The 55,081-nt window shown below is 66.9% G+C and carries 55 protein-coding genes, 2 tRNA genes and 1 pseudogene (1 of these 58 cut by a window edge); 30 read left to right on the top strand and 28 right to left on the bottom strand.

Annotated features, from left to right (window positions below):
* The first annotated feature begins 93 nt into the window (after positions 1 to 93).
* Positions 94 to 2,283 carry a dihydrolipoyl dehydrogenase family protein gene (locus KUG43_RS05155; protein WP_216906806.1) on the top strand — a complete coding sequence of 730 codons (2,190 nt, stop codon included), beginning with the start codon at positions 94 to 96 and terminating at the stop codon, positions 2,281 to 2,283.
* A gap of 55 nt (positions 2,284 to 2,338) precedes the next feature.
* Positions 2,339 to 3,427 carry a methyltransferase domain-containing protein gene (locus KUG43_RS05160; protein ID WP_216906808.1) on the top strand — a complete coding sequence of 363 codons (1,089 nt, stop codon included), beginning with the start codon at positions 2,339 to 2,341 and terminating at the stop codon, positions 3,425 to 3,427.
* Here KUG43_RS05160 and KUG43_RS05165 read toward each other — a convergent pair.
* Complete coding sequence (locus KUG43_RS05165; RefSeq protein ID WP_216906810.1) at positions 3,372 to 3,926, bottom strand: metal-binding protein; 555 nt, start codon at positions 3,924 to 3,926, stop codon at positions 3,372 to 3,374. The genes KUG43_RS05160 and KUG43_RS05165 overlap by 56 nt on opposite strands.
* Before the next feature lie 75 nt (positions 3,927 to 4,001).
* Between KUG43_RS05165 and KUG43_RS05170 the strand changes: the two genes are divergently transcribed.
* Positions 4,002 to 4,073, top strand: a tRNA-Val gene (locus tag KUG43_RS05170).
* A 1,502-nt stretch (positions 4,074 to 5,575) separates the two neighbouring features.
* Here KUG43_RS05170 and KUG43_RS05175 read toward each other — a convergent pair.
* The 11 genes from KUG43_RS05175 to KUG43_RS05225 form a co-directional block, all read right to left on the bottom strand.
* Positions 5,576 to 6,010: a hypothetical protein gene (locus tag KUG43_RS05175; protein ID WP_216906812.1), complete on the bottom strand. Its 435-nt coding sequence runs from the start codon at positions 6,008 to 6,010 to the stop codon at positions 5,576 to 5,578.
* A gap of 3 nt (positions 6,011 to 6,013) precedes the next feature.
* Positions 6,014 to 6,787 carry a hypothetical protein gene (locus KUG43_RS05180; RefSeq protein ID WP_216906814.1) on the bottom strand — a complete coding sequence of 258 codons (774 nt, stop codon included), beginning with the start codon at positions 6,785 to 6,787 and terminating at the stop codon, positions 6,014 to 6,016.
* 642 nt (positions 6,788 to 7,429) lie between these two features.
* The gene (locus KUG43_RS05185) at positions 7,430 to 7,996 is read right to left on the bottom strand and encodes a tyrosine-type recombinase/integrase (RefSeq protein ID WP_216906816.1); all 567 of its coding nucleotides are present in this window, start codon (positions 7,994 to 7,996) and stop codon (positions 7,430 to 7,432) included.
* A 118-nt stretch (positions 7,997 to 8,114) separates the two neighbouring features.
* The gene (locus KUG43_RS05190) at positions 8,115 to 8,306 is read right to left on the bottom strand and encodes a hypothetical protein (RefSeq protein WP_216906818.1); all 192 of its coding nucleotides are present in this window, start codon (positions 8,304 to 8,306) and stop codon (positions 8,115 to 8,117) included.
* A gap of 99 nt (positions 8,307 to 8,405) precedes the next feature.
* The gene (locus KUG43_RS05195) at positions 8,406 to 8,918 is read right to left on the bottom strand and encodes a hypothetical protein (RefSeq protein WP_216906820.1); all 513 of its coding nucleotides are present in this window, start codon (positions 8,916 to 8,918) and stop codon (positions 8,406 to 8,408) included.
* 382 nt (positions 8,919 to 9,300) lie between these two features.
* Positions 9,301 to 9,705 (bottom strand): hypothetical protein, encoded by a 405-nt coding sequence (locus tag KUG43_RS05200; RefSeq protein WP_216906828.1) that lies wholly within the window; start codon positions 9,703 to 9,705, stop codon positions 9,301 to 9,303.
* 112 nt (positions 9,706 to 9,817) lie between these two features.
* Positions 9,818 to 11,020: a putative phage head morphogenesis protein gene (locus KUG43_RS05205; RefSeq protein WP_216906830.1), complete on the bottom strand. Its 1,203-nt coding sequence runs from the start codon at positions 11,018 to 11,020 to the stop codon at positions 9,818 to 9,820.
* Between the two features lie 128 nt (positions 11,021 to 11,148).
* Positions 11,149 to 11,826, bottom strand: a complete 678-nt coding sequence (locus KUG43_RS05210) for a thermonuclease family protein (RefSeq protein WP_216906832.1) — start codon at positions 11,824 to 11,826, stop codon at positions 11,149 to 11,151.
* Between the two features lie 1,158 nt (positions 11,827 to 12,984).
* Complete coding sequence (locus KUG43_RS05215; RefSeq protein ID WP_216906834.1) at positions 12,985 to 13,647, bottom strand: hypothetical protein; 663 nt, start codon at positions 13,645 to 13,647, stop codon at positions 12,985 to 12,987.
* Between the two features lie 379 nt (positions 13,648 to 14,026).
* Complete coding sequence (locus tag KUG43_RS05220) at positions 14,027 to 15,301, bottom strand: AAA family ATPase (protein ID WP_216906836.1); 1,275 nt, start codon at positions 15,299 to 15,301, stop codon at positions 14,027 to 14,029.
* Positions 15,298 to 15,831 (bottom strand): hypothetical protein, encoded by a 534-nt coding sequence (locus KUG43_RS05225; RefSeq protein ID WP_216906838.1) that lies wholly within the window; start codon positions 15,829 to 15,831, stop codon positions 15,298 to 15,300. Before KUG43_RS05225 ends, KUG43_RS05220 begins: the two co-directional genes overlap by 4 nt.
* 1,067 nt (positions 15,832 to 16,898) lie before the next feature.
* On the opposite strand from KUG43_RS05225, the gene KUG43_RS05235 reads away from it, so the two are divergent.
* The 4 genes from KUG43_RS05235 (at position 16,899) to KUG43_RS05250 (ending at position 18,960) form a co-directional block, all read left to right on the top strand.
* Complete coding sequence (locus KUG43_RS05235) at positions 16,899 to 17,129, top strand: type II toxin-antitoxin system Phd/YefM family antitoxin (RefSeq protein ID WP_286194415.1); 231 nt, start codon at positions 16,899 to 16,901, stop codon at positions 17,127 to 17,129.
* The gene (locus tag KUG43_RS05240) at positions 17,129 to 17,362 is read left to right on the top strand and encodes a PIN domain-containing protein (RefSeq protein WP_216906842.1); all 234 of its coding nucleotides are present in this window, start codon (positions 17,129 to 17,131) and stop codon (positions 17,360 to 17,362) included. The genes KUG43_RS05235 and KUG43_RS05240 overlap by 1 nt, the downstream gene beginning before the upstream one ends.
* Before the next feature lie 345 nt (positions 17,363 to 17,707).
* Entirely contained in the window at positions 17,708 to 18,802 is a 1,095-nt protein-coding gene (locus KUG43_RS05245; RefSeq protein WP_353617934.1) for a Fic family protein, read from the top strand.
* Between the two features lie 60 nt (positions 18,803 to 18,862).
* A tRNA-OTHER gene (locus KUG43_RS05250) sits at positions 18,863 to 18,960 on the top strand.
* 359 nt (positions 18,961 to 19,319) lie between these two features.
* On the opposite strand, the gene KUG43_RS05255 is transcribed toward KUG43_RS05250, so the two are convergent.
* A complete protein-coding gene (locus KUG43_RS05255) occupies positions 19,320 to 19,865 on the bottom strand; it encodes a diguanylate cyclase domain-containing protein (RefSeq protein ID WP_216906846.1) in 546 nt (181 codons plus the stop codon).
* On the opposite strand from KUG43_RS05255, the gene KUG43_RS17230 reads away from it, so the two are divergent.
* On the top strand, positions 19,761 to 20,150 hold the full coding sequence (locus tag KUG43_RS17230) for a hypothetical protein (RefSeq protein ID WP_216907313.1): 390 nt from the start codon (positions 19,761 to 19,763) through the stop codon (positions 20,148 to 20,150). The two genes, KUG43_RS05255 and KUG43_RS17230, sit on opposite strands and share 105 nt — an antisense overlap.
* Before the next feature lie 178 nt (positions 20,151 to 20,328).
* On the opposite strand, the gene KUG43_RS17235 is transcribed toward KUG43_RS17230, so the two are convergent.
* The gene (locus KUG43_RS17235; RefSeq protein WP_216906848.1) at positions 20,329 to 20,919 is read right to left on the bottom strand and encodes a PIN domain-containing protein; all 591 of its coding nucleotides are present in this window, start codon (positions 20,917 to 20,919) and stop codon (positions 20,329 to 20,331) included.
* A gap of 46 nt (positions 20,920 to 20,965) precedes the next feature.
* Between KUG43_RS17235 and KUG43_RS17240 the strand changes: the two are divergent.
* Both KUG43_RS17240 and KUG43_RS17245 read left to right on the top strand, forming a co-directional pair.
* A pseudogene (locus KUG43_RS17240) lies at positions 20,966 to 21,181 on the top strand (glutamine synthetase); the annotation flags it as partial.
* An 82-nt stretch (positions 21,182 to 21,263) separates the two neighbouring features.
* The gene (locus KUG43_RS17245; RefSeq protein ID WP_353617955.1) at positions 21,264 to 21,584 is read left to right on the top strand and encodes a hypothetical protein; all 321 of its coding nucleotides are present in this window, start codon (positions 21,264 to 21,266) and stop codon (positions 21,582 to 21,584) included.
* 31 nt (positions 21,585 to 21,615) lie between these two features.
* On the opposite strand, the gene KUG43_RS05275 is transcribed toward KUG43_RS17245, so the two are convergent.
* Positions 21,616 to 22,440 (bottom strand): GGDEF domain-containing protein, encoded by an 825-nt coding sequence (locus KUG43_RS05275; RefSeq protein ID WP_216906850.1) that lies wholly within the window; start codon positions 22,438 to 22,440, stop codon positions 21,616 to 21,618.
* Between the two features lie 172 nt (positions 22,441 to 22,612).
* On the opposite strand from KUG43_RS05275, the gene KUG43_RS05280 reads away from it, so the two are divergent.
* The 3 genes from KUG43_RS05280 to KUG43_RS05290 all read left to right on the top strand — a co-directional run bounded on the left by KUG43_RS05280 (position 22,613) and on the right by KUG43_RS05290 (position 24,452).
* Entirely contained in the window at positions 22,613 to 23,032 is a 420-nt protein-coding gene (locus tag KUG43_RS05280) for an NUDIX hydrolase (RefSeq protein WP_216906852.1), read from the top strand.
* A gap of 222 nt (positions 23,033 to 23,254) precedes the next feature.
* Entirely contained in the window at positions 23,255 to 24,274 is a 1,020-nt protein-coding gene (locus tag KUG43_RS05285; RefSeq protein ID WP_216906854.1) for a restriction endonuclease, read from the top strand.
* A gap of 4 nt (positions 24,275 to 24,278) precedes the next feature.
* Entirely contained in the window at positions 24,279 to 24,452 is a 174-nt protein-coding gene (locus KUG43_RS05290; protein WP_216906856.1) for a hypothetical protein, read from the top strand.
* 2 nt (positions 24,453 to 24,454) lie between these two features.
* On the opposite strand, the gene KUG43_RS05295 is transcribed toward KUG43_RS05290, so the two are convergent.
* The gene (locus KUG43_RS05295) at positions 24,455 to 24,868 is read right to left on the bottom strand and encodes a hypothetical protein (RefSeq protein ID WP_216906858.1); all 414 of its coding nucleotides are present in this window, start codon (positions 24,866 to 24,868) and stop codon (positions 24,455 to 24,457) included.
* Positions 24,869 to 24,974: 106 nt separating this feature from the next.
* Here KUG43_RS05295 and KUG43_RS05300 point away from each other — a divergent pair, with 106 nt between their 5' ends.
* Positions 24,975 to 25,823: an MOSC domain-containing protein gene (locus KUG43_RS05300; protein ID WP_353617948.1), complete on the top strand. Its 849-nt coding sequence runs from the start codon at positions 24,975 to 24,977 to the stop codon at positions 25,821 to 25,823.
* Here KUG43_RS05300 and KUG43_RS05305 read toward each other — a convergent pair.
* A complete protein-coding gene (locus KUG43_RS05305; protein ID WP_216906860.1) occupies positions 25,744 to 26,976 on the bottom strand; it encodes a pyridoxal phosphate-dependent aminotransferase in 1,233 nt (410 codons plus the stop codon). The genes KUG43_RS05300 and KUG43_RS05305 overlap by 80 nt on opposite strands.
* Positions 26,973 to 28,049 carry an FAD-dependent oxidoreductase gene (locus KUG43_RS05310; RefSeq protein WP_353617935.1) on the bottom strand — a complete coding sequence of 359 codons (1,077 nt, stop codon included), beginning with the start codon at positions 28,047 to 28,049 and terminating at the stop codon, positions 26,973 to 26,975. The genes KUG43_RS05305 and KUG43_RS05310 overlap by 4 nt, the downstream gene beginning before the upstream one ends.
* Before the next feature lie 421 nt (positions 28,050 to 28,470).
* On the opposite strand from KUG43_RS05310, the gene KUG43_RS05315 reads away from it, so the two are divergent.
* From KUG43_RS05315 to KUG43_RS05330, 4 genes are read left to right on the top strand one after another with little or no spacing between them, the layout of a single operon-like run.
* Entirely contained in the window at positions 28,471 to 31,689 is a 3,219-nt protein-coding gene (locus tag KUG43_RS05315) for a GGDEF domain-containing protein (RefSeq protein ID WP_216906864.1), read from the top strand.
* A 60-nt stretch (positions 31,690 to 31,749) separates the two neighbouring features.
* Positions 31,750 to 32,100, top strand: coding sequence for a molybdopterin converting factor subunit 1 (gene moaD, locus KUG43_RS05320; protein ID WP_353617936.1), 351 nt, complete (start codon positions 31,750 to 31,752; stop codon positions 32,098 to 32,100).
* Between the two features lie 3 nt (positions 32,101 to 32,103).
* Entirely contained in the window at positions 32,104 to 32,565 is a 462-nt protein-coding gene (locus KUG43_RS05325) for a molybdopterin synthase catalytic subunit (RefSeq protein WP_216906865.1), read from the top strand.
* Positions 32,566 to 32,583: 18 nt separating this feature from the next.
* Entirely contained in the window at positions 32,584 to 33,165 is a 582-nt protein-coding gene (locus KUG43_RS05330) for a pyridoxamine 5'-phosphate oxidase family protein (RefSeq protein ID WP_216906867.1), read from the top strand.
* 1 nt (position 33,166) lies between these two features.
* On the opposite strand, the gene KUG43_RS05335 is transcribed toward KUG43_RS05330, so the two are convergent.
* The 6 genes from KUG43_RS05335 to KUG43_RS05360 are packed head-to-tail and all read right to left on the bottom strand — an operon-like array spanning position 33,167 to position 39,066.
* On the bottom strand, positions 33,167 to 34,408 hold the full coding sequence (locus tag KUG43_RS05335) for a molybdopterin molybdotransferase MoeA (protein ID WP_216906869.1): 1,242 nt from the start codon (positions 34,406 to 34,408) through the stop codon (positions 33,167 to 33,169).
* Positions 34,401 to 34,961 carry a cyclic pyranopterin monophosphate synthase MoaC gene (gene moaC / locus KUG43_RS05340; RefSeq protein ID WP_286194422.1) on the bottom strand — a complete coding sequence of 187 codons (561 nt, stop codon included), beginning with the start codon at positions 34,959 to 34,961 and terminating at the stop codon, positions 34,401 to 34,403. Before moaC ends, KUG43_RS05335 begins: the two co-directional genes overlap by 8 nt.
* On the bottom strand, positions 34,958 to 36,775 hold the full coding sequence (gene modB / locus KUG43_RS05345) for a molybdate ABC transporter permease subunit (protein WP_216906876.1): 1,818 nt from the start codon (positions 36,773 to 36,775) through the stop codon (positions 34,958 to 34,960). Before modB ends, moaC begins: the two co-directional genes overlap by 4 nt.
* Positions 36,775 to 37,593 (bottom strand): molybdate ABC transporter substrate-binding protein, encoded by an 819-nt coding sequence (modA, locus tag KUG43_RS05350; RefSeq protein WP_216906878.1) that lies wholly within the window; start codon positions 37,591 to 37,593, stop codon positions 36,775 to 36,777. The genes modB and modA overlap by 1 nt, the downstream gene beginning before the upstream one ends.
* A gap of 20 nt (positions 37,594 to 37,613) precedes the next feature.
* Positions 37,614 to 38,423, bottom strand: a complete 810-nt coding sequence (gene cobA / locus KUG43_RS05355; RefSeq protein WP_216906880.1) for a uroporphyrinogen-III C-methyltransferase — start codon at positions 38,421 to 38,423, stop codon at positions 37,614 to 37,616.
* Positions 38,424 to 38,430: 7 nt separating this feature from the next.
* Positions 38,431 to 39,066: a CbiX/SirB N-terminal domain-containing protein gene (locus KUG43_RS05360; RefSeq protein WP_216906882.1), complete on the bottom strand. Its 636-nt coding sequence runs from the start codon at positions 39,064 to 39,066 to the stop codon at positions 38,431 to 38,433.
* Between the two features lie 40 nt (positions 39,067 to 39,106).
* Here KUG43_RS05360 and KUG43_RS05365 point away from each other — a divergent pair, with 40 nt between their 5' ends.
* On the top strand, positions 39,107 to 40,261 hold the full coding sequence (locus KUG43_RS05365) for an anthranilate phosphoribosyltransferase (protein WP_286194423.1): 1,155 nt from the start codon (positions 39,107 to 39,109) through the stop codon (positions 40,259 to 40,261).
* Here the strand turns inward: KUG43_RS05365 and KUG43_RS05370 are convergent.
* Positions 40,206 to 40,964, bottom strand: coding sequence for a type 1 glutamine amidotransferase (locus KUG43_RS05370; protein ID WP_216906884.1), 759 nt, complete (start codon positions 40,962 to 40,964; stop codon positions 40,206 to 40,208). The two genes, KUG43_RS05365 and KUG43_RS05370, sit on opposite strands and share 56 nt — an antisense overlap.
* Before the next feature lie 63 nt (positions 40,965 to 41,027).
* Here KUG43_RS05370 and KUG43_RS05375 point away from each other — a divergent pair, with 63 nt between their 5' ends.
* From KUG43_RS05375 to KUG43_RS05395, 5 genes are read left to right on the top strand one after another with little or no spacing between them, the layout of a single operon-like run.
* Positions 41,028 to 41,249: a hypothetical protein gene (locus tag KUG43_RS05375; RefSeq protein ID WP_216906886.1), complete on the top strand. Its 222-nt coding sequence runs from the start codon at positions 41,028 to 41,030 to the stop codon at positions 41,247 to 41,249.
* Between the two features lie 3 nt (positions 41,250 to 41,252).
* On the top strand, positions 41,253 to 41,798 hold the full coding sequence (locus KUG43_RS05380) for a DUF924 family protein (protein WP_216906888.1): 546 nt from the start codon (positions 41,253 to 41,255) through the stop codon (positions 41,796 to 41,798).
* Between the two features lie 10 nt (positions 41,799 to 41,808).
* Positions 41,809 to 42,855 (top strand): oxygenase MpaB family protein, encoded by a 1,047-nt coding sequence (locus KUG43_RS05385; protein ID WP_286194424.1) that lies wholly within the window; start codon positions 41,809 to 41,811, stop codon positions 42,853 to 42,855.
* A 23-nt stretch (positions 42,856 to 42,878) separates the two neighbouring features.
* Positions 42,879 to 44,243: an APC family permease gene (locus tag KUG43_RS05390; RefSeq protein ID WP_353617937.1), complete on the top strand. Its 1,365-nt coding sequence runs from the start codon at positions 42,879 to 42,881 to the stop codon at positions 44,241 to 44,243.
* A complete protein-coding gene (locus KUG43_RS05395; RefSeq protein ID WP_216906890.1) occupies positions 44,240 to 45,835 on the top strand; it encodes a glycine betaine ABC transporter substrate-binding protein in 1,596 nt (531 codons plus the stop codon). The genes KUG43_RS05390 and KUG43_RS05395 overlap by 4 nt, the downstream gene beginning before the upstream one ends.
* Here KUG43_RS05395 and KUG43_RS05400 read toward each other — a convergent pair.
* Together KUG43_RS05400 and KUG43_RS05405 are read right to left on the bottom strand one after the other, a co-directional pair.
* Entirely contained in the window at positions 45,805 to 46,323 is a 519-nt protein-coding gene (locus KUG43_RS05400; RefSeq protein WP_216906892.1) for a universal stress protein, read from the bottom strand. The two genes, KUG43_RS05395 and KUG43_RS05400, sit on opposite strands and share 31 nt — an antisense overlap.
* A gap of 10 nt (positions 46,324 to 46,333) precedes the next feature.
* Positions 46,334 to 47,083: a hypothetical protein gene (locus tag KUG43_RS05405; protein ID WP_216906894.1), complete on the bottom strand. Its 750-nt coding sequence runs from the start codon at positions 47,081 to 47,083 to the stop codon at positions 46,334 to 46,336.
* A gap of 177 nt (positions 47,084 to 47,260) precedes the next feature.
* Between KUG43_RS05405 and KUG43_RS05410 the strand changes: the two genes are divergently transcribed.
* Positions 47,261 to 47,692: a hypothetical protein gene (locus tag KUG43_RS05410; RefSeq protein ID WP_216906896.1), complete on the top strand. Its 432-nt coding sequence runs from the start codon at positions 47,261 to 47,263 to the stop codon at positions 47,690 to 47,692.
* Here KUG43_RS05410 and KUG43_RS05415 read toward each other — a convergent pair.
* Positions 47,625 to 49,217, bottom strand: coding sequence for a ferredoxin--nitrite reductase (locus KUG43_RS05415; RefSeq protein ID WP_216906898.1), 1,593 nt, complete (start codon positions 49,215 to 49,217; stop codon positions 47,625 to 47,627). The genes KUG43_RS05410 and KUG43_RS05415 overlap by 68 nt on opposite strands.
* 209 nt (positions 49,218 to 49,426) lie before the next feature.
* Between KUG43_RS05415 and KUG43_RS05420 the strand changes: the two genes are divergently transcribed.
* From KUG43_RS05420 to KUG43_RS05440, 5 genes are all read left to right on the top strand, one after another.
* On the top strand, positions 49,427 to 50,572 hold the full coding sequence (locus tag KUG43_RS05420) for an anthranilate phosphoribosyltransferase (RefSeq protein WP_216906900.1): 1,146 nt from the start codon (positions 49,427 to 49,429) through the stop codon (positions 50,570 to 50,572).
* 177 nt (positions 50,573 to 50,749) lie between these two features.
* Positions 50,750 to 52,063, top strand: a complete 1,314-nt coding sequence (locus KUG43_RS05425) for a CmpA/NrtA family ABC transporter substrate-binding protein (RefSeq protein ID WP_216906902.1) — start codon at positions 50,750 to 50,752, stop codon at positions 52,061 to 52,063.
* A gap of 43 nt (positions 52,064 to 52,106) precedes the next feature.
* Positions 52,107 to 52,940 (top strand): nitrate ABC transporter permease, encoded by an 834-nt coding sequence (gene ntrB / locus KUG43_RS05430; RefSeq protein ID WP_216906904.1) that lies wholly within the window; start codon positions 52,107 to 52,109, stop codon positions 52,938 to 52,940.
* Positions 52,941 to 52,942: 2 nt separating this feature from the next.
* A complete protein-coding gene (locus tag KUG43_RS05435; RefSeq protein ID WP_216906906.1) occupies positions 52,943 to 54,940 on the top strand; it encodes an ABC transporter ATP-binding/substrate-binding protein in 1,998 nt (665 codons plus the stop codon).
* A 33-nt stretch (positions 54,941 to 54,973) separates the two neighbouring features.
* Positions 54,974 to 55,081, top strand: partial view of a nitrate ABC transporter ATP-binding protein gene (locus tag KUG43_RS05440; RefSeq protein WP_216906908.1) — the start only. The gene runs 726 nt beyond the window's last position; only the first 108 of its 834 coding nucleotides appear in the window; the start codon lies at positions 54,974 to 54,976; the stop codon falls past the right edge of the window.

The following is a 55,081-nucleotide window of genomic DNA, read 5'->3' on the forward strand; positions in this document are numbered from 1 at the left end:
ACCGACCAGAGGGCCGCGCGGATGGCCTCCTACCCGGGGGCGGGGCAATCCGCAACGCCAGATCGTCGGTACGACGGAGGAACGGATCTCCCCATGGCCCCACCCCCCTCCCCTTCACGCTGGCGCCAGCTGCTGCTGCTCGCCGCCATCGCCCTGGCGGTGGTCCTGTTCTTCGCGCTGGGCCTGCACCGCCAGCTCACCCTGGAGGCCCTGAAGGCGGCCCATGGCGCCCTGCTGGAACAGCGCCGCCAGGCCCCCCTGCTGGTGGCGGGCGCCTACCTGCTGCTCTACGTGCTGGTGGCGGCCCTGTCGCTGCCGGGGGCCGCGGTGCTCACCCTGGCCGGGGGGGCGCTCTTCGGGGTCGGGCTGGGCACCCTGCTGGTGTCGTTCGCCTCCAGCATCGGCGCCCTGCTGGCCTTCCTGGTGGCCCGCACCCTGCTGCGGGAACCGGTGCGGCGGCGGTTCGCCCGCCAGCTGGCGCCGATCGAGGCGGGGGTGGCGCACGATGGGGTGCTCTACCTGCTCAGCCTGCGGCTGGCGCCGGTGTTCCCCTTCTTCCTGGTGAACCTGCTGATGGCGCTGACGCCGATCCGGGCGGCCAGCTTTTACTTCACCAGCCAGATCGGCATGCTTCCCGGCACGTTCGTCTACGTGAACGCCGGCACCCAGCTGGCCCAGCTGCGCGGGGTCGGCGGCATCCTCAGCCCGCCGCTGCTGGGGTCGCTGCTGCTGCTGGCCCTGTTCCCCTGGCTGGCCAAGGCGGCCCTGGGCCGCTGGCAGACCTGGCGGCTCTACCGGCGCTGGCGGTGGCCGCGCCGCTTCGATCGCAACCTGATCGTGATCGGCGCTGGCGCGGCGGGGCTGGTGACCGCCTACATCGCCGCCACGGTGAAGGCGCGGGTGACCCTGGTGGAGCGCGGCGCCATGGGCGGCGACTGCCTCAACACCGGCTGCGTGCCCAGCAAGGCGCTGATCAGCTCGGCGCGGCTGGCGGCGCGCCTGCGCCGGGCCGACCGCTACGGACTTGAGCCGCTGGAACCGCGGCTGAGCGTGCGGCGGGTGCTGGAGCGGGTGGCCGCCAAAGTGGCGGCCGTGGCCCCCCACGACAGCGTCGAGCGCTACGAGGGCCTGGGGGTGGAGGTGCTGCGCGGCGAGGCCCGCCTGCTCGATCCCTGGACGGTGGCGATCCGCACCGACGCGGGCACCGAGCAGCGGCTCACCGCCCGGGCGATCGTGCTGGCCACCGGCGCCGAACCGGTGCAGCCCGACTGGCCGGGCAGCGAGGCGGTACCCCTGCTGACCAGCGAGACCGTCTGGGGCTGGCTGGCCCAGTGCCCGCTGGAACGGCCGCGGCTGGCGGTGCTGGGGGGCGGGCCGATCGCCTGCGAACTGGCCCAGGCCCTGGCCCAGCTGGGTCTATCGATCACCCAGATCCAGCGCAGCGACCGCCTGCTGCGCAAGGAGGACGCCGATGTGGCCGCCGAGGTGCAGCAGGCCCTCGAGGAGGACGGCGTGACCCTGCACATGGACACCGAGGTGCTCGGCTTCGAGCGGGATCCCGCCCCCGGCGGGGCGGTGACGGTGCTGGTGCGGCAGGGGGAGCGGCGGGAGCGGATCGCCTGCGACGCCGTGCTCTGTGCCCTGGGCCGCCGTGCCCGGCTGCAGGGCTACGGCCTCGAGGAGCTGGGCATTCCCACCGGCGCCACGATCACCACCAACGCCTTCCTGCAGACGCTCTACCCCAACATCTACGCCGCCGGCGACGTGGCCGGGCCGTACCAGTTCACCCACACCGCCGCCCACCAGGCCTGGTATGCGGCGGTCAATGCCCTGTTCGGCCAGCTGCGCTCCTTCAAGGTGGACAACCGCGTCATCCCGCGCACCACCTTCACCGATCCGGAGGTGGCGACGGTGGGGCTCACCGAAGCCGAGGCGGCGGCCCGGGGGGTGGCGGTGGAGGTGACGCGATTCCCCCTGCACGAACTCGACCGTGCCATCGTCGAGAGCGCTGAACGCGGGTTCGTGAAAGTGCTCACCCCACCGGGCAGCGACCGGATCCTGGGCGCCACGATCGTGGCCGAGCACGCCGGCGAACTGCTGGCCGAGTTCGTGCTGGCCATGAAATGGGGCCTGGGACTAGGCAGGATCTTCGGGACGATCCACGCCTATCCCACTCTGGCCGAGGCCAACAAATACACCGCCGGTGTCTGGAAGAAGCAGCGGGTACCCCAGCACCTGCTGCCCTGGCTGCGCCGCTACCACGCCTGGCGGCGCCAAGGCTGAGCCCCCGCGCACCGCGACACACCGCTCCCACCCAACCCCCTGCGACCCCTCCCCGATGACCAGCGCCGCCGATCTGCACCGCAGCGTTCAGGAGTACTACGGCTCCACCCTCAGCAGCAGCGCCGACCTGCGCACCAGCGCCTGCTGCGACGCCAGCAGCGTGCCGCCGGCGCTGCGGCCCCTGCTGGCCCGGATCCACCCCGAGGTGCTGAGCCGCTACTACGGCTGCGGCCTGGTGGCGCCGCCGCTGCTGGAGGGCCTGCGGGTGCTCGACCTGGGCTGCGGCAGCGGCCGCGACGTGTACCTGCTGGCCCAGCTGGTGGGGCCCGGCGGCGCGGTGGTGGGCGTTGACATGACGCCGGAGCAGCTGGCGGTGGCCCGGCGCCACGTCGACCACCACGCCGAGGTGTTCGGCTACGCCAACGTGCAGTTTCTGGAGGGCCGCATCGAGCAGCTGGAGGCCCTGCCCCTGGAGCCCGGCAGCTTCGATCTGGTCATCTCCAACTGCGTGGTCAACCTGTCGGCCGACAAGCTGGCGGTGCTCAACGGGGTGCGGCGGCTGCTGAAGCCCGGCGGGGAATTCTTCTTCGCCGACGTCTACGCCGACCGGCGCGTGCCCGAGGCCCTGCGCCACGACCCGGTGCTGCACGGCGAATGCCTCAGCGGCGCCCTCTACTGGAACGACTTCCTGCGGCTGGCCCGCCAGGCCGGCTTCGCCGATCCGCGCCTGGTGGGCGACCGGCCCCTGGAGATCACCGACCCGGAGCTGGCCGCCCGCACCGGAGCGATCCGCTTCTTCTCCGCCACCTACCGGCTGTTCCGGATCGGGGCCCTCGATGACGCCTGCGAGGACCACGGCCAGGCGGTGATCTACCGCGGCAGCATCGCCGGCCACCCCGACGCCCTGCCCTTCGACAAGCACCACCAGATCGAAACGGGGCGGGTGTTTCCGGTCTGCGGCAACACCTTCCGCATGCTGGCGGAGAGCCGGCTGGCGCCCCACTTCGAGTTCATCGGCGATTTCAGCCGCCACTACGGCCTGTTCGAGGGCTGCGGCAGCGCCATCCCCTTCGATGTTGCGCCCTCCTCTAGCGCCGACGGACCCGCGCCCCAGCCGACCGCCGCCGGCGGCTCCTGCTGCTGAGGCGACGGCCCACGGCTCGCAAGGGCCGCGGCAGCCGCGGGATCGGATCGCCGTCCTGGAGCAGATGCAGCCAGCTGCTGGCCTCCAGGCCCACGAAGGCCGCCAGCAGCAGGGGCCGCTGGGAGCCCCAGAGCTCCCGGCCCCGCTGCACCAGCTCGCCAGGCGCCGGGGCGCCCAGGGGCCCGAGGGCGGCGCAGGCGAGCAGCATCAGCGCCGCCAGCCACAGCAGCCGCAGGCTGGTGCCCAGCAGGGGGCTGTGGGAGAGCAGGGAGCGGTGGCTGAGCAGGCGCCGGTAGGGCCACCACAGCAGCCGCAGCGGCCCCCAGCGGCGGGTGGCGTTGGAGCGGGTGTCCAGGTCGGGGGAGAGCCAGAGGCCACCGAGCAGGAAGGCACCGGTGGCGACAGCCACTCCCACCGGCCCCAGAGCCGGCCACCAGAGCAGCCCGAACGGCAGAGCCAGCCGTCGGGTGGCGCGATCGTGGCTGCGGCCGCTGGCCATGGCCTGGGTCCGGACGCTGCCGGCAAGGTACCGGCCATCGGTGCGCGGCGCCCCTTCCGCCAGAATGCCGCCATCGCCCGATTAGCTCAGCGGTAGAGCGCCTGCCTTACAAGCAGGATGTCGCTGGTTCGAAACCGGCATCGGGCATCTCTCTCAGAATCTCAGATCCCAGGCCAGAACCGCGTTTTACCAAGGGTTCTCGGCCAAGGCGCCCCGAGACAGGAGCGGACAGAATCGGACCGATTTAGTCCTTATGGGCTAGCTTTTTACCCAGGATTTACCAGGGGCGAAAAACTGCGATGGCCTGCCCTCCGTGGCAACACGATCTGAGCCGCGCTTTCAAGCGGCATCGGGCGGGCCGCAGCGGCTGGTATCTCCAGGTTCATGGCGACCGCCTGCGGCTGGTGAGCAAGGAGTTTCCCCCCCGTCCTGGCGAGCAAGCCGCCGCTGGACCGAAGCAAAGGGCGCTCACCTTGTCCACTCCGCCAGGGCCCTCTACGGCCGCCACTGCCTTGGCCGAAGCCTGCGGGGTGTTCGATGCCGTCATGGCGGCCAGCTGGTCCTGGCCTCATCCCGATGCCACACCAGCGGCGGATGACCCTGGTCACTTACAGCCCAGCCACCTCCGCCGCCTGACCCGACAACTGCGCGAGCAGTTGGTTGGGGAACAGATGCAGGCCGGCACCTGGGAGCGGACCTGGCAGCCATACCTCAACCGGATAGCCACCACGGCGGAGGAGCGCAACTGGGCCGACGATGAGTCATTCCTGGCCGCCTTTCTGCGGGGCTGGCCGCCAAACAGCCGCAGCCGGCAGATGGCCTACGACCGTGCCCGCAGGCTGTGGAAGGAGGCCGGCTGGAACTGGCCGGAGGAGTTGAACTCGCTTCGAGGGAACGGGAAGGCTGTAGCGGCAGCGGAGGGGGTGAGGAGCTTCACCGATGACGAGATTGATCAACTGCGTGTGTCCATTCAGCAGAGCCGTCTGACTGCTGCTGACGCGGTGGCCTGGGACTGCATGATCGTGTTCGGTCTCCGCCCAAAGGAGCTACAGGGTTTGGAATTAGAATGGAGAGATGGCCAACTAGTGGCGGTCGTTTCGCGCAGCAAGCGGTCCAGCCGGGGAAGCAGTGGTGCACGCGTCGTACCAGCGGTCCCTCCCGCTGGTTGGCAATCGGACTGCCATGGATTGCTTGCACGGTGGCGGCAAGAAGGGCTTCCGCAATCCTTGCTTTCGGCTAGATCACCTGGGCAAGTCCTGACACAGCAGCTGCGCCGGTTACATCTGCCTGAGGAGCTGACTTCTTATGGCCTCCGTCATGCCTTCGCACTCCGGTTGGGCCTGGACCTTGGGTTGCACGTCAGGGAAGCAGCCGAGCTGATGGGACACTCCCCAGCAGTACACCTGTGTACCTATGGGCGGCGATTAGACGCGCCGGGACTCCTTGCAAAGGTGGCGGCAATCTTAACGGCTCGATAGCCGCTAGTTGCGAATGAGAACACATTGATGGCCAGCAAATAGTGGCATCTGGGCGAGACCGTGATAGCCTGCATCGCTTACTTGCGATTTCCCGATAGATTATGTTAATCGAGTGGCGCTCATAATTCACTAATCCAGCTACTAAAGCCTAAGGAATCGCACGAGAGCCTGTCATGCTTTGCCGGAATTCACCATTTGGATGAATTTGGCAATTTGGGATGCGTTGTCCTGCAGAAGATTGGAGATGATTCTATGATTTTCATATGGGATATTCTGCTGTGGCGTAACTTCCCTAATTGCCTTGGTTCCATTTTTGAGTGCATTCAACAATGGAAAGGCTACTTCACGCTGCTCTCCTTCATGCCCTAAAGTCACAGTGAGTGAGGCAATTCTATGGCTGTTTCTGCCGAAGCCAATTAGATCACTGGGATCTACCTTTAATGTCTTTGCTGGCTCATCAGAAATATATTGGAAACGCAGGGACAAGACCGAGGCTGAGGGATCAAAGCCAATAACACAGGCCTTAGGAATGTCGAATTGAGAGACACTTGTGTCTATAATTTCCTTGGAGAATTCCAAGGCAAATGGTCTTTCGGAAACTGCCATGGCTTAGATTGTCCCTAGGATTGGTGAAATAGCAGAAATAAATACACGAAACGCATGTTTGTATGCATTATTCTTGGGAATGACAGTATTGGTACTGTCTAGAATTAAGACTCCCCATCGCTTCCCGTTTAGCTCTATGCTGATAGCCGCATATGCCTTCGCATTATAGTTCATTTCTATTGCCTTGTCTACAGGGACCCTTACGAGATTGAAATAGTCTTGCTTCTCTTTGTCTGTCATGGTGGGATGAGGTGTTGGCACGTCTTTGATCTCCACCCATCGTCCATTCATGCACCATGCCTGTCCAACCACACCCTCCATATCGTTCGGGTGGTCAGAAAATCTAAAGATGCTCCGGGTATTCTTGGTTACGGTTCCAGACCTTGCTATGGGGACGAAATATTTGTGCCATGGCGGCTTGAGCATTGCGACACAGCCATATTGAACACGGTATATGGTTGCCCTGTGCTGATACTCAAAGTCGTTCTGATGATCACGAGAGCTGTATACGGCTCTTGCGAACTCATCTAGGCATGACTGAATTGCCACCCATTTCCATGGAGTTGACGATCTTGCAAGTGCTTCAAGTAGTGGCAGAACTGTGCTAAGAATTGGAAGAACGACAGGCTGCCAAGGATTGGCCCAATTCGCCAGATCTGCAAGGAATGTGCCATGAGAAGCATTGCTAATGAAGGGGATGGGGAGTGCCGAGGATCCATTTACGGCACCTAATAGGCCTGCACATGCGATATAGATCAATATAACAACCTGCAGCAATCGCGTGAACAGCCACCATTTTCTGCTGCCCGTGCGGTCGAGAGATACGTGGAGTTTGCCAATAATTGAACTAGGCATGCCTACGCTTTCGCAAAGAGTGACCTCGAGAACTGGCAGGAGTCGCAGCGCTCATGGTTGTCAGACAATTTCCCAAAAATCCTACATGTTGAGCGCAAAAAGATGTAAGTAATCGCGAACACAACAGGCTCATAAAGCAAGTTTGATAGGGTGAGACGATCTTAGCCTTATGCGTTGCATCAAGCCAGCGAGTTGATCATCTTTTCTGGGTGTTCCCGGCACCGTTGCACACTTGGACTAGAACTCGCCACTGCTTTTGCCGCCGTGCCCGTACCTAGGAGCTCAGATCGGCAAGGGCCAGCCCGAGCTGGGCTAAAGTTGGGTTAGGGACTAGTCGCTTCTGATGCCGCCTCGGCACTGGCAGGCAGCTCCCGGCAGCGGTCACGAATGCCCTTGGTAAGCCCGGTGCCGGCGATTGCACCAGTGGGGACCTACTAATTATCAATCTCGCGGAGCCGCCGCAGGATTTCGCGGAAGCCGGCGATGCCCATGATCTTGAAAAACATCCAGTTGATCATGTATCCCTCAAGCATTCAAGAGTGTCATCTGCCGATGTTAAGAGCGTCAGCCGCCGATTGCAGCCAGCACCTCGGCATCAGTGGCGCTCAGGTATTCACCGAGAGATCCTAGCGACTTGTGGCCGGTGAGCTTCTGGACGACGTGCAACGGCACCCCTCGGCCCACGGCAGATTGAGCCAGCGACCGGCGGAAAGAATGGGTGCTCACCCCCTGGAGACCTAAGCGGGCGCAGGTGGCGCGAAGGGCCTTATCGGCAGCCTGCCGGGTCTGCGGTGTCGTTGTCGATCCGGCCGCCGGGAACAGGGCCTCGGTCGACGCCGGGGGGTGACCATGCTCAGCCTCCCAGGCGGTGCGGTAGACGGCTAGGGCCTCCCGCAGGGCATGGACGATGGGAACTTGCCGGGTGGTCTTCGTTTTCGTGGAGGCCCGGCGGAAAGTCACCACGCCGTTGATGTCGGCCCAGGTGAGGGCGAGGGCCTCGGAGATGCGGGCGGCGGTCCAGCGCTGAATTGCCCAGAGGCAGGCGTAGCGGGGCGAGGGCGCAGCGGCCTGCAGAGCGTCGAGCTGGTCTTCGGTGAGGGCAGCGGCCTTGCCGTGGCGATCGTTCTTCATGCCCTGATCCTAGTTGCTCTTTTGGTAAAAGAGCAACCGACTAGACAGGGAGACGGGAATGCAGAGATTGCCCTTGATCACGGGCTAAATCCTTCTTACTGAGTCTCAGCAAGGTCGCTTACTGCGAAAAGTCAGCCCCCTCCAGCTCCTCGCGCAGCGTCACCACCGACGCCAGCAGCAGGCCGTAACGATCCGCCAGTTCATCCCGCTGCGGCGACCCCATCGGCGCCGCGTTGATCTGCTGGACTAGGGCCTCCAGCTGCTCGCGTAGCGCGGCGAGACGGACGCGGCGTGGATCAGGCTCAGGCATCTCGGTTGGGCTTAGCACTCCCACGATGCCGTTAGCTGCATCCCGTTCGGGAGGGCAGCTGGTCGGATGGGTCCGGTGACCGGACAAGGGCAGTGAACGCTAGTTGCTGTTAATCACCTCACCAGTTGTGCAATGAAACACACCCCGAGTGGGTCCACCAAACCCATTCGTTGCAGTGAAGTCAATCAAACCGCCTGCGGTAGGAGTCTTGGCGTGAGTCTGAACGCTAGATGGATCGCGGGCGCGTTCCTTAAGCAGCACCTGACAGTTGATCATTTCTTCATCAGACAGCGTGCGCCCAGGATTTACCGCCCGTTGGGCCGCAGCGGCCTGGGCGGCTTGTCGTCGCACCAATTCGACCTTCTCATCAGCAACTTCCTTCCTCAACCGCGCCAGGTACTTTCCGCAAGTCGGATTGTCTGGCTTGGTAACATCTAAAACAGTCTTGCAAAAAGCCATACGCGCCTTCTCCTTTTCTTCTTCAGTGCTGGGCGCCTTCGGCCTAGATGTCGTCAAGGTGGGGGCAGCAGCAATGAGCAGAGTTATTCCAATCAGCGCTCCCGAATAGATCAGAAACTGAACAGGATGGCTGAAATCAGTAATCTTCCTCATAGATCCAACAGCTTAGTCATCTGTGCCGAGCATCGCAGCAAACAGCTTTCAGCTGCAAGTCCGAGCCTTCCGGTCAAGAGCGATCAGGGGCAACCGTCAGGGTGATGGAGCGGATCGCGACGATCACAAGCTGCCGGCGGATGCCTTAGGCAGCGGCGGTCAGCTGGCAGTTAGCCAGACCCTGACACAGTGGCGGCTGATGTTCAGGCGTTGGGCGATCTGGCGTTCGTGGAAAGAACCCCCCCGTTTTTCCGTCATTTTTCTGCGCATTGCTGGCGGCCTGCTGATCCGCCGTAAAGCCGGGCACCCAGGGCATCCCGGCACCGTTGAGGGCCGTTAAGCGTTAAGCCTTTTAGCCAGTCTTACGATTGCGTTATGTGCCTTACTCCTGACCCTCGTCCTCCACGGCAGCCAGCGCCAGGCCCTGCGCCCTGACGCGGAGCATGATCCGCTCCCGCTGCTCAGTTCGCAGGCTGGGCTCAGCCTCCAAGGCGGCCACGAACATGCCGACCACCTTCGCCACCTCCCTTCGAGCGTGGCTGGCCTCGCTCCAGTTGTCGCGCCAGCGGGGCGAATGACTCAGGAGCCAGGTTGCAGCGCGGGTGTCGCCCTTTTCGGCCATCTTGTGCAGTTGCTGCAGCAGCCGTTCCTCACCCTCAACCCGGCCACGTTGGATAGCGGCGGCTAGGGCGGCCTCCAGCTCGCTGGCGTCGGGCCTAAGACCAGCGGCGATCCATTCCCGCAGTGTGCAGCGGTTGACGCCTAGGGCCTGAGCGATGGAAAGCATTGGGAGGCCCAGGACGGTGAGTTCTCCCGCCCGTTTGACCCTTTCAACGGTGAGCTTCCTGCGGGGGGCTCCCCCTGATTGCTGAAGCAAATTGCAGTCAGTGGTCATGGATTTACCTGGGCTTCTTGGCAAGTTTCTTCTGGTATCGGGATATTCGTTTCGCCCAGTCTCCGCTCCAGCCAGCCTGAGCTACGTTCTCGCAGACTGCTATCGCATCAGAGTGACGGCCTTGCTTGTCGTAGATAATTGCCAATTGCTGAAAGGCCTTGACCAAAAACCCCTCAGTTTGCATTTCTGGAATGTATTGGTAACAATTCTCGGCCCATCCTGCAGGCCGCCCAGAAATCATCTTTGAGTAGTGGCGAAAAGAGGACTCGCAGCGAGAGTAAATCTCCTCAAGGATGGCCAGTGCGGCATCCAAGTTCTCTTTCTCGTCCCTTTTGGCGTAATGGTTCATCGCCTCTTCGTAAAGCCTGACATGCGTGGAGAGGTGGGCCAGGCTTTTGGTGTCACCGTCTCTAGCCCCGAACATATCAATCCACTCACTTACAGCGCTAGCAAAATCTATTTTCTGGACAGGCTTCCCTGAAGTTGGACGGCCAAGCAGCCGATCTCCAATATCTTCACCAAAAATAGTGCGAGCAGTGCGAGGGTTCTTCAGGATCCACTCTCCACCTGTAACACTTAATGGGAGACTCTTCTCCCCTCGGTCCCCGACAACAATCCTCTCCCCACCACGATCTCTCCACTGTTTAGGCATCATATAGCATCTACAATTCCATATCGGATCGATTTTCTTGTGTCCATCCCAATATGGGCCCGGCTTTCCGCGCTTGTATTGTTGCCCGTCTAGCCCTAGGCAGATTGGACGCGTTTCGGAGTCCAATGTAGCTGTCCATATCAGATCACCATCAGACCAAGCAGGGTCTGATTCAAGTGCACGAACAGCTCTTCCATACAGACTCTCCTCGTCAACGTCACTGCCTCCAATTTCAAGAGAAACTTGATTCTCCCCTGCTGGGGGATTAAGTCGAGACAGGAGACGGCTGAAAAGGCCTGGTTTGCGAGGCGCTGAGAGGGCATCATTTGACCTATTCGCATTTCTCGACTGAGCGGAAGCCAGCTCCACCTCGCGCCTGAGATTCTTCAGGGGGATCCTATCAATAAGCTTGCCATCTACGGCGACGATGACAAAGGTTTCCGCAGTCAAGCGAGACTTGCTCTTGTCAACGTCAGACCTTGCATTTAGCTTCCCCTTTCTTAAGGCATATCTGATAGCCGCCTCAAAAAGATCTTCATCACTTTCGGCATTCATCAGGCCATCTCCCGAGTCCTATACGGTTGGCACCTCAGCATGTTCGCAGGCTACCCCCGATCATGCAAAGCTCGGTTGAGTTGTGAACATGGATTGGGAGGGGTTCTCCTCAACGCTCCTAGGCTCGATCAGCGCAGCCGCTCGCAGGCTTCGCCGTCACTGTCTCCATCGAGGTACGTGTGCCCCTCCCGCAGCAGCTGCTGGGCCCGCTCCCAGGAGCCGACATTTGCGCAATACCACCGCCGCCCTGGACTGGATGCGGGAGCTGTCCTGTCGTTAATGATCGTCAGCGTCACCGGGCGCTGGGACGGCTGGCGTGGAGCGCCTCGGTTGGCGTCTCTCCAATCCCAAGGACGCTGGATCCCGCCGTCGAATCTCCAGACCCCTACGCGGTATCGCTGAGCCAGCCTCTCCCGATCGAGATAAGCCCATTCGTCGCACTGCTTCAGGTACTGGCGATAAGCAAAAGCATGGCCCTGCTGTACCAGCGCGAGGCCCGCATTGGTCCCGTTCTGGGTGAACACCTCAGCGACGGTCCTCCCATACCGATCCTTGGTCTGGGCTTTCAGCGTCACCGTGGAACCGACCGGAAGCAACTCCTGGAGCGCTTGCCTTGCCTGCTGCCCGTAGGGAGCCTGCGCCATCTCCGGGGCATCAATGCAGGCCACCCGGATTGTGATGTTCTTCCCACGATCCTCGACCCGCAGGGTATCGCCATCGCCCACTGAGATCACCGTGGCGGCATCAACGGCGAGGGGGCTGAGCAGCGGGAGGGCCAGCAGGCTGGCAATTGGTGCGAGCCGCATCCGGTCTGGAAGTAGCGGTAATCCATCATCGCCGCGGGCACCGCCTCAGCAGGGGCCCCTGCATCCTCTGCAGCCGGCAGCGGGGATGGGGTCTCCCCACCACTCGCGGCCGGAGTCGCCCGGTCAGCCGGCGGCTGGTGCTGGGGTTGGTGATGGCCTGCCAGAGCAGGTCAAGGGCAGCGTCATCGATGGGAGGCATCGAGGGGCAGCGGGTGTCTTCAGTGTTCCCGCGGTCGGTCGGGGTGTGGCATGGTACGGAGACCAGCTGGAGGGTGGAGCGGTGAACAGCAGACCTAAACTCCACAATTCAATCAAGATTGCTCGACTCGACGGACAGAGCTTGGAGGAGGCTTACAAGGCTGATAAGCGCTTTTGGCGGCTCACCCGAGCTGAGCGAAGGGGGTTGCTCGCTTGGGCTAAAAAGGAAGACAGTCAATTGAACCAGCCACTACTCCCTTCCGAAATCCCAACACTGCCCTCTGAAACAGAATTTGTTATTCCTGAAGGGATGACGCCCGAAGAAGCCACTCGTGAAAAAATTAAACGTGATGCCGAGCTTTATCCAGTAACTCTAGTTACTCACTTGAAGGACCTGTCGGCACATGAGCCAGCAAGGCTAAAGAAATGGATGGGCCCGCCAGTCCCGCCAAGTCGCAGGCAAAAGCTCCGGGAGTATCGGGATGCTTTACGTCGTAAAGCCATTGCTGTCAGAACTGTCTCCTATCGCTCTGGTCCACGGGGTGGAACGTACCAGCTGCGTCTGAGTAGAACCGGGAATCTTTATCGGCATTACGTGTAGCCAGGCTCTTTTCTTTTTCGTACGGCAGCTACTGGCATCGACAGCGCCGCCGTGGGTGCTGGGGTCGGTCAGGGCGGCCAGAACAAGTCAAGGCCAGTTTCATCGAGGTGCGCCATCAAGGGGGTGCAGCGGCTGCACCAGAGCTCCCGGCTGCCGTCAGATGCGGTACTGGCGGGGGCCAGGCCATGGGGGCATGGGGCCTCGGGCGGCGCGGCACCCGTAGGCCCACCGAGCAGGAAGGATCCAAGCAGGCGCCCACGTCGGGCCGGTGATGATCAGAACGCAAGAGCCGGCGGGAACCGTTTCCCCTTGCCACAACCGGGGTCTGGGGCCATGGCGAAAATGTCGCCGGAATGCGATCAACGCCGCAAGGTGCGCGGGTCATGACCCGGCCGGCGCAGTGCCCAAGCCGTGGCCATGAGGATCGGGCGAGCTTTTGCTGCCAGCCGTTGGCCCTCGCCTTCCAGGAAGCCTGCCTTGGGCAGCAGGGAGCCCTCGGACAGGAAGGTCACCACGCGCAGGGTTTCAAGAGCGCTTAGACGAAGCATCAGGGCATCGCGGCGGACCCAGCTCAGGCGCGGGGCATCGGGACGGCGCTTGGCGTCCGCCAGATGGGAGAGCCCCCAGCAGAGTCGGCGGGGGGGCCACTGCTGCAGGCCCAGCAGATCGGCGATCCGCGACTGCTCCTGAGCGATACGCAGACGATCCCAGGCGGCGGGCTTGAGGCGGCCTGCACGGGCTCCTGGGCGGCGGTGCGATCGGTGGCTGACCGGCCGGCACTGGCAGCAGCCCCAACTCTGAGCAGGCGGCAGCCAGAGCACCCGGCAGGGGCGGGCGCAGGAGGGGCAGAGAAGCACCAGGGCCTTGCCTCCCTTGCCGCCGAAGCAGCCGCGGACCGCGCCCCAGCGGAGCTCCACCGGGGACCCATCGGTCAGAGTCGAGGAGACATCACCCGGTTGCACCTGGGCACGGATCGCGCCCGCCGTGATCCGGGAGCAATGCTCAGCGCGGGGGCGGTTCATGTCGCCATCACACCAATTCGCCCAGCGTCACCTCAGAGGCCCCCTGCCCGAGCTGCTCATCCTCCGGCGGTGGTTGCACCTCGATGGGCCGCCAGCGGACAGAGGCAGCGGGACGGGGCGACGGTGCAGGCGGGGCCGGGGCAACAGGTCGGGCGATGGAGGCCAGCGATCAACGGTCATGGCAGGCGATGCAAAGGACTTTTTCCCCCCTAAGCCCCCCCCTTACAAACACTCCCTTTGCCAAACAATCGCTGAAAAGCTCTGCAGTGGAACCGCTTTCAGGCATTGTTAGGTGCCTAATCATGCCAAATACCTTGAGAAGGGTTGCAGTGACTGGGGTTTCACGGATTGTTTGGCATGTGTGTGTATAGAGGGGGGGTCAGGCAGCTACATGGCGCTCGCCGCCTGGCGTGAGGGTGTACCCGTTTCCCTTTGATCGGATCAGCCGCTCCTGCCGGAGCCGTTTCAGCGAGCTGTAGATGCTCTGCCCCGTCTTGTTGGTGGCCTCGATCAATGCCGCCGGCTTGGTGGGAAGGCCAGCCGTACTGAGCCGCTGTATCAGCGCCAGCAGTTCGTCATCCACGTTTTCGTGGTAGTGCCCTTCCGCCAGCTGAAACTCACCGCTGCGCCAGTGGTAGGCGAACTCCCGGCGCGACTCACCACGGAGTTTCTCCACGATCCAGCGGTAAGGCTGATCGGTGCCTTTCTTCGGTGGTTCGATCCGATGGATCACGGAGGGCACCTCCTGCCAGGCAGGGTGGCCGCCGATGGACTTCAGACCCGTGCCGGATCGGTTGCTGTGCGTGTTGATCCACAGCACGGCATGGCGGCAAACGATCGCCTTCAGGAGCCGTAGGTACTGATCCACAGGCCCCACGTAGGGGCTTAGACCCGCCTGCTGAAAGACCGCGTTAGCAGTGTCGATGAACACTGCCAGCACGTCACCCTGCGCCACCCTTAGGGCGAGTCGGTGAAGGTTGGGGAGCGTGATGCTCCAGCCCGCTTCGCTGCCGTCCTCCGCTTCGGCCCAGACCTCGATCAGCGCGCCACGGTCTGCAACCTGCAGTTCGTCGCAGTAGTCGCTGATCTGGTTGTAGGCAGTGGGGCCGCCATCTGTGGCGATGTAGAGGATCGTGCGCCGGCTGCCGCCACCTTTGCGGGGCGACTGGTGATCCATGAAACCGGCGGTGCCTAGGGACAGGATCGTGGCCAGCTCCAGCGTGAGCAGGGTCTTACCGGCGCCGGCATCGGCCACCAGGAGGTGCAGGTCACGGTCCAGGACAAACCCTGGCTGTAGCTGCTGGATCCCTGCGCCGGGGTCTGCCTTGCCGATGATCCGGCCGCGGGCAGGCGGTGCCTGGCTGGATAGGTCGATGCCTTGGCTTTCAGCCCATCGCCGGAGCAGCTCTGCCTCGATCCGCTCACGGCTGACACCTTGCCGATAGATGCGGGCGAGGATCACATCCACGCGGCTGTGCTCCTGGGCGATGGTGGCCTCTAGGAGCTGGCGATAGTGCCAGTCAATGTCCTGTGCCTCGTTGGCGATAGCAACGGCCGGATCTTTTGCACTGGGGTGCTGCAGCACGTTGCCCGCCGCCTTCTCATCGAGGGCCGCCAGCCCCGCCTCGATGTCTCTGCGGTTCAAGCGGGTCATGGCCGCGCCACCTGCTCACGGTGCAGCCCATGCAGCGCCAGCACGATCAGATCCCGTGGCTGGTATGGCCCCAGGTCCGGCGGTGGCAGCTCCGGCTCCTCCTCAGGCAGCACCGGCGACTCCGACCGGTACGTTGCCAGCCGGTAGTCCCAACTGGTGGCCCAGCGGTCAGCGTCCTCTGCCTGATACCGCAGCTCGCGGTGCTGCAGTCCCAGCAGGTCCAGCAGCCGCCTCAGGGCCACGTCATTGCCTGCGATGGCCGCCAGCCGGGGGAGCAGCTTCGTGGTCTCCTCCACGGCCAGCTGGATCAGCTGATGCACCTCCCGGAACTGGTCATCCCTGAGGTGCTCGAAGGGCTCGACCGCCAGGGCCTCGGCGATCAACGGCGTCAGTAACCGGAGCTTCCCGGCGACGATCTCGGCCTCTGACCGCTCCAGCTTCCGCCGTGCGGCCCCTGGCAGGTGCTGCCGTTCCTGATGCGGTCGCAGCACCGTGCTGTTGCCGCCGAACCCGCCCCGGACGCTGACCACGGCCCAGGGCTGCCCCTCGACTGTGACCACCTCCCCAACTCTCAGATCAGGCGGGTGAAACGACGAACCGTGCCAGCAGGAGATCCATCCGGGTCCTCGCCGGCATTTGTCATCAGTGACGCGGCCGCACAATTTGCACGGACTACCCCTTCCGCTGGAGGACAAGCGGGATGCGTTAGTGGCCACCATCAGCGCTGCCCTCGGCCAACCTTGTCCTTGAGGAGTGCTCGCAGGCCGTAGACCATCGCCAGCCGCATGAGAGCGGATCGACTCGCTCCCAGCTCTTCTGCAACTGCAGAAATCTGCTCCAGCTCCTCCGTGGTGAGCCGCACTGTTATGGGCCGGCCAAGTCCACGCGGCAGTAGATCAAGCGGCGAAAACATTTGTCTGCGGGCCGTACTCGCTAGCTTGCCGACGAACGGAGAGCTGGCATCAGCGCCGTTGTACACAGGCCCGGACGGCCGCAAGGATGAAGCGTGGCTGGGAGTTCCAGCGGCTTGAGTTGATGCCTTCATCAGCTCACACCCATGCGTTTGGTGCGCACTTTCAGTGCGTCCTGCACAGAGGCCGGATCCCATCGGAGCCTCGGCCGAATGGAACCCGTGCCCACGGCGACAAAGTGCTTGCCAGGGCGAAAGAAACCCTCAGCTCGAAGCCGCTGAAGAGTCTTTGTACTGACCCGCAGAAGACCTGCGAGCTCTGCTGTAGACGAAGAAAACTGAAGTTGGATCTCCACGGGAACTAATTGCCCGCCGAAGCGAGCGATCCCCCGCGTGGGGCAGCGACTGGAGTCAGGTGGCTGTCATACGGGGCTTTAACCCGTGCCGCGTGCGTACCCCGTAGGGCATTGGCGCTCCATGAAAGACCGTAGAGACCCCTTGACAAGACGTCAAGAGCCAAGATCGGACAGAGAGGCCGCGAGGATGCAGTTTTACCGCAGCTTTACCAGGCGACTGATCGGTCAGCCATAAATGACTGCAGCACAAGCAGTTTCAGCAGCAGATGCCTGCCTTACAAGCAGGATGTCGCTGGTTCGAAACCGGCATCGGGCATCGGGGGAGGGGGCGATGGCCCAACGATCCCGCCGAAAGATGGTCATCGAGATGACCATCTCCTTGCGACAGGACACGGTGGCGGAGGCCAAAGCCCAGCTGTCGAGCCTGCTCGACGCGATGGCGCAAGGCCAGGCGGTGGTCATCCCCCAACGCGGCAAAGCCATCGCTGAGCTGGTTCCCCGGCATGCCGTGAGCGATCTCCTACCCCAGCTCCAGGCTCTGCGGGTTGACGTCAGCTCCTGATGCTGTCTGTCGACACCGGCGTGCTGCTGGCGGCCCTAACACCGGAGGCCCACTCCGGCGCCGGGGCAATCAGCCCCTGGAGTGCCACCGAGCTCCATTCCGCTCTCGGTCTCAAAGTGCGCACCAAGGCCCTGAGCCCGTCGCAGGCCGAAGCGGTGCTGCAGGTCTTTGAACGCAGCCTGAGCCCGGGTTTTCTGATGCAGGAGGTGGAACTCCAGGACTTCCTTCCGTAATGCCAAAGTCTGTCTGCGCGTCTGGACAACGGCCCTGTGGGCGGCCGCTGCGCTGCACCTGGCGATCGCCTCCGGATGGGAAGCCACCCTTGGCAGCCTGGATGCGCCGTTTGTGAAGGCAGCCCGGCAACTGGGGCTCGAGGCCCAGCTGATCGGGGCTGACTGACGCGCGACTGGCGGATGGCCAGGACCATGGGGATCGGCAGGCTTGTTAAAGGAAATGCCGGTTCGCTTGAATTACGCTGACGCTTATTCAAGGTTGGGCCTCCACCAAAGGAGATGAAACGGGAAGCCACAGGGCACTACGACATAACCAGCACCGCCGGAGAGACCGTCAGAGCCTTCGTGCCGGAGCCTCTGCCACCCCATCCCCCGCTCGACTTGGTCGGGCTGGGGCAGGCCCTGAAGGATCGCGCCCTCCTGGCCTGTGGGCGCCTCGATGGCGTGTCGGCCCTGCTTCCTGATCCAGACCTGTTTCTATACGCCTACGTCCGTCGGGAGGCCCTGCTCTCGTCCCAGATCGAGGGAACCCAGTCGTCTCTGTCAGACCTGCTGTTGTTCGAGCTTGAAGAGGCTCCTGGGGTTCCCTTTGACGATGTCGTTGAGGTATCGAGCTACGTAGCGGCCCTCGAACACGGCCTGGCCCGGATGGCCAGTGGTTTCCCCCTCTCCTCCCGCTTGCTGAGGGAAATCCACGAAGTGCTGTTGGCCCGTGGGCGTGGTGCCGATCGAATGCCGGGCCAGTTCCGGCGCAGCCAGAACTGGATCGGCGGCACCCGGCCGGGCAATGCCCGCTTTGTGCCACCACCTCCTGGGCTGGTGGAGGGCTGTATGGCCGAGCTGGAGCGGTTCATCCATGCCGACGACGATCTGCACGTACTGGTGAAGGCCGCCCTCGCCCACGTGCAGTTCGAGACGATCCACCCATTCCTGGATGGCAATGGCCGCCTAGGACGACTGCTGATCGTGCTGATGCTGGTGGATGGAGGCATCCTGCGCCAGCCCCTGCTTTATCTCAGCCTGTTTTTCAAACAGCACCGCAGCCGCTACTACGAACTCCTCGATGAGGTGCGCCAGCAGGGTGACTGGGAGGCGTGGATAGCGTTCTTTCTGGAGGGTGTGGAGAGCACCGCTGCTGCCGCTGTGGACTCGGCCCACCGCTTGCTGGACCTGTTCCGGAGCGACGAGATGAAGCTCACAGGATTGGGCCGATCGGGCACCAGCCTGAGGCAGGTCTACGCGTCGCTCAGGCAACGGCCCTTGATAGGAATTCCCCAGCTCGCGGCCAGGGCGCAGGTGAGCTTCCCCACCGCAGCCAAGGCCATGGAGCGCTTGGTGGCTCTGGGAATCGCCAGAGAAGTCACCGGAGGCCGGCGCAACCGGGTATTTGCCTACGACGCCTACCTCGCCATCCTGGGTGAAGGGGCTGAACCGCTCTGAGTGAAAGACGGGATGTTCCCCCAACCACGGACATCGGGGCAATTCTGCGCATGATTGTGCGCACCGATTCGTAGTAATGGCCCAAATGCCTTGCCGCATCAGGAATTGCTATCTGCCTTAGAAGCAGGATGTCGCTGGTTCGAAACCGGCATCGGGCATCGGGGCAGAACCACGCCAGGCAGGGCGATTGAGGCCGTCCCGCGCAACATGGAGGCGGCTGGGGCCGATCAGATCGCCGTTTGCTCCGCCCTCCAAAGCAACTGGCAGCTGTACGGTTCTGGCGTGATCGCTCGGGTCAGATTCGACGCCAACTGCTCGCCGGTCCTGGCCAGCGAAACCCGGGTGAGGTCGTGCTGGTCACGCACGACACCTCGGTGGCCCAGAACTGCGGGCGGATCAACCAGATCCAGGACGGGCAGATCAACAGAAGCGCCGCCGGATGATGGGGGCGGCCTGAGCCGGTTGTCTGTCAGCCGAATTCCATGCCAGGACATCCCATGGGTGGTGGGCCTGGCCCCTACGCAGGCTCAGGGCCCTGGAAGAGGACGACCCGGTCCTTCTCGCCTTTCGCCTCATACATCGCCAGATCGGCATTGTTGAGAAGGGTTGCGGCGGAAGATCCATGGGCGGGGAAGATCGCAATACCGATACTGACCCGCACCCTGAGAACGTCCCCGTGAAGAACACAGGATTCAGCGATGCACTCCACCATCTCCTTGGCCATGCGCATGACATCGGCCTGATCCCCAACTTCCAGCAACAGGCAGACAAATTCATCGCCGCCCCAGCGACTGACCATGTCATCCTCACACAGGAAAGGCGTTAAGCGTGTCGCCACCATCTGCAAGACCTCATCACCCAGATCGTGACCATAGGAATCATTGATGCTTGTGAATTGATCCACATCAATGGACAAGATCGCAAGCCCCCACCCAAGCCGCCTCGCCTGGGACAGGCCGTGCTCAAGGCGTTGGCCAAAGGCCGAGCGATTGGGCACATTCGTGAGTGGGTCCTTGATGGCGCTCTGCCGGGCTTCATCCCTCTGCTGACGCGCCTCCGCCACGTGACCGCGCGCTCCATCCAGCTCGGCATTTGCTTTAACAAGGTCAGATTCAAGGGTTGTCCGCTACACAACCCCATCAGCAACACTTTGATTCACCAGCTTGATCTCGACGGCGGCAGTCGCAACCTATTCTTCTGTTGCTTGATTCTGGGAGTGGGCGTCCAGAAGATCTTCCACAGGAACATCTTCTTGGTTGAGAGCCTCATTGACCGCTGCGGGCTCTGTGGCAGCCTCCTCAACATCTCCCTTGATCGTCTGATTCTGATTCAACGGACTTCCAAGTGATGAATCCCTGGCCGATGGCTGCCTGCTGGCCTTTTCGGACGTCATCCCCTTGTCCACCACCACTTCTTTGAGCTTCTCAAGGCGAAGCGAACTCTGGGTACGGCATGCCGCCAGAGTGCTGCGCCACCGCAGCGCCAACGCTTCGGGGAGGGTGCCCAGCAGCGCCGCTGGTGATGTATTAGGGCCTGCCGTACGCGATCTCCTGCCCCAGCTCCAGGATCTGCGGGACTCCCTGCCCCATCAGGCCACCAGCGGCGTGGAGACGATGCGCACCCTGCGGGATGACGTCGGCTCCTGATGCTGTATGCGACACCTGCGTGCTGCTGGGCTTGGAACCCCGCCTGGCCCCAGGGTTCCTGATGCTGGAGGTGGAAGCCCAGGACTTCCGGAATGCCAACGCCTGTCTGCGCGGCTGGACCACGGCCCTGCGGGCGGCCGATGCGAAGAATTTGGCCTGAGCGATGCGGTAGGGATCCGCCATGTCGACAATCGGCAGGCTTCCTAAAGGAAGTGCCGGTTCACTTGAACACGCCGTTTCTTTATTCAAGGAATGGCGCCAGGAGCGCCGTGGAGCGCTGAGCAGCCTCAGGCCCTCCAGCCGGGCCTGCACCAGCAGCAGACGGTCGAAGGGGTCGCGGTGGATCCAGGGCAGGTGCTGCACCGCCAGCGCCTGCTCGGCGCGGACGGGGAGTTCGCGGCATCCCTGCCCCAGCAGGCCCAGGCGCAGGGCGGCGGCCTCCACCTGGAAGTCGGCCCGGTTCGATGGCACACCGGCGCCGGCAATCCCCGGGGGGCCCTATGGGGCCGATCGGCTGGTGGAGGGCCTGGACTACGCCACGGCCCTGCTCGATGCCATGGAGGCGGCCGGCCTGCCCTGGCTGCAATGCCATCCGGAGTACGGCGCCAGCCAGTTCGAGCTGTCGCTGGCGCCGGGCACCCCCCTGGAGGCCGCCGACAGGATGGTGCACGCCAAGTGGCTGATCCAACGGCTGACGCGCCGCTTCGGCTGGCGCTGCAGCTTCAGCCACAAGCCCAGCCTGGAGCGGGTGGGCAACGGCGGCCACCTGCACCTGAGCATGCGGCGCGACGGGGTGCTGGTCGGCGCCCTTCCAGGTGTGGGGCGTGGAGAACCGGGAGGCGGCCGTGCTGCTGGGGGCCGCGGCGGCCGTGGTGGCCGATGGCCTGGAGCAGGCCCGCCCGCTGCCGCCGCCGGTGGTTGGGGATCCAGCCGGGTTGCCCGCAGGTACGGCGGCGCGCCTGCCCGCCAGCCTGGCCGAGGCCTCGGCCGCCTTCGCCGCCAGCAGCCTGCTGCGCCAGGCCCTGGGTGAAGCGCTGCACGGCTCCCTGCTCGACAGCCAGGCGGCGGAGCGCTGCAGTGAGGCGGAGCTGGCGGCTGCGGACGCCTGGTGGCCGTTGGCAGGGGGGATCGGCTGAGCGGCCATCTGCCCCGTCGTGGTCGCGACGCTCAGCCCGCCACCATCACCCGGTTGCGCCCGGCGGCCTTGGCCGCATAGAGGGCGCCGTCGGCGCTGCGCAGGCCGTTCTCCAGCGCGGCCAGACCCAGCCCCTGCACCGGCGCCAGGCCGGCCGAAAGCGTGACGCTCCTCTCCGGTGCTCCGGGGTGGGGGACCATCGCCGCCGCCGCCCGCAGCCGCTCGAGCAGGGGTCGGGCAGCCTCGGTATCCACGCCGAGCAGCAGCAGGGCGAACTCCTCGCCGCCGACGCGAGCCAGCACATCACCTGGGCGCAGCGCACGACGCATGGCCGTGGCCACCTCCCGCAGCACCGCATCACCCGCCGCGTGGCCCCAGCCGTCGTTGATGGCCTTGAAGTGGTCGATGTCGAGCATGGCGCCCACCACCGGCCGGCCGTCGCGCGCCACGGCGGCGAGGACCGCGCTGGCCGCCTCGGTGAAGCCCGTGCGGTTGGGCAGGCCGGTCAGCGGGTCGTGCCGGGCGGCGGCGGCCAGTTCGGCCTCCAGCCGGTCGCGCTGGCGCAGGGTGGCCAGCGCCGCGATCACCTGGGCGGGGATGAACAGATCCAGCAGCACCCACACCCAACTGCGCCAACCGATCGGTTCACCCGGCTGGCCCAGCGCCACGTGCAGCCCGTCCTCGAAGGCAAACACCCCCAGAGCCAGCATCACCACCGCCGCAAGACCCGCCCGCCAGCGTCGCTGCCGAGGTTGGCCAGGCAATCGGGACCGACGCAGCGCGCCTCGAGCGGCCAGGGCGCAGAGGATGGCCGTCGCGCCACGCAGCAACAGGAAAGCGAGATCGGCGGTGGTCACAGGGTCAGGATCTCGGTCACCCCTAGGGCCGGTGCTCGGAGGCTGCTTGGCATGACGCTAGGGAAGCAGTGGAATAGCGCCATGGGCGGCGGCCCCCGGCGCTCCCAGGGTGCCGATCCCCAGCCAGACTCCCCCCAACGCAGTCCAGTCGCACGATGGCGTCCTTCCGCCCATGACCTTCGCGGTGGCGCTGGGGATGCTCGAGCGGGATGGCCAGTGGCTGCTGCAGCTGCGGGACGACATCGAGGGGATCGTCCATCCGGGCTGCTGGGGCCTGTTCGGCGGCCACCTGGATCCAGGGGAGCGGCCGGAGCAGGCGGTCCTGCGGGAGCTGCAGGAGGAGATCGGCTGGGGGGCACCGTCGCTGCCGCTCTGGTTCGAGCACCACGACACCCAGCTCAGCGCCTACTACTTCCGTGGCCCGCTCACGGTGCCCCTGGAGGCGCTGCAATTGAACGAAGGACAAGACATGGTGCTGGCCGGCCTTGAGGCGCTGCAGAGCGGCCAGATCTGGAGCCCCCGGCGGCGGGAGTGGCGCGGGCTGGCGCCCTCCCTGGAGCGGGCCGTGCGGCGACTGGGGGCGAAGAACTAAGAATTGGTGAGTGATGCCTTAAGATCTGAGGTGTCAGACGGCTCTCCTGCGTCTCATGGTCGATGAGGATGCGCTTCCCGGCAAGATTCGCGACAATTCCCTCGGAGCTCTCGCACAGAGGCTTTACCAGCAGCCCGATCTCCATGGCGCCATCAGGGCTGCCTTCCCGACCCGATGTCCTCCCATGAGACGCGCCTTGAAGGCCCCCCCCGGGGGGCAGCGATGACCAACGTCTGGTGCGTGCGCGAGGGAGGAGGCATGTATGCGGACAATTTCCTCAGGGGCGGTTTCGTCGGCATCGGCTGGCGGGAGATCAGCGAGGATCTCGGCCCCGTCCAGACCCGGGATCAGCTCTACGCGGTGGTGCGTCGCTACTTCCCGGACATCCAGAGCGCGATCCAACTCTCCAATTACGTCAATGAGATCCATCGCTTTCTGTTTGAGATCCAGCCCAACGACCACGTCATCATTCCGTCGGCGGACACCGACCTTCTGATCCATGGCGTCGTGGACGCGGGCACGCCCTATTACGACGCCAGCGGAGACGACGGCTGCCCCCTGCGGCACCGGCGTCCCGTCACCTGGGCGGCAGAACCGATCCGGCTGGACGTTTTCTCCGCGCCGTTCCGGGATTCGATCCGCACCCTCCTCGACGTTCCGGCCCACACCCGGATGCGGTCACTGCTGACCGTCTTCATGGTGGAGCACAAGGTGGAATTCATCCGGGCCATCGGCCGGCCCGAGATGGCGGCTTCTGCCCAGCCGACCGCCAGGGAGGAGTCACACCGCATCGTGCTGGAACAGTTGATGCAGCTGACCCCGCCCGACTTCGAGCGGCTCGTGGTTCATCTGCTCGATGCCCTCGGCTTCGAGGACTGGGAGCGCGCCGAGCACCACGGGGCGCTGCGCGATGTCTTCGATGCCTTCGGCGAGATCAGACTGCCGCTCCTGGCACGCATCCGCCTCCATGCCCGGTTTCACCGTGGCAACCTTGGGGCGCGCATCGGTGCCGACGCCGTGCGGGAACTGCGTCAGTTCATCCCCTTCGGCGGCCATGGCGTCTACATCACCACCGCCGATTTCCAGCCGGCGGCGGCGGCGGCAGCCGCAGAGGAGGGCTTCGCCAGGATCAGCCTGGTCAATGGCCAGCAGCTGGCCGACCTGATCGCCAGCAACTGGACCCACCTCCCCGGTGAGCTCCGGGATCGTCTGTCGCTCGAACAGGCACTGGTGAGGAACTGAAGCCATGCCCCCGCGATCCCGCCGCCAGCCGCCCAAGCCCGGCCAGTCCAGGCCCGCCAACCTCGCCAATGGGCCCGGCGGTCTGCGCCAGCGCCTGCAGATCCTGGCGGGTTTCCTGTTGCCGCTGCTGGTGCTGAGCCTCTGGCTCAACTCCCGCGGCTTCTTCGGCAGCCCCTGAGCTCAGGGAAACGTGGGGCCGCTGCCCAACAGCTCCACCTCCGGATCGTCCCGGAAGATGGCCAGCAGCTCGCCGTGCAGGGCCTCCGCCCAGGGCCCCGTGTCGATCCAGCTGAACGTTCGCCAGCTCCAGATCCGCTCGGCGCTGGCCCCGTCGGTGCAGCAGAACTCAGCCACCTCACCGTCGCTGGAGAGGCTGTAGACGCAGACCCCGAAGCGAAACGGGGCTCCGGCCAGCTCCACCCACCAGCCCCAGTCTTCGCAGCAGACGAAGGGCACCTCCCGGCCCAGGCGCCGCAGCTTCTCCTGCAGGTAGAGGGCCAGGGCTTTGCCCACCAGGCCCTCGTTCACCATCTCCTCGGCTTCGCCGGGCAGCAGCGGAAACCGGGCCGACCTCAGGTGGATGAATCCCTTCATGGTCGCGGCAGCCGAATCCAGGCGAACCCTGGGCGGACGGTAGGTCCTGCTACCGGAGCTGGCCCGCTCGGGCCCGCAGAATGGGTCGTCAACAAGGGTCTTGGGCGTGCAGGAGCTGGTGGGCACGGTGCAGACGCTCTGGCGTTACCCGGTCAAATCGATGCTCGGGGACTCGCCCCAGCGGCTGGATGTGGAGGCCCACGGCATCCGGGGCGATCGGGCCTATGCCCTGTGGGACCACGCCAGCGGCCGGGTGGCCAGCGCCAAGAACCCAAGCCTCTGGAGGGATCTGCTCGACTACCGCGCCCGCTTCCGGGAGGAGCCGGCGCCGTCGGCGCCCCTGCCTCCGGTACTGATCGGCCCCCGCCAGGACGACGGCACCGCCGAGCTCTGCAGCGATGCCGCCGATGTCGGCGCCTTCTTCAGCGCGCTGTTCGGCCGCCGGGTGAGCCTGCTCGACACCCCACCCGAAGGCGCCAGCCTCGACCAGTACTGGCCGCCGGTGGAAGGCCGCGCCTTCCAGGACGAAACCAACGCCCTGGAATTGCCCGCGGGCACCTTCTTCGATGCCTGCCCCATCCACGCCATCACCACCGCCACCCTGGAGCGGCTGCGGCAGCTCGAGCCCCAGCTCGACTTCGCCGTGGAGCGGTTCCGCCCCAACCTGCTGATCGAGACGCCGGAGGGGGCCGAAGGCTTCGTGGAGGGAGCCTGGGACGGCGCCTGCCTGCAGATCGGCGAGCAGCTGCTGCTGCGGGTCGACGGCGGCTGCCCCCGCTGCGTCGTCACCACCCTGGCCCAGGGCGCCCTGGGCGAAGACCTGGAGATCCTGCGGGCCACCGCCCGCCACAACGGCGTGGTGGCCGGGATCCGCCTCAGTGTGCTGACCCCCGGCCCGGTGGCCGTAGGCGATCCGGTGCGGCTGCTGAAGCCAGACCAGCCGCCAGGCGATTGAGGCCCTCCGCCAGCAAGGCCTCGGAGGTGGCGAAACTCAGCCGCAGGTGACCCGCCGCCCCAGGGCCGAACCAGCGGGGGCTCCCCGGCACCACCGCCACCCCGTGCTCCCGCCGCAGCCGCTCCACCAGCTCTTCGACGCTCTCGTGCAGCGGCGGCAGGCCGACGAAGAGCACAAAGGTGGCCGCAGGTGGATGCACCCGCAGGCCGGGGATCGCCGCCAGTCGGGTGACGGCCTGGTCGCGACGGGCCTGGAGGTGGCGCAGGAACGCCGCCAGCCAGGCCAGGCCCTCGGGGCCATAGGCCGCCGTGGCCGCCACCTGGCTGAGGGTGGCGACGCCATCGACGGTGGAGGGCAGCTCGCTGTCGGCCAGGAGCCGGGCGGCCGCCTCCGGATCCGCCATCGCCACGTAGCCCACCCGCAACCCGGCCAGGCCGAAGGACTTGGAGAAGCCATGCACCACCGCCCCGAGGCCGGCCAGTTCCGGAGCCATGGCCAGCCAACTGGTGAAGGTGGCCGGCGGGTAGACCACATCACTCCACACCTCATCGCTCAGCACCCGCAGACCGCGCTCCAGGCAGAAGCGTCCCAGGGCTTCGAGTTCGTCGCGGCGAAAGCAGCGGCCCAGGGGATTGTGGGGATTGCACAGGCAGAGCACCCGGGTGCGGCTGGTCACCAGCGCCTCCAGCGCCGCCAGATCCAGGGGGGCCTGGGGATCGATCCGCCACAGCACCGGCACCCCCCCGGCACTGCGGACGGTGTGGGCGAACAGGAAGTCGACCGGATCCAACACGATCGCCTCGTCGCCGGGCGAGAGCCAGTGGCGGGCCACCAGGGCCAGGCCGGCGGCCGCACTGTTCACCGCCACCACCCCCGCGGCCGAAACGGGCGCCCCCCGCTGGCGCAGATAACGGGCCACCGACTCCCGGAAGGACGGCAGCCCACCGGCGGGGCCGTAGCTGAAAACGCCCGAGCGGGCGTAGTCAGCGATGGCGTCGCGGATGGCCGGTGCCGCCGGGAAATCCGGATCGGCGGCGGTGAGCGGGATCACGCCGGGGGCCTGCTCGGCCCAGCGCAGGTTGTAGGCCCGCTGGCACAGCAGCTGGAGGGGGACGGCCTCGTTCAGGAAGCTGTCGGCGAAGCGATCGCTCATGCCATCAGTGGCATCTGGAACCGGCTGGACGACGGCTGGACGAACGCCCTGGCCATCTGGCGACCGGCTTCCACACACCCCTGGAGCGACGGCCTCCGCTGGCGTTCGTAGGCAGTGAGCAGGTCCGGAAGATCCGCAGCATCGCGACAGTCCAGCAGCAGACCGCTCAGCAAAACCGCATCCTCCAAGGCGGCGTTGACCCCCTGGCTGGTGAACGGCAGCAACGGGTGAGCCGCGTCCCCCGCCAGGGCCACATTCCCCTTGCTCCATCGGGTCGCCGGCTCCTCATCCACCGTGTGCCACACGTGGGCGCGGGCCGGATCGGTGGCGCCCAGCACATGGCGCACCACGGCGGGGAACCCCCGGAAGTGTTCCTCGAGGAAGGCCCCCACCTCAGAGGGCTGCGGGGCGATGAATCGCTCACTGTCGAACTGCACGAACCACACCAACCGGTCATCGCCCAGGGGAACAAGGCCGGCCGCCAGCCCCCCGGAGGGATCCAGGACCTTGAGAAAACGATGGCCCAGCTCGGCGGCCACCAGGGGCTGGCGCACATGGGCCACGATCTCCTTGACCCGGCCGGGATTGGTCATCGCTCCACATCCCAGGGACAACCGGCAGCTGGAACGCACCCCATCGGCAGCGATGAAGGCATCGGCCTCATGGGCCTGGCCGTTCTGGAAACACACAGCCCTGGCCCGGTCGCGGTGCCAGTCGAAGCGAACGAACTGGTGGTTGTAATGCACCAGATGGTCCGGGGCCCCGCGCAGCAGAACGTTGAGCAGCTGGTGACGCAGCATCGCCACCGCCCCCTCAAGCGGGTGCTCCACCAGCACCCGCCCCGAACGACAGAGGATCCTCACCGAGGTGATCGGATGGCCAAGGGTGCCATCCGGGTCGCAGCCGAGACGACGCAGGGCCGCGCGGCCATTGGCCAGAAGGAGAAATCCGTGGCCATTCAGCTGCGACGCCATGGCCCGCTCGTAGACACGCACGGGGCGACCGTGCTGCCAGAGCCCCCTGGCCAGAGCCAGCCCGCAGGCTCCACCTCCGACGACAGCTGTATGGATCACCGTTGAAGATCCAGCAACAGGATGAGGACATGTCCGAGCATCAAACAGGAATCTGCTGACACAACCGGTGGATTCTTGATCCGTGCGGAGCCCACGACCTGCAAGGAATACATGCTCGCGAATGTTAGAGGTGGAAGCAATCCTTTGGACGTCGCCATCGGCACGTTCGACCAATGAGTAGATGACTGAGTTTTCTTTGAAAGCCGGTGAGGAAATGCAAGAGAAAGAAGTGCTCAGGAGATCATCGAACCGCCACGAGGTTGCCTGAATGGGCAGTAGCCGGCATCACGCCCCATGCCGCCCTGGTGGGCGGGATAACCTCGGGCGATGGCCAGGGAGATCTGCACAGGGGAAGCCGTGCCTGGAGTCCAGGAGGCGCCCACGCCACTGGTGGCTATGGTGAGGATGGCGATGGAGGAACATGCGCCGACCCACCACACGGGTGATCATCAGCGGAGCGCTTCTTTCAGGCACCTCTCTTCTGATCTTCACGCCTCTCCTTGATCAGCGCAATTCCGACGACTTCCACCGTCACAATGATCGCCTCGCCCTGCGGCTGTGCATGACCCTGCAAGGTGTCGAGCGCTTCCTCGCCAACCCATCCCCGCAGGCAGGATCCAGCCTCCCGGAGAGGCCATGGCAGACGACGTCCCTCCTGGGCCTGCGGCGCTGCTCCGATTCGGGCCTGGCGGTCACGCCCGTTCAGACGGTGATTCGAGAATGGACGCCGTCCCTGAAGGGCATTCCACTGATCGGCACCAGACCGTCCTCCCAGCTTCCTCTGGGGATGGCGATCGAACCAACCCAGACCAAACGGTTGGTCATCACCGCCCGCCACGATCAACAAGAGGATAACGAAATCAGGCCCATCAGCAGCCACCTGGTCGTCGCCGATCCGGACGGTGACTGGCCGAGCCGCACAATCCCATCGAGACGCATGCAGACGCATGGGGAACACGTCGCTGCGTCCTACCGGATCGGCTTCGGGGACCAGGTGGTCGGTCTGAAGCTGGCACCGGCGTTGCCGGCGCAGACGGATCATGGACGCGCGCTGGTCCTGAGCCTGGGACTGCTCGGGATCGGACTGAGCAGCGTGATCGCTTGCCGTTCCGGACAGAGCAAGAAGAAGGATCAACAGACGATCGGAACCTTCCGAATGGATGGGAAGACGTCCTTCCTCACGCACTATGCCCTGGCGAAGGATCTTGAGGCTGCGATGCTCAGGAAGCACGCAGAACGTGGAGAAGCCGGCTTCCTGGTGACGATCGACTTTCGCTATCTGGAGCGGCAACGCGGTTATCTCAGTGACACGGAGATCAACGACATCCTCTCGAAAGCATGTCGCGCAATCGACAAGGGATGGGCCTTGCATCCCAGCTTTAGCTTCTATCATATTTCGACAAACAAAATTGCCCTAATCGTCAGGGCATCTGGGGCCATTCCGATCGATAACAACGTCGCCTGCGAAGCACTCCTGGCACGACTACTAGAGATCGTTTCCAGTTCGATTCAGACCTCCAGTGATTCGGTGCTCACCTGGGATGATGTGATCATCACCGGGCAGCGATTCCTGCTGGATTCACCACCTGAGTCCTTGTTGGCAATGCAAGCGTTTGGCGAGATGCTGGCTGCCGAAGACAGGAGGTCGTACCGACTTGTCACAAGCGTTGATGATCTACTGGTCAAGGACAAAGGCGAGATCAGAAGTCAACTTACTTCGCTGAAAGCCAGTGATCTGGAGCTTCGCTTTCAACCGATTCTTCAGCTCTGCAATCCAGGCTATTTTGGTCTCGAACTGTTGATCAGGTTTCGACCTCCTGCACTCAGGGTACTCGGTACGGGGAAGGTGATTCAGCTGGCCCATAATATCGGCATAGCCCACAAGATCGATGCACTGGTTGTCAGCAGACTGACCGAAATACAGCAGGAGATCACGGCATCTGAATTTCTGCGTCACCGGATCGAGTACGTTTCGGTCAACATCAGCTCTGATTCGGTAGCTACCGATCAACAACTGAATCAGCTGATCAGTCTCTTCAAGCACCATGCCATCGACAGTTCCATCTTCTGCATCGAGATCACGGAGATGGCTGCAACGGACATCCTGGCCGGATCAGAGGGCGTGACAACGGCGTCAGAGCGACTGATGCGGGAGCTGAACTTCAGGATCTTCATCGACGACTTCGGATCCGGGCTTTCGAACTACAGACGCATTAGTGAGGCCTGGTATGACGCCATCAAGCTCGATATTGACTTGATCAAGGGGATTGATCGCTCCTTCAGGCTGCAGCACTATGTGGGGTCGTTCATTGACACGGTCCATGCGCTCGGAAAAACCGTGGTGTGTGAAGGTGTCGAAACTCACAATGAACTCAGCGCCGTCATCCGACTGGGAGCCGATGCCCTGCAGGGGTTCCTTATCTCGCCTCCCATCTCGCTGGCGGAGGTGGAACCCTTCATTCGATCCTCCGAATGGGCTGATCGCGATTCTGTGCAACAAACCCTGGAGACGATCCGTGCCGCCTCCAGGCTGCGGGATACCGGGCATAGCGAGAAGTTCAAGAGATCCGAAAAGAGAATTCCTCTGGAGCGCTACATCATCGACAACTGGTCAAGGCTGCGAAGCTTTGAGGAGTTCGTACTTCTTTTCGTCAACGAATTGAAGTCCTGGGGATTGGAGATTTACCGCTTCTCGCTGGCCTTTCTCCCCGATCAGGATGACATCGATTGCAGTCAGTACGTCTGGGTCAACTCCAGGCCTGGCCTGGTGGCGACCTTGCGCATGGAACGGGACTTCCTGGAGCAGGATGAGCACCTGCGCAGCCCACTCCACTTCATCGCCACACGCAGCAAAGTGTTTCGGCAGCAGCTGACATCAGCAAAGGATTACGGCTTCCCATTCCTGGACTCTCTGCAGCAGGTGGGTTGTAGCGATTACCTCGGCATTCGCATGGATTCGCGCGGCGTCTCCATACCGGTCCTCACGATTGCCCTCCATGAAGGGAGCGTCTTCAGCGACCTGGAGGTGCAACGCATCGAAGCCATGAGCAGCCTGTTGAGTCTGCTGTTCTATGCCTTCGAGAGCGAACGGTCGAAGCGGCTTGCCATGCTGGATCCCCTGACCCAGCTGGGCAATCGCCGCAGCTTTGATTCCTTCCTGAAAGGCAATGTCTCGGCCTCAAAAGTCGCACAGACCCATCTTTCCCTGGCATTGATCGATATTGACCAGTTCAAGGCGGTGAACGATGTGCTTGGCCACGCCTATGGCGACAGATGCCTCAAGGACATCGCCGATGCCCTCCGGGCTTGCCTGCGCAGAAAAAGCGACTTTGTGGCCCGGTTGGGGGGGGAGGAATTTGCCATCATCCTGCCCAAGACAGATGCCGAGTCTTCCTTGCGTCTGTGCGAGAAGCTTCGCCAGTCGATCCAGGACAAGGGGATCCACCATCCTGCTGCTGCGACAGGGAACATCGTCACCGTCAGCATTGGCATTGCGGTGTGGGATCCGCTCTCCATGGCCGACTACGACGCCGACCGCCTGCTGCAACTGGCCGACGATTGTCTCTACGAGGCCAAACGTCATGGCCGCAATCGGGTGGTGTGCCAGTCCCTGCTCTCCCAGGTCGGCCTCTCCACCTGAGGTGCACCTGGGCCGGTGGCCTCGCCGGGGCCGCCCCTGCCGCCGTCGCGGCAGCGATCCTTGAGCAGACTGCCTCTGATCGCTTCCTACGCCGCCGTCCCCGCCATGCCGCAGGCCCAGTCCACGCAGACCCCGATGACGCAGCAGGCCGGCACCGTGGTGAGGGTACGGCTGTTCGCCGCCCTGCGGGAACGGGCCGGATGGGGCGAACGCCTGATCCGCCTCGACGCCGGCACCGCCACCCCTGTGGCTCTCTGGCGGCAGCTCGCCCTGGAAGTCAGCCCCAACAGCCACGCCACTGACCTGCCGCCCAGCATCCGCGTGGCCATCAACCAGGCCTTCGCTACCGCCGACACCCCCCTGCGGCCAGGCGACGAGGTGGCCTTCCTGCCCCCAATCACCGGAGGCTGAGCGATGCCGACCCGCCACCCAGAACGCCCAATCGTGATCAAGCTCCTGGAGGCACCGTTCGAGCCGCTGGAGCTGCTGGCCGCCTGGCAGCGGAGCCTTGGCGCCGCAGGGACGGCCGCCGAAAGCCACTTCATCGGCCGCGTGCGCGGCAGCACCGCCAGCGGCGCCCCCCTGGAGGCCTTGGAGCTGGAGCATTACCCCGGCATGAGCGAGGCCCAGCTGCGGACCATCGCCGAGGCCTGCGCGGCGCACCACGGTGCGGGCGCGGTGCTGGTGGCGCACCGGGTTGGGCGGATCGCACCGGGGGAGGCGATCGTGCTGGTGGCCGTCCAGGCCGACCGCCGCGGCCCCGCCCAGCGCTGCCTCCAGGAGCTGCTGGAGGATCTCAAGCACCACGCCCCCTTCTGGAAACGGGAGTGGAGCGGCGGCAGCGGCACCTGGGTGGCCGGCAACACCCCCCTCTGAATCCATCGCCCCCCTCCCATGGGCCAGTCCAGCGACGCCCTCACGGCTGACCAGATCAGCTTCATCGCCGCCCAGAAGCTCTTCTTCGTCGGCACCGCCACCGCGGACAGCACGGTGAACGTGTCCCCCAAGGGACGGGATGCCTTGCGGGTGCTCGACGAACGCCGCGTGATCTGGCTCAACCTCACCGGCAGCGGCAACGAAACCGCCGCCCATGTGCAGGCCTGTCCGCGCATGACGCTGATGTTCTGCGCCTTCGAGGGCCCGCCCCAGATCCTGCGGCTCTACGGCACCGCCTGCACCATCCAGTGCGGCGAGGAGTGCGGCGAGGATGGCTGGGAGGCGCTCTACGGCCTGTTCGAGCCCCTGGCGGGCGCCCGTCAGATCTTCGATCTGGCCATCGACAGGGTCCAGACGTCCTGCGGCATGGCGGTGCCCAGGTACGCCTACGCCGGCGATCGCACCGCCCTCGACAGCTGGGCCCGCCGCAAGGGCACCGAAGGGCTGGAGCGCTACTGGCAGCGCAAGAACCGCCGCAGCATCGACGGCCTCCCCGCCCCGATCCCCGCCCCCCGGCCAACCGGCGACGGGGCGACCTGACTCAGAGCAGCGGCAGCCGCAGCATCTGGGCCCACAGCTCCGCGCCGGCCTCCAGGGCGCCCGTCTCTGCGGGAATCTCCAGCAGCAGGTCGGCCCCCTGCAGCGAGCCGATGCGGGAGGAGGCCTGGCTGCCCTCCACCTGCGCCAGCAGGGCGCCATCGCCATCCACCTGCAGCCGGGCCCGGGCCAGTTCGGGCCGGCCGGCGCCCCGTTTCAGTGCCGAGGCCAGGCGCACCTTCAGCCGCGGCAGCAGCACCACCTCGCCCCCCTCCAGCTGTTGCAGGGCCGGCCACAGCAGCTGCAGGGCCGTGATCGCCGCGGCCACCGGGTTGCCGGGCAGGCCGAAGAAGGGTCGCGTCCCCAGCCGGCCGAAGGCGAAGGGCCGGCCGGGCTTGAGGAACAGCTTCCAGAAGCCCACCTCCCCCAGTTCGGCCAGCAGGGGCCGGATCCAGTCGCTGTCGCCGGCCGACACCCCGCCGGTGCTCACCACCACGTCGCAGCCGCTGGCCAGCTCCCGCAACGCCCGGCGCAGGGCCTGCGGATCGTCGGCCACCACCCGCTGCTCGCTGACCCCGTAGCCCAGCCGCTCCAGCAGCGCCCGCAGCAGCGTGCCGTTGCTCTCCCAGATCTGGCCCGGCCCCCGCGCTGCGCCGGCCGCCACCAGCTCATCGCCGCTGATCAGCAGCCCCACCCGCGGCTGGGGGCTCACCAGCAGCGTCGCCACACCGCAGCTGGCCAGCCGCCCCAGGGCTGCTGCCCCCAGGCGCACGCCCGCCGGCAGCAGCTCGTCGCCGGCGGCGGCCTCCTCCTCAGGAGAGCGGATCCAGGGGTTGGGGCCCACCTCGCCGGTGAGCAGCAGGCTGTCGGCGGCGGGATCGGGCGTCACCAGCTCCTGGGGCAGCACCCGCTCCGCCCCCTCCGGCAGGGGAGCGCCGGTGAGGATCCGAATCGCTTCTCCCGCCGCCAGTACCGTCGCGTAGGGGGCCCCGGGGGCGGAACGGCCCACCAGGGACCAGCGGCGGCCAGGGCTGGGGGCTTCGGCTTCGGCGATGGCGTAGCCGTCCATGATCGAAGCCCGGAATCCCGGCACGGCCTCGGGCGCCCGCACCGGCTCGGCACTCACCCGGCCCAGGCACAGCCCCAGCGGCAGTCGCTCGGCACCCTGCAGTGGGGTGATCGCCGCCAGCACCCGCCTCCGCGCCTCCTCCAGGGGCAGGCCTTCGCGGGGGAACGGTTCAGCCATCGGTCTGCCCGGCCGGGCCCGGGACATCGGGATGTTGCCAGGGGCCCCGGCGCCCCCCTTCCTTGCGCAGCAGCCGCACCGGGCCAATGGTCATCGCCGGATCGGCCGACTTGACCATGTCGTAGAGGGTGAGCAGGCCCACCTGCACCGCCGTGAGCGCCTCCATCTCCACCCCGGTGGCGCCGTTGGTGCGGGCGCTGGCCTGCAGCCGCAGGCCGCTGCCGTCGGCGGTCGGCTCGATCAGCACCTCCAGGCCCGTGAGGGCGATCGGGTGGCACAGGGGAATCAGCTCCCAGGTGCGCTTGGCGCCCTGGATCGCCGCCACCCGGGCCACCGCCAGCACGTCGCCCTTGGCCGCCCGACCCTCCAGCACCAGGGCCAGCACCTCGGGCGCCATGGCGATGTAGCCCTCGGCCACGGCGCGGCGGTCGCTGGCGGGCCGGTCGCCCACCTCCACCATGTGCACCTGGCCGGCGGCGTTGAGGTGGGAGAGGCCGGGCTGGCTCATGCCGGAGCGAAGGCGTCGGAGCGGTGCACCCAGCATGGCGCTCATCGGAGCGTCAGCAGGCAGCCCACGGGCAGGGAGAGCACCAGGTGGCCGGCGACGGCCGGACCCAGGGCGTCCCAGGCCCGTCGGCGCAGTTCCACCAGGATCGGCTCCACGGGGCTGGCCTGCGGCACCACCGAGACGGTGATGTGCCGCGGACCCTCACTCACCCGCACCACCCGGCAGGTCCAGTGGTGGGCGGCCCCGGGCATGGGCGCAGCGGCCAGCTCGAGATGGTGGGCCCGCATCCCCACATGGCTGACGGCCGCCTCCAGGGGCTCCGGCAGCTCCAGGTCCAGGCCCCAGGCCAGGGCCCGCAGCCGGGTGGGCCCGAGCCGCTGAACCGCCGAGATGTTCCTGCAGCCCGTGAGCCGCGCCACCGCCACCGCCCCGGGGTGCGCGAACACCTCCCGGCGGGGGCCGTGGCGCAGCAGCACCCCCTGGTCGATCACCAGCAACTCCTCGCCCAGCCGGTAGGCCTCCTCCATGTCGTGGGTCACCAGCAGGGTGGGCACCCCGGAGCGGGCCGTCAGGTCCTCCATCAGCTGCTGCAGGTGCTGGCGGCGGTGGGTGTCCTGGGAGGAGAGAGGTTCATCCAGCAGCAGCAGGTCCGGGTCGGTGACCAGGGCCCGCGCCAGGGCCGTGCGCTGCTGCTGGCCCCCCGAGAGCTGGGCGGGGAACAGCCGCGCCTGCTCCTGCAGCCCCACCGCCGCCAGCTGGGCCGCCACCCGGGCGTGGCGTTCGGCCGGCGGCAGGTGCGCCAGGCCGAAGCCCACGTTGCCGGCCACGCTCAGGTGGGGGAAGAGGGCATCGTTCTGAAGCATCACGGCGATGCGGCGCCGCTCCGGCGGCAGGTCGATGCCCCGCTCCGCATCGAACAGCACCCGGCCGTTGAGCTCGATCCGGCCGGCCCGGGGACGCTCCAGCCCGGCCAGCAGGCGCAGCAGCAGGCTCTTGCCCGCTCCGGAAGGGCCAAGGATCGCCAGCCGGCGGCAGGCGGTGTCGAGGGCCAGCTCGAAGCGGAAGTCACCGTGGCACTGCTGGAGCCCGAAGCAGAGGGCGAAGGGGCGGGCGGGCGCCAGCGGGGGCGACGGAGGGCCGGGCAGAGGCGGCTTGGGCAGGGCCGTGGCGGGCGCCGCGCCGGTGATGCGCGGCCGCCGGGAGCGGCTCAGGAACAGCTGCACCAGCCCCAGGCAGAGACCGTTCAGCAGCAGAACCTGGCCGGTCCACACCCAGGCCAGGGGCAGGTCACCGGCATCGACGGCCGCGAAGATCGCCAGGGGCAGGGTCTGGGTGCGGCCCGGGATGTTGCCTGCCAGCATCAGGGTGGTGCCGAACTCCCCCAGGGCCCTGGCGTAGCCAAGGCTGAGGCCCGCCCCCAGCCCCGGCAGCACCAGGGGCAGGGTGATCCGCCGCCACACCCGCCACGGCCCCGCCCCCAGGCTGCGGGCCACCCCCTCCAGACCAGGATCCAGCTGCTCCAGCGACGCCAGCAGGGTGCGGTACATCAGCGGGAAGGCCACCACTGCCGCGCTCAGCACCGTGGCGGGCCAGCTGAACACCAGCTCCAGCCCCAGCCGCGCCAGGGGTTCCCCCAGGGGGCCGTAGCGGCCCAGCAGCTGCAGCAGCACGAACCCCAGCACCGTGGGCGGCAGCACCAGGGGCGAAAGCAGCAGCAGGTCGGCCGTGGCGCGCCGCGCGCCCCGCCAGCGCCGCACCCGATCGGCGGCGAGGAACCCGGCCGGGGCCACCAGCAGCACCGCCAGGGTGGCGCTGCGCAGGGACAGCACCAGGGGCGACAGGCCCGGGGCAGGCTCCATCAGGGGGACCGGTCGGGCAGGGTCTCGAAGCCCTCGCGGCGGAACAGGGCCCGGGCGGCGGGACGGCCCAGGGATCGCAGGTAGGCGCGGGCCAGCTGGGGCTGGCGGCTGCTGCGCAGCACCGCCCCGCTGTAGCGGATCGGGGCGTGGCTGGTGAGCGGGGCGGTGGCCACCACCCGCAGGCCCCCCAGCTGCACCGCATCGCTGCGGTAGACGAAGCCGGCGTCCACGTTGCCGTCAGCCACCGCCCGGGCCACGGCCCGCACCGACCCCTGGGGCACCAGCTTCGGGACCACGGCAGCCGTGAGTCCGTAGTGGTTCAGCACCTGGCGGGCATAGTCGCCGGCCGGCACGGTGCCGTCACCGATGGCGATGCGCCGCACCCCGGGCCCCGCCAGGCCCTGGATCGCCAGGGGTCGCCGCGGCGACCGGGCCGGCACCACCAGCACCAGCCGGTTGCCGAGCACGTCCCGGCGGCTGCCGGCCAGCAACAGGCCAGCCTTCTCCAGGCTGTCCATCGGCCGGGCACCGGCGGAGAGGAACACATCCGCCGGCGCCCCCTGCTGGATCTGCTGCTGCAGCAGCCCGGAGGCGCCGAAGTTGAACTGGGGCAGAGCCGCCCCCTGGGCCCTGGCGAAGGGAACCGCCAGGGCCTGCAGCGGCCCCGAAAGGCTGGCCGCCGCACTCACCAGCAGCGGCGGGGCCGCGGCCCTGGCCTCCCCCTGGCGGCCGCCCGCCGCGACCACCAGGGCACCGGCAAGCAGAGGTCCGGCCAGCAGAAAGGCAACCGCTGCGCCCCGGGGCAGGGGGGTGGCCATCGGCGGCGTAGTCGGCGGCCTCAGAAGGGTATCGGCATCGCCACATCGGCGGGCGACGGGGCGCAGGACGGCACCCGCTCCTGCACCACCGCGCCGACCACGACGATCGAGGGGGAGGCGAAGGCCTCGGCCTCCACCCGGTCAGCCAGCTCGGCCAGGGTGGCCACCAGCTGGCGCTGGCCCCGCACGGTGCCCTGCTGGATCACGGCGGCGGGGGTGGTGGGGGCCAGACCCCCCGCGATCAGCTCCGCGATGATGTGGCGCAGGTTGTGCAGCCCCATGTAGATCACCAGGCCGTCGCTGCTGCGAGCCAGGCCGCGCCAGTCGACGCCGGGGCGGCGCTTGTCGATCTCCTCGTGGCCGGTCACGAAGGTGACGCTCGATCCCGCCCGCCGGTGGGTGACCGGAATGCCGGCGTAGGCGGGGGCGGCGATGCCGGCCGTCACCCCCGGCACCACCTGCACCGGGATCCCGTGGGCCGCCAGGTGGGCCGCCTCCTCGCCGCCGCGGCCGAACAGGAATGGATCGCCGCCCTTGAGGCGCACGATCAGCCGGCGGCGGCCGGCCAGCTCCCGCAGCACGGCGTTGGTGCTGGGCTGGGGCACCGAATGGTGGCCGCGGCGCTTGCCCACGAAGTGCCGCTCACAGCCCTCAGGCACAAGGTCCAGCAGGGCGCTGGGCACCAGCGAGTCGTAGACGAGGGCGTCGCACTGCTGCAACAGCCGGTGGGCCCGCAGGGTGAGCAGGTCAGGATCACCGGGGCCCGCCCCCACCAGGTACACGGTCCCGGGGCCGTCATCGACGCTGGGGGCCAGGGTCTCGTCGGTCATGGCTCCGTCATGGCAACGCCATCAGGGCCTCCAGCACCACGGCCCGGAACCGGGGCCGCTGCAGCAGGGGCAGGCCCAGCGACGGCGGCAGGGCGTCGGTGAGCCGGTTGGCCGCCAGGGCCAGGGGCAGGGCGGGACCAGACAGGGGCAGCGGAGCATCCGCGGAGTTGGGGGCACTGTATGGAGTGGCGCGGCAACGGCCACCGGTGACGGCCTCGAGGTGGGCCAGGAACGCCGCCCCCAGGGGCCCCTCCAGGGGGTGATGCAGCAGCCACGGCCTCGCCTCAGCCTGGGCCTTCAGGGCCGCCAGCTCGGCAGCCAGGGCGCCCTGCCAGGAGGGCCAGGAGCCCAGGAACGGCAGGCGCCGCAGCGGCCCTCGTTGACGGCAACGCGCGGCGATCTGCGGCACGTCCCGGCGCACATGGCTGCCGGGCAGGAGAAACAGGGGCACCAGCAGCAGGGGGGCCGCGGTGCTGCCGGCCGGGGGGGCCGGGGGTTCGCTTGCGGTGAGGGCCTCCAGTGCCACGGGGGCCCCACGGCCCTCTTGCAGCTGGCGGGCCAGGTCCTCCAGCTCGGCGGGGATCACCCCACCGGCACGGCCATGAACCACCAGCAGCAGAGGGCTTGCGATGATCCGGCGCATACCCCTCACCCTAGGGATCACCCTATGGAGGCCGCCGCGCATGTCGACGCCGAGCTCCCGTGAGGCCTGGACGCCGCAGCGGCGTCAGCAGCAGGGCGACACCCTGGGGGCCGACCGCTGCCGCTGCCGCGAGCTGGTCGCCGCCCTGGGCAGCGGCGAACGCAGCGGCCGGGCCCTGAGCCGGGCCGAGGCCGGCGAAGCCCTCGATCTCCTGCTCGACGGTCGCTGCAGCGACGCCCAGGCCGGGGCCTTCCTGATCGCCCACCGCCTGCGGCGTCCGGAACCCCAGGAGCTGGCTGGTCTGTTGGACAGCTACCGGCGGCGGGGACCCCGGCTGGCGGCAACGCCGCGCCGGGTGCTCAGCTTCGGGGTGCCCTTCGATGGCCGCAGCCGTTCCGCCCCGCTGCTGCCCCTGGTGGCCCTGCTGCTGGTGACGGCCGGCGTCGGGGTGGTGCTTCACGGCGGTGGTCCGATGCCGGTGAAGTACGGCTTCACCACGGCCGAGGCCCTGGCCGCCCTCGATCTCGACCGCCGCGACCTTCCCTGGAGCACGGTGAACCGCCACTTCACCCAGGAAGGGATGGCCCTGATGCACCAGCCGGCCCACTTCCCGGCCGCCGAGCGGCTGGTGCCTGTGCGGGAGCAGATCGGCAAGCGCCCGCCGATCGCCACCCTCGAACTGCTGTGGAGCTGCCACGACGGCCCCCACCTGCAGGTCAGCGGCTTCGTTCATGCCCCCACCGAACGGCTGGCCCGCCTGGCCCTGGCCGCCACCGGCCAGGACGAGCTGCTGTTGATCAAGGGGATGGAGGGGGGCGTGGAGCTGCCCACCAACCGGGTGGCGATCGCCTCCCAGCGGCAGGCGGGAGACTCTGAGCGGCTGATCCTGCGGGCCCGGGACCACGGCCTGGGGGCGCCCGAGGTGCCACTGGAGAGCGTGGGGCAGTGGCAGGGCCAGGCCCGGGACGCCCTGAACGCTTCGGGGCCACTGGCGGCTGGGCTGGTCTGGAACGGTGGCTTTCTGCTCTGGCGCGCCGGGATCAGCGAGAGCCTCCAGGCGGGGCTGACCCTGGCGGAGCGGCTGCTGGAGGATGGGGCGGTGGAGCACCGCCGCCGCCAGCTGGCCGACGGGCTGGCCCTCACAGCAGGGGATAGCCCCCCAGCAGGTCAGCGACCCGATCCAGCAGGTTGTTGATCAGCCGGCGCCCCTGGCGCTCCCCCTCCTCGCCCCAGCGGACGTGGCCGGCCCGCAACAGCTCGACCCCATCCGGCCCGAGGGCCATCCGCACATAGTCGCCGTCTTCCTCGAGCCAGGTCTGCAGGGCGGGCTCCGTCACCTCGACGTGGAACTGGAGCCCGTGGGCATGGTGGCCGATCCGGAACATCTGCTCGGCGCAGAGGGGCGTGGACCCCAGCAGGGTGGCCGCGGCCGGCAGCTGGATCCGGTCCCCATGCCAGTGCAGCGCCGGCATGGCCTCTCCGAGCCCGGCGAGCACCGGTTCCTGCCCCTGGGCTGGGGTCCAGGCCACCGGCCCCCAGCCCACCTCGTAGGCCCGCACGGGCGGCTCCCCCGCCATCAGCGGCACCACCTGGCCCCCGGCGGCGAAGGCCAGCAGCTGGGCCCCCAGGCACAGGCCGATCACCGGGCGCTCGCACTCCAGGCACTCCCGCAGCAGGGCCACCTCCCCCTCCAGCCAGGGGAACGACGGCGCACCGATGTCAGCGACACCCATGGGTCCACCCAGCACCAGCAGGGCCTGGTCGGGTCCGAGCCGGGGCCAGGGCTCCCCCCGGTCGGGCCGGCACACCGTCACCGCCCAGCCCCGGCGTCGGGCCTCCTCGGCGAAGCGCCCCGGGCCTTCCCGCTCCAGGTGCTGGAGCACCACCAGGTGGGTCATGGGTGGGCAGGACAGCGATGGGAGCCCCAGCATGGGGGCGTCCGTCGGTCCAGGCCAGGATCCATGCGCCGTGATCCGAGCATCGGCCAGCTGTTGGCGCTGTTGATCAGCTCGGTTGGTCTGGGTTACACGATCTACGGCAAGAAGCAGGACCAAGCCGTGGCCCTGTGTTGCGGGGTGCTGCTGATGGTGGTCCCCTACGTCCTCAGCAACCTTGCCGTCCTGCTGATCGTGGCGCTGACGCTGTTGGTGCTTCCCTTTCTTCTGCACCGTTGCTTCGCCTGAGCCATGCCGACCCCGGAGGAGGTGCTGCGCTTCTGGTTCGAGGAGATCCCCCCCTCCGCCTGGTTCCGGCCAGGCGCCGAGGGCGACCGGGCCGTGCGGGAACGCTTCGGGGAGCTCACCGCCCAGGCCCTGGCCGGCGGCCTGGCCCCCTGGGGCGAGACCGCCCATGACGCCCTCGCCCTGCTGCTGGTGCTCGACCAGTTCCCCCGTCAGATCTGGCGCGACCAGGCCCGTGCCTTCGCCGGGGACGGGCAGGCCCAGGCCCTCACCCTGCGTGCCCTGAAGTCCGGCTGGGTGGAAGCGGAGCCGGCAGCGGAACGGCGGCCGTTCTGGCTGATGCCCCTGATGCACAGCGAGGAGATGGCCCTGCAGCAGCTGGGTCTGCCCCTGTTCGAGCGCCACACCGATGCCCGCACCGCGGAGTTCGCCCGCCGCCACCAGGCGGTGATCGCCCGCTTCGGTCGCTTTCCCCATCGCAACCAGGCCCTCGGCCGTCCCAGCACCAGCGAGGAGGTGGCCTTCCTGCTGCAGCCCGGCTCCCGTTTCTGACCCCCGCCCGATGCACTCCCCCACCGACCCCCCAGGCGCCGCCGCAGCCACCGCCCATCGCCTGGCGGGAGAGCTGTTCTCCTGGGACCTCACCCGGGCCCTGGAACTGGCCCTGCTCAAGACCTTCTGTGTGCCCTCCATCTCCGGGCTGCTGGCCCGCACCGGGGAATTCGAGCGCCGGCCCCGCAAGCGCTACGACGACACCGGGCTGATGGTGGCCGAACTGCTGCGCCATGGCCCAGACAGCCCGGCCGGGACTGCGGTGATCGAGCGCATGAATCGCATCCATGGCCACTACGCGATCAGCAACGACGATTTCCTCTATGTGCTCTCCACCTTCGTGGCCGAGCCGATCCGCTGGCTGGCCCGCTACGGGTGGCGGCCGCTGACGCCCCTGGAGCAGGAGCACCTGTTCCGCTTCTGGTGCGGGGTGGGCGAGCGGATGGGCATCGCGGCCCTGCCGGGCAGCCTCGAGGCGCTGCTGGCCCTGAACGAACGGGTGGAGCGGGAGGCCTTCGCCCCGGCAGCCACCAACCGGCGCATCGCCGAGGCCACCCTGGCCATGCTGCTGGCCGACTGGCCCGCGCTCCTGCGCCCCGCCCTGCGGCGAGGTCTGCTGGGCCTGCTGGATCGCCAGACCTGCGAGGCCCTGGGCTGGAGCACGTCGCCCGACTGGCTGCAGACGCTGGTGTTGCAGGCCCTGCGGACCCGCAGCCGGGCCGCCGCCCTGGTGGCCAGCACCCGCCGCCGCCTGGGCCGACCCGCCGCCGCCCGCTTCTATTCCCAGCAGCCCACTCCCAGCTACGGCGCCACGTTCCGGCTCGAGCAGCTGGGCCCACCGCCGCTGCTGGCGGATCTGGCTAAGCAGGAGGTACCGCTCCCTTCCCCCCAGCCCATGGTCGCCCCCTTCCAGTCCCCCCACTTCGCCGTCGCGCGCACGGAGGACGGCTGGATCATCGAGGCCCGCGTCACCAAGGATCAGCAGGGCGACTGGCTGCTGAGCCGCCACGAACTGGAGGAGCTCCAGGCCCTGCTGGAACGGGTGATCGCCTCCTGACCCGCTCCGCTCCCCCCGATCCGGTGAACCCGGAGCTGGAGTCGCCGGGCCGCCTGCTCAACGTGCTGGGGGTGACCTTCGGCATCGCCGGCGCCGTGGGCGGCACCCTCGGCGCCGGCATCCTGCGCACCCCCGGCCTGGTGGCCGCTCAGATGGGCAGTGGCCCCTGGGTGGTGGCGGCCTGGCTGGCCGGCGGCCTCTTTGCCCTGCTCGGCGCCATCGCCGTGGCGGAGCTGGGGGCCAGCCTGCCCCTGGCCGGCGGCTGGTACGTCTACGCCCGGCGCTGCTTCGGGGATGCCGCCGGCTTCACCGTGGGCTGGATGGACTGGATCGGCCACTGCACCGGCATCGCCTGGGTGGCGGTCACGATCGGCGACTACGCGCTGTTCCTGGTGCCGGGCCTGGAGCTGCCTGGAAAGCTGCTGGGGCTGGGGGTGGTGGCCCTGTTCACCCTCATCCAGCTGCTGGGGGTGGAGGCCGGCAGCGGCAGCCAGAAGCTGCTGAGCCTGGCCAAGGCGACCGCCTTCCTGGCGGTGGTGGCGGCCTGCTTTCTCCTGGGCGGCCCCGACAGCCGCGCCGCCGCCAGCGCAGCGATCCCCACCACGGCGACGGCCCTGGCCACCCCCTCGGGCTGGACGGGGATGGCGGTGGCGCTGGTGTTCTCCCTGCAGGCGATCGTCACCACCTATGACGGCTGGCACAGCCCCATCTACTTCTCCGAGGAGTTCAGCGAGCCGCAGGAGGACCTGCCCCGCTCCCTGATCGGCGGGGTGCTGGCCGTGATCGCCATTTACACCCTGTTCAACCTGGCCCTGCTGCGGGTGCTGCCCCTGAAGGTGATCGCCGTCTCCAGCCTGCCTGTTGCGGATGCGGCTGCCCTGCTGTTCGGCGCCTTCGGCGGCCAGGCGATCACCGTGCTGGCGCTGGTGTCCCTGGCGGGCCTGATCAACGCCTCGATCATGGGCGCCCCCCGCATCCTCTACGGCCTCAGCCGCGACAAGCTGTTCAGCCCCCTGGTCGACCGGGTCAACCGGGGCGGCACCCCCACCGTGGCCCTGGTGCTCACCAGCCTGGCCTCGGCCCTGCTGGTGCTTGCCGGCGACTTCACCATCCTGCTCGGGCTGGCGGCGTTCCTCTACGTGAGCCTCTACCTGGTGGGGATCGTCTGCCTGTTCGTGCTGCGCCGGCGGGAGCCGGAGCGCCCAAGGCCGTTCAAGGCCTGGGGCCACCCGTGGAGCACCGCCATCGTGCTCGTGGGATCCATCGCCTTCCTGGTCGGCGCCCTGCTCAACGACACCGCCAACAGCGGCTGGGCCCTGCTGCTGATCGGCGTCAGCGTGCCGGTGTTCCAGGCCACCCGGGCCCTGATGCCGGCCGAGGCACCATGACCTCGCGCTGGCCGCCGGCCTGGTGGGACGGCGCCCTGGCGGGGGAGATCCTGCAGCGCAGCGGCGAACACCTGCTGCTGGTGGGCAGCGCCATCGGCCTGGCCCTGGCGATCAGCCTGCCGCTGGGCCTGTGGATCAGCCGCCGGCCCCGCTGGGCCGGGCCGGTGCTGGCCCTGGCCAGCACGGTGCAGACGGTGCCGAGCCTGGCGATCTTCGGCCTGCTGCTCACTGTGCCGCTGCTGGGGGGCATCGGCACCACACCGGCGATCGTGGCCCTCACCCTCTACGCCCTGCTGCCCCTGCTGCGGGGTCTGGTCACCGGCCTGGCCCAGGTACCTCCGGGGCTGAAGCAGGCCGGGCAGGCCCTCGGACTCAGCGGCCGCCAGGTGCTGCTGCGGGTGGAGTTGCCCCTGGCCCTGCCCACCCTGATGGCCGGCCTCCGGGTCGCCACGGTGATCGGCGTCGGGGTGGCCACGATCGCCGCCGCCATCGGCGCCGGCGGCCTGGGGGTGTTCATCTTCCGGGGCATCGCCACGGTGAACAACGGCTTGATCCTGGCCGGGGCCCTGCCGGCGGCCGCCATCGCCCTGCTGGCCGACGGCGGCCTGGGGTTGCTGGAACGGCGGCTGGCCCAGCCCCGCGCCAAGGGTCCCAGCGGCGGGCGGCGACGGCTGCTGCGGCTCGCCTGGGCTCTGGCGGGCCTGGCCCTGGGGGCCGTGCTGGCGCTGCGGCTGCTGCCGCCCGCCAACACAGGCACGGTGCGGATCGGCAGCAAGAGCTTCACCGAGCAGCTGATCCTGGGGGAACTGCTGGCCCAGCAGATCGAGGCCGCCACCCCGTTGAAGGTGCAGCGCGACTTCGGCCTGGGGGGCACCGGCCTGATCCACGCCGCCGTGCGCAGCGGCCGCATCGACGGCTATGTGGAGTACACCGGCACCGCCTGGACCACCCTGCTGGACCAGCCCCCGCCACCACCGGACACGCCCGATCCGGCGCGGCGGGTGTTTGAGGAAACGCGCCGGCTCTATGGCGAACGCTTCGGGCTCACCGTGTTCCCCTCGCTGGGCTTCGAGAACAGCTTCGCGATCCTGGTGCGCCGCGCCGAAGCCCGGCGGCTGGGGATCACCACGATCAGCGAAGCGGCCCCCCACACCCCCAGCTGGCGGGCTGGCTTCGGCTACGAATTCCTCAACCGGCCGGATGGCTTCAGCGGCCTGGCCCGGCGCTATGGGCTGCGCTTCGCCCAGCCGCCCGAGGCCATGGATCTGGGTCTCACCTACCGGGCCCTGGCCGAGGGGCGCGTCGACCTGATCGCCGGCGACACCACCAACGGTCTGATCCCCGCCCTCGACCTGCAGCAGCTCCGGGACGACCGCCACTACTTCCCGCCCTACGACGCGGTGCCGGTGTTCAACGCCGCCAGCCTGCAGCGGCGCCCGGAGCTGGTGCCCGTGATCGACGCCCTGGCCGGCCGGATCTCCGCCGCCACGATACAGCGCCTCAATGCCCAGGTCGACCTCGACGGCCTGGGCGTCGCCGAGGTGGTGCGCCGCTGGCGGCTTCAGCAGGCCGGGGCGACCGGGGCCGGCTGAACCTCCTGATCGTTGCCGGCGGCGGGCCCGGGGCGCCGAAACACCAGCACGGGCAGGTCGGTGTGGGTCAGCACCTGCTGGGTCTCGCTGCCCAGCAGCAGCCCGGCCAGGCCGCGGCGGCCGTGGGAGGCCATGAAGATCAGGTCGCAGCCGTGGCGGTTGGCGGCCTCGATGATCGCCTCGTAGACGACCGGGTGATTGCCGACGGCCGTGTCGCAGTCGACGCCGGCCTCCTCCGCCATCCCCCGGGCCCGCTCCAGCAGCGCGGCCGCGTAAGCCCGCTCCGCCTTGCCGAACTGCTCCACCACGGCGGGGTCGAGCAACACCGGATCACCGTAGATCGACGCCTGCGGCGGCATCGCCAGGTTGGCGAGGGCGTGGAAGAAGGTGATGGTGGCCCCGGTCTCGCGGGCGTAGCTCACCGCCCGGCGGATGGTGCCATCGGAGAGATCGGAGCCGTCGGTGGGCACCAGCAGGTGACGGAACATCGGCCTCGCCTCATGCGCGCTGGGGTGACCTCCATGATCGCCCGGCAGCCATGACCACACCCGCCCCGGCGAGGCGCCGCTCCACCCGTCGCGCCAGCTCCGGGGCCAACCGGCCCCGATCGAGGCCGGCCAGGTCCGTCAATCCCTCCGGCAGACGGGCCAGCAGATCCACGGCCGTCGCCGCCAGAGCGGGATCGAGATCTCCGATGAGGTGGCGCAGGGTCTGCCGTAGGGGAGCCGCCGGCCAGGCGGCGAGCCCCACCGCCAGCCCCTCAAGGGCCGCGCGGCGCTGCTGCAGCGGCAGGGGGGCCAGGACCCGTTGGCGCAACAGCTGGAAATCCTCGGGATCGCGCTGGTGGCCCAGCAGCGGCAACAGAACAGCCATCCTGTCGATGGACCCATTCCCAGCGGCCACCGGCGCGTCAGTGACCTCCCCTGGCAAGGGGAGGGCCTGCCGCAGCAAGGCCCTGCAGCGTCGGTCACGGATCCGGCCGATCAGGCTCAGCAAGGCGGGATCCGCCTCCGGTTCGGCCAGCCACCAGGCCAGTAATCGGCTCGCCGCGGCGCCATCGAGCCGCCCGGCCAGCGCCGCGAGCAGATCGGCATCGGGCACCAGGCCGTGGCCCTCGATCGCCTCCAGCCAGGGCTCCAGATCGAGGCCGTCCTGACCGCGCAGACGCCGCAGCCAGGGCCAGCGATCGGGGCTGCCGGCTGGAGGCAGGTGCTGGGGCAGGGCCAGGAAAGGAGGCTGCCGGGTCAAGGATGAACCTCCCGGGACCACCGCGAGCCGCCAGCAGCTCCGCCCGATCCACCGGCTTGCCGGGCAGGGCCAGCCTCCCCATGAACGGTCGCCATTGATACGTTTAATGCCCCAGTCCAGGGGTGTGGAGGCCCCAGGGCTACAACGAAGGCAGTCCATTCGCAGGGCAGGCGTCCCATGGCCTTCAGCGGAACCGATGCCATCTCCCACCCCCCCAGCCGACGGCAACGGGCCGAGACGCGGCGATGGGGCCGGCCCAGCGAGACGCCGCGAACGCTCGGGCCTGTTGAGCAGAAAGAACGCCAGCTGCTGCTGACACTGGTGGCCCAGTTGGCCGACGCCCAGTTCATCAGGGCCGACAGGGATCGGGCGGCCCAGCTCTGGCAGGAAGTGGCGGCCCTGGAGATTGATCCCGAACGGGTCATCCGGCTTCTTTACGGAGGGCAGGATCTGAAGGACAGGGCCACGCTGGCCATGCTGGACCGTGGCTGGCACCCGGAGGTTCCCCGGGGCAGGCGTTTCCCCTGGGGCAGCCGAGCCCTCAGGCGAGGGTCGTCCGCCGCCGGGCGCCGAAACGTTCCACCAGCAGCGCTTCCAGCACGTCGCTGAGCTCACTGAGAGGAACACCCTTCTCGTGCAGTTCGGCCAGCCGTGGCTCCTGGCCCATCGACCCGCCCAGGAAGATCTTCGCCGCCTCCACCATCAGACCGTCCTGGCGGGCCTTGGCGCCCATCAGGCCGATCTGGCCCATGTAGGGCTGGCCGCAGGCATTGGGACAGCCGGTCCAGTGGGTACGCACCGCCTGGGGAAGCTCCAGGCGACGCTCCAGCTCATCGATCACGGCCTGGGCGGTGCTCTTGGTGGGGATCAGGGCGAAGCTGCAGTAGCGGCTGCCCGTGCAGCTGACCGCTTCAGCCTGAAGGGGCCCCGGCTCGAGCCGGAAACGCTGCAGCAGGGGCTCGGCCCGCAGGGCCCCCAGCCGGTGGTCCGGGACATCGACGATCAGCACGTTCTGGGCTTCGGTGAAGCGCAGCTCGCCGCTGCCGTAATCGCGGGCCAGGCGCGCCAGTTCCAGCATCTGCTCCGCATCCAGGCGCCCCATCGGCACGTGCAGGCCCGCCCAGTGGCATCCCTCCTGCTTCTGGGCCTGCAGGCCCAGGCCATCGCGGGGCGCCCGGCTCACCAGATGGCGGCCATCGTGGGGCAGCACCGCTGAGGCCGGCACCCCGGCCAGCCGGGCATAGCCCTCGATCACGGCGGTGCGATAGGGCTCCAGCCCCAGGCTGTCGATCAGATACATCAGCCGGCTCTTGTTGCGCTGCACCCGGTTGCCATGGATCTCGTAGTGCTGCAGGAGGGCCAGGGTGAAATCGGCCAGCTGATCGCCCCGCAGCCACACCCCCAGGGGAATCGCCAGTTCGTTGCGCTGGGCCGAGAAGAAGCCGCCCACCATCACCGTGAAGCCGAGCGGCGCTGCCGGGTCCTGCGGGTGGGGCGCGGGCAGGAAGGCGAGGTCGTTGTGCAACAGGAAACTGTCGGGAGCGCCACCCACGGCCACGTTGAACTTGCGCGGCAGGTTGCGGGGCCCGTCAACGGCCAGCAGGCGCGCCTGGATGGCCGTCACCAGGGGACGGGTATCGAGAAATTCCTCCGGATCAATGCCCGCCAGGGGGTTGCCGGTGATGTTGCGGGGGTTGTCGTGGCCGGACTGGCGGCTGGTGAGCCCGACCTGCTCCAGGGCCTCCATCAGGGGGGCCATGTCCTCCAGCAACAACCCGCGCAGCTGCAGGTTCTGGCGGGTGGTGATGTCGGCGCTGCCGTGGTCGCCGCAGCGATCCACCACATCGGCCAGCACCTCCAGCTGGTCGGAGCGGATCACCCCGTTGGGCAAGCGCAGCCGCACCATGAAGCGCCCGGGGGTGACCGGTCGGAAGAAGATGCCCAGCCATTTGAGACGGATGGTGAGGGTGGCCTCGTCGAGGGATTCCCAACCCTGGGCGGCCAGTGCGGCCAGCCGGGGCTCCAGATCCAGGCCGCAGAGGTCAGCCTTGGCCTGCTCGACCTTGCTGAGGCTGGCCGCTGGCGGGGTGGAGAGCTCGGAACTGGTGCCGGTGCTGGTGTCGGGGCTGTTCATGTCATGCGAAAACGGCGGTCCGCATGGCCGGCCACACGGAGAATCCCTGCCTGGCAGGAGGACGCAAGCAACCTTGGGGGGTGGCCTGAAGCCGGGACGCCGATGAGAGCTGCGTCGTCGGAAAGGATCGACTGTTGGGGAGCGCCGAAGGAAGCTGCGCGGACCCACCGACCAACACGCGTTAGTTTCTTGCATGGAACCGCCCTCCCATGTCGTCACTGCTACCAGAACCGACAAGCCTGGGACCCGACGCTGCATTTCAGGAGGGAACGGTGCCGGCAGGGGACGCCGCGGAAGAGCGGCGCCAGGTGCGCCTGCGGGCGCTCGGCCCGGAGCGGGCCCGCTTCCGTGAGCTGATCGGCAAAGTGGGCAGCGGCGAACACACCAGCACCGGCCTGGATCGGCAGGAAGCCCGTGAAGCCATGGACCTGATGCTTCAGGGCCTGGTCGATGACGCCCAGATGGGAGCCTTCCTGATCGCCCATCGCATCCGTCGCCCCCACCCCACCGAGCTCGCCGGCATGCTCGACAGCTACCGCCAGTTCGGGCCGGTGCTGGAGACACCGGGTCGCCGACCCCTCTGTTTCGGGGTGCCCTACGACGGCCGCAGCCGGACCGCCCCCCTGCTGCCCCTGGTGGCCCTGGTGCTGGCCAGCGACGACCTGCCAGTGGTGCTGCATGGCGGGGACCCCATGCCGGTGAAGTTCGGGATCACCCTGGCCGAGCTGTTCGAGGCGATCGGCATCACCTGGAGCGGCCTGCCACTCAGCATGGTCCAGCAACGCCTCGATCGCCATGGGCTGGCCCTGACCCACCAGCCCGACCATTTCCCCTGGGCCGAGCGGCTGGTGCCGGTGAGGGATGCCATCGGCAAACGCCCGCCGGTGGCGAGCCTCGAGCTGCTGTGGACACCGCACCGGGGTGATCACCTGCTGGTGAGCGGCTTTGTGCACCCACCCACGGAGACCCGCGCCTGGCAGGCCCTGCAGGACGGTGGGGAAGCCGACCTGCTGACGGTGAAAGGACTGGAGGGCTCCACCGACCTGCCCACCTCCCGCGCCGGCATCACCGCCCGGGTGCGCCAGGGCGTGCCCGAACGGATCCTGCTCCACCCGCGCGACCATGGCATCGCCACTGCCGAGGTGGCCTGGGAGAACCTGGAGATGTGGCGGGCGCAGGCGATGGCCGCGCTCTGCGGGGAAGGACCCCTGGCACCGGCGTTGCGCTGGAACGTGGCGGCCTACCTGTGGTTCGCCGGGCGCTGCGAGCGCCTCGAGGAGGCCCTGGAACGGGCCACGGGCCTGCTTCTGGCCGGCAGCGGCGAACGCCTGCGCCGGCAACTTCCGAATCGGTAACCGACGCGACTCTTGAGGGGGCTGTTGGCGTGGTCTCTTTATCTGTGGTTGGTCAGCCTGCGCGCCAGCTCTTCAACTCTTCGCCAGCGCGGTGCCCTTTGTTGTGAGGCCCGTCCTGAGAAAACATGCACCTGAAGGTGCATTCCTCCGGTCCTCTCTGGCTCTCCCTCCGGCTTCATGTCGAATCTTTCCCGTCGTCAATTTCTGATCACCGCCGCCGGCACCACGGCCGGAGCCATCTGGCTGAGTGCCTGTGGCAGCAAGCCATCCAGCACCAGTTCGGCCCCTGCCGCCTCCGACGCCGGCGGCGACACTGAGGTGAAGGGTGCCACCCTTGGCTTCATCGCCCTGACGGATGCCTCACCCCTGATCATCGCCAAGGAAAAGGGCTTCTTTGCCAAGCACGGCATGCCCGATGTGAAGGTCATCAAGCAGACCTCCTGGGCCGCCACCCGCGACAACCTGGAACTAGGCGCCGAACGCGGTGGCATCGATGGGGCTCACATTCTCACCCCAATGCCCTATCTGCTCACGGCAGGGACGATCACCAAGAGCTCCCAGCCATTGCCGATGTACATCCTGGCGCGGCTCAATGTGAATGGTCAGGGACTTTCCCTCTCCAATGAATTTCTCAAGGAGAAAGTCACCATCAGCGATCCCAAGATCAAGGCGATCGCTGATCGCAAGAAAGCCGGCGGCAAGCTGCTCAAAGCAGCCGTGACGTTCCCTGGGGGCACCCACGACCTCTGGATGCGTTATTGGCTGTCCGCCAACGGCGTCGACCCCAACACCGAAGCCGACTTGGTGGTGGTACCTCCGGCCCAGATGATCGCCAACCTGCAGACGGGCACCATGGACACCTTCTGCGTGGGAGAACCCTGGAATCAGCGGGCTGTCAACAAGAAGATCGGCTACACCGGCGCCATCACGGGCGAGCTCTGGAAGGATCATCCCGAGAAAGCCTTCTCGATCCGCGCCGACTGGGCAGACAAGAACCCAAAGGCCACCATGGCCATGTTGAAGGCCGTGCAGGAAGCCCAGATCTGGTGCCAAGACCCGGCCAACCTGGATGAACTCTGTGAGATCACCTCAAAGGATAAATACTTCAAAACAAGTGTCGAAGACATCAAACCACGCCTGGCCGGCACCTTTGACTACGGAGATGGTCGCAGCGTTACCGATTCGCCACTGCGGATGCACTTCTGGCAGGACACCAACTCCCACTCTTTCCCCTACAAGAGCCATGATCTCTGGTTCCTCACAGAAGATATCCGCTGGGGTTACCTACCACAAAACACTGATACCAAAGCGCTGATCGACAAGGTCAACCGATCGGATCTCTGGAAAGAAGCCGCCAAGGCCATCGGTCAGGAAAAAGCCATTCCCGCCAGCGACTCACGCGGCAAGGAAACCTTCTTCGATGGAGTTGTTTTCGACCCCGAGGATCCCAAGGCCTATCTCGCCAGCCTGAAGATCAAAGCGCTGAAGTAAGCCTACATTCCACTTTGTTCACTTTCAGACCTAGCCTTTCATCATGAGTGTTGCAACGTCCAGAGGCCTACAGGCCCGCAAGGCTCCCTGGGCACCATTGGCCAAAAGGGCCACTCCCTACATCGTTTGTGTGGGCGGTTTTCTGATTGCCTGGCAGATTCTCTCGGTCATCCTCGGTGAAGCCCGGCTTCCCGGCCCGATTAACGTGGTCGTGCAGACATGGGACCCTTACATCAGCCAGCCGTTCTACGACGACGGCGGGACCAGCAAGGGACTGGGCTGGCAGATTCTGATCTCTCTACAGCGTGTGGCAATTGGCTACAGCCTCTCTGCCGTCGTAGGCATCGCGATCGGTGGGATGCTCGGCATGAGTCGTTTCATTGGCACGGGCTTTGATCCCGTGGTTCAAGTGCTGCGGACGGTTCCACCCCTGGCCTGGTTCCCCATTTCTTTGATGGTCTTTCAGGATGCCAATACCTCCGCCGTTTTTGTGATTTTCATCACAGCCATCTGGCCCATCATTATCAACACAGCCGTTGGCATACGCGAGATTCCGCAAGATTACACCAACGTTGCCCGTGTATTGAAATTGCGCAAAGGTGCTTACATCAGAGAGATTGTCATTCCCGCCACAGTCCCCTACGTCTTTACCGGTCTGCGCATTGCCGTAGGTCTGGCATGGCTGGCCATCGTTGCCGCCGAGATGCTCAAGGCTGATGGGGGGATTGGCTACTTTATCTGGGATGCCTACAACGCTGGTGGAGATTCCAGCTCCAGCCAGATCGTTCTTGCCATTATCTATGTAGGCATCGTTGGCCTGCTCCTCGATCGCCTTGTAGCCTTCGCCGGGCGCAAGTTCAGCAAAGGAGCCGCCTGAGCATGGCCTCCCTGTTCACCGTTGACCACGTCACCCAGACCTTTAAACTGCCTGGCGGCGGGGCCTATGTAGCCCTCCGAGATATTTTTCTCACTATTGCCGAAGGCGAGTTCATCTCGCTCGTCGGCCACTCTGGCTGCGGGAAATCCACACTCCTCAACCTTCTCGCAGGTCTCACCAGTGCCACCCAGGGTGGCATTCTGATGAACGGCAGAGAAGTCACCGATCCAGGCCCCGATCGGATGGTGGTTTTCCAGAATTACTCCCTGCTGCCATGGCTCACGGTTCGAGAGAACATAGCCCTTGGCGTGGACAACGTGATCGCCTCCAAGGATCGTCGGGAACGGGACTCGATCATTGAGCACCACATCCAGTTGGTGGGGCTGAAGGCCGCCGCCGATAAGTATCCCAGGGAAATCTCAGGAGGGATGAAACAACGGGTCGCCATCGCCCGTGCCCTGGCCCTGAGGCCGAAGCTCCTGCTGCTTGATGAGCCCTTTGGAGCGCTCGACGCCCTGACAAGGGGCAATCTTCAGGAACAGCTGATGCAGATCTGCCAGGAGGCGAAGGTCACCTCCTTGATGGTCACCCACGACGTGGACGAAGCTTTGCTGCTCTCCGACCGGGTGGTGCTGATGACCAATGGGCCCGAAGCCCACATCGATCAGATCATCGAGGTGCCCCTGCCCCGGCCCCGCACCCAGCTGAATGTGGTGGAGCATCCCCGCTACTACGCCCTGCGCGCGGAGATCGTGGGATTCCTGTCGGAACAGCGCCGGGCCAGGCAGACGCGCCTCAAGCCCGCGGATCCCATCGCCAGCAACGGCCTGGAGAAGGTGAATCTGGAGCTCGGCTTCATCCCTCTCACCGACTGCCTCCCCCTGGTGGTGGCCCAGGAGATGGGGTTCTTCGCCAGGCATGGCCTGAGCCAGGTGCGCCTGCGGCGCGAAAGCAACTGGAAAACCCTGGAGACCCACGTCCGCCAGAACGTTCTCGATGGGGCCCTGATGGTGGCCGGGATGCCCATCGCCATGACCCTCGGCTTCAACGACCAGGAGCCCCTGCCGATGGTGAGTGCCCTCACCTTGAGCTGCAACGGCAATGCCATCACCCTGCACCGCCGTTTTCACGAGGCCGGGGTGACCACCCTGGCCGAGTTCAAAGACTGGATCGACGCCCACCCGAACACCAAGCCGGTGCTCGCCATGGTGCATCCGGCCTCCATGCACAATTTGATCCTGCGCGCCTGGCTGGCCTCGGCGGGGATCCATCCCGAACGCGACGTGGAGCTGCTGGTGATCCCACCGCCCCAGATGGTGGCCGCCCTGAAGGCGGGCACCATTGATGGCTACTGCGTCGGCGAACCCTGGAACTCCCGCGCCGTGCTGGAAGGCCTCGGCACGGTGATCGCCACCGATGTGGAGCTCTGGAATGGCCATTGCGAGAAGGTGCTGGGGGTGAGAGAGGCCTGGGCGGCCGCCTACCCCCGCACCCACCAGGCCCTGGTGCAGGCGCTGCTGGAGGCCTGCCGCTACTGCGACGACCCGGCCCACCGCGACGAACTGGCCGAGCTGCTGTCCCAGAGCCAGTACGTGGGCACCGATGTGGCGACGATCCGGCCGGGTCTCATCGATGCCTACGACCGCGGCACCGGCGCACCCACGGTCATGCCGTCGTTCAACCGCTTCTTCGGCCCCGAGGTCAACGAACCCAACCCGGCTGATGCGGTCTGGATCCTGAGCCAGCTTGGGCGCTGGGGCCTGACCAGCTTCCCCAGCAACTGGCAGGAGGTGGCTGATCGGGTGCAGGACCGCGCCCTGTTCCGCAGCGCCGCCGCCGCCCTGGGGTTGCCGACCACAGCGCAGCCCCCCTCACCGGTTGCGGCCTTCAACGGTGATCGCCTCGACCCGGTCGATCCCCTGGGTTACCTCGACCTCTTGGCCGTCAAGGGCCAGGTGACGGTGGCCCCGGCGCCACTGTCCGCACCGGCCAGCCGCTGACAGCCCCTCGCTTCCCCTTCCCCCTTCGCCTGCATGCAGACCCTGACGTCGGCCCCATCCAGCCAAGCCGTTTCCAATGAACCGTTCCTGGTGATCGATGGGGTCAGCAAGGTGTACCCCACCCCGAAGGGGCCCTACACC

The sequence above is a fragment of the Synechococcus sp. CCY 0621 genome, assembly GCF_019038465.1.
Lineage (GTDB): Bacteria > Cyanobacteriota > Cyanobacteriia > PCC-6307 > Cyanobiaceae > Cyanobium.

Excerpts from the sequence above, each read along its gene's own strand:
- KUG43_RS05395 (WP_216906890.1), top strand. The coding sequence starts at position 44,240 with ATGACCTCGCGCTGGCCGCCGGCCTGGTGGGACGGCGCCCTGGCGGGG.
- KUG43_RS05435 (WP_216906906.1), top strand. The coding sequence starts at position 52,943 with ATGGCCTCCCTGTTCACCGTTGACCACGTCACCCAGACCTTTAAACTG.
- KUG43_RS05185 (WP_216906816.1), bottom strand. The coding sequence starts at position 7,996 with ATGAAGAACGATCGCCACGGCAAGGCCGCTGCCCTCACCGAAGACCAG.
- KUG43_RS05215 (WP_216906834.1), bottom strand. The coding sequence starts at position 13,647 with ATGAACCGCCCCCGCGCTGAGCATTGCTCCCGGATCACGGCGGGCGCG.
- KUG43_RS05360 (WP_216906882.1), bottom strand. The coding sequence starts at position 39,066 with ATGCGCCGGATCATCGCAAGCCCTCTGCTGCTGGTGGTTCATGGCCGT.
- KUG43_RS05315 (WP_216906864.1), top strand. The coding sequence starts at position 28,471 with ATGCGCCGACCCACCACACGGGTGATCATCAGCGGAGCGCTTCTTTCA.
- KUG43_RS05335 (WP_216906869.1), bottom strand. The coding sequence starts at position 34,408 with ATGGCTGAACCGTTCCCCCGCGAAGGCCTGCCCCTGGAGGAGGCGCGG.
- KUG43_RS05365 (WP_286194423.1), top strand. The coding sequence starts at position 39,107 with ATGTCGACGCCGAGCTCCCGTGAGGCCTGGACGCCGCAGCGGCGTCAG.
- KUG43_RS05415 (WP_216906898.1), bottom strand. The coding sequence starts at position 49,217 with ATGAACAGCCCCGACACCAGCACCGGCACCAGTTCCGAGCTCTCCACC.
- KUG43_RS05165 (WP_216906810.1), bottom strand. The coding sequence starts at position 3,926 with ATGGCCAGCGGCCGCAGCCACGATCGCGCCACCCGACGGCTGGCTCTG.
- KUG43_RS05220 (WP_216906836.1), bottom strand. The coding sequence starts at position 15,301 with ATGACCCGCTTGAACCGCAGAGACATCGAGGCGGGGCTGGCGGCCCTC.
- KUG43_RS05155 (WP_216906806.1), top strand. The coding sequence starts at position 94 with ATGGCCCCACCCCCCTCCCCTTCACGCTGGCGCCAGCTGCTGCTGCTC.
- KUG43_RS05385 (WP_286194424.1), top strand. The coding sequence starts at position 41,809 with ATGCACTCCCCCACCGACCCCCCAGGCGCCGCCGCAGCCACCGCCCAT.
- KUG43_RS05400 (WP_216906892.1), bottom strand. The coding sequence starts at position 46,323 with ATGTTCCGTCACCTGCTGGTGCCCACCGACGGCTCCGATCTCTCCGAT.
- KUG43_RS05205 (WP_216906830.1), bottom strand. The coding sequence starts at position 11,020 with ATGAATGCCGAAAGTGATGAAGATCTTTTTGAGGCGGCTATCAGATAT.
- cobA (WP_216906880.1), bottom strand. The coding sequence starts at position 38,423 with ATGACCGACGAGACCCTGGCCCCCAGCGTCGATGACGGCCCCGGGACC.
- modB (WP_216906876.1), bottom strand. The coding sequence starts at position 36,775 with ATGGAGCCTGCCCCGGGCCTGTCGCCCCTGGTGCTGTCCCTGCGCAGC.
- KUG43_RS05160 (WP_216906808.1), top strand. The coding sequence starts at position 2,339 with ATGACCAGCGCCGCCGATCTGCACCGCAGCGTTCAGGAGTACTACGGC.
- KUG43_RS05290 (WP_216906856.1), top strand. The coding sequence starts at position 24,279 with ATGCCCCCGCGATCCCGCCGCCAGCCGCCCAAGCCCGGCCAGTCCAGG.
- KUG43_RS05425 (WP_216906902.1), top strand. The coding sequence starts at position 50,750 with ATGTCGAATCTTTCCCGTCGTCAATTTCTGATCACCGCCGCCGGCACC.
- KUG43_RS05295 (WP_216906858.1), bottom strand. The coding sequence starts at position 24,868 with ATGAAGGGATTCATCCACCTGAGGTCGGCCCGGTTTCCGCTGCTGCCC.
- KUG43_RS05325 (WP_216906865.1), top strand. The coding sequence starts at position 32,104 with ATGCCGACCCGCCACCCAGAACGCCCAATCGTGATCAAGCTCCTGGAG.
- KUG43_RS05410 (WP_216906896.1), top strand. The coding sequence starts at position 47,261 with ATGGCCTTCAGCGGAACCGATGCCATCTCCCACCCCCCCAGCCGACGG.
- KUG43_RS05285 (WP_216906854.1), top strand. The coding sequence starts at position 23,255 with ATGACCAACGTCTGGTGCGTGCGCGAGGGAGGAGGCATGTATGCGGAC.
- KUG43_RS05200 (WP_216906828.1), bottom strand. The coding sequence starts at position 9,705 with ATGCTTTCCATCGCTCAGGCCCTAGGCGTCAACCGCTGCACACTGCGG.
- KUG43_RS05280 (WP_216906852.1), top strand. The coding sequence starts at position 22,613 with ATGACCTTCGCGGTGGCGCTGGGGATGCTCGAGCGGGATGGCCAGTGG.
- modA (WP_216906878.1), bottom strand. The coding sequence starts at position 37,593 with ATGGCCACCCCCCTGCCCCGGGGCGCAGCGGTTGCCTTTCTGCTGGCC.
- KUG43_RS05210 (WP_216906832.1), bottom strand. The coding sequence starts at position 11,826 with ATGCGGCTCGCACCAATTGCCAGCCTGCTGGCCCTCCCGCTGCTCAGC.
- ntrB (WP_216906904.1), top strand. The coding sequence starts at position 52,107 with ATGAGTGTTGCAACGTCCAGAGGCCTACAGGCCCGCAAGGCTCCCTGG.
- KUG43_RS05370 (WP_216906884.1), bottom strand. The coding sequence starts at position 40,964 with ATGACCCACCTGGTGGTGCTCCAGCACCTGGAGCGGGAAGGCCCGGGG.
- KUG43_RS05375 (WP_216906886.1), top strand. The coding sequence starts at position 41,028 with ATGCGCCGTGATCCGAGCATCGGCCAGCTGTTGGCGCTGTTGATCAGC.
- KUG43_RS05195 (WP_216906820.1), bottom strand. The coding sequence starts at position 8,918 with ATGAGGAAGATTACTGATTTCAGCCATCCTGTTCAGTTTCTGATCTAT.
- KUG43_RS05240 (WP_216906842.1), top strand. The coding sequence starts at position 17,129 with ATGCTGTCTGTCGACACCGGCGTGCTGCTGGCGGCCCTAACACCGGAG.
- KUG43_RS05380 (WP_216906888.1), top strand. The coding sequence starts at position 41,253 with ATGCCGACCCCGGAGGAGGTGCTGCGCTTCTGGTTCGAGGAGATCCCC.
- KUG43_RS05235 (WP_286194415.1), top strand. The coding sequence starts at position 16,899 with ATGGCCCAACGATCCCGCCGAAAGATGGTCATCGAGATGACCATCTCC.
- KUG43_RS05175 (WP_216906812.1), bottom strand. The coding sequence starts at position 6,010 with ATGGCAGTTTCCGAAAGACCATTTGCCTTGGAATTCTCCAAGGAAATT.
- moaC (WP_286194422.1), bottom strand. The coding sequence starts at position 34,961 with ATGAGCGCCATGCTGGGTGCACCGCTCCGACGCCTTCGCTCCGGCATG.
- KUG43_RS05305 (WP_216906860.1), bottom strand. The coding sequence starts at position 26,976 with ATGAGCGATCGCTTCGCCGACAGCTTCCTGAACGAGGCCGTCCCCCTC.
- KUG43_RS05190 (WP_216906818.1), bottom strand. The coding sequence starts at position 8,306 with ATGCCTGAGCCTGATCCACGCCGCGTCCGTCTCGCCGCGCTACGCGAG.
- KUG43_RS05330 (WP_216906867.1), top strand. The coding sequence starts at position 32,584 with ATGGGCCAGTCCAGCGACGCCCTCACGGCTGACCAGATCAGCTTCATC.
- KUG43_RS05420 (WP_216906900.1), top strand. The coding sequence starts at position 49,427 with ATGTCGTCACTGCTACCAGAACCGACAAGCCTGGGACCCGACGCTGCA.